48 protein-coding genes and 5 pseudogenes (1 of these 53 running past the window's edge) are annotated in these 57,671 nt (G+C 61.9%); 15 read left to right on the top strand and 38 right to left on the bottom strand.

What is annotated here, in order from left to right; all coding sequences use genetic code 11:
- The 4 genes in view from ACIGJC_RS29570 to ACIGJC_RS29585 are tightly spaced (at most 20 nt apart) and all read right to left on the bottom strand, a layout consistent with a single transcriptional unit that may run on beyond the window.
- Positions 1-306: the 5' portion of an MSMEG_0567/Sll0786 family nitrogen starvation N-acetyltransferase gene (locus ACIGJC_RS29570; RefSeq protein WP_483715098.1), read on the bottom strand. It extends 249 nt beyond the left edge of the window; only the first 306 of its 555 coding nucleotides appear in the window; its start codon is at positions 304-306; the stop codon falls past the left edge of the window.
- Positions 303-1,382, bottom strand: a complete 1,080-nt coding sequence (locus ACIGJC_RS29575; RefSeq protein WP_483715197.1) for an MSMEG_0568 family radical SAM protein — start codon at positions 1,380-1,382, stop codon at positions 303-305. The genes ACIGJC_RS29570 and ACIGJC_RS29575 overlap by 4 nt, the downstream gene beginning before the upstream one ends.
- Positions 1,375-2,391: a Nit6803 family nitrilase gene (locus tag ACIGJC_RS29580; protein WP_483715100.1), complete on the bottom strand. Its 1,017-nt coding sequence runs from the start codon at positions 2,389-2,391 to the stop codon at positions 1,375-1,377. The genes ACIGJC_RS29575 and ACIGJC_RS29580 overlap by 8 nt, the downstream gene beginning before the upstream one ends.
- A 20-nt stretch (positions 2,392-2,411) precedes the next feature.
- Positions 2,412-2,894, bottom strand: coding sequence for an MSMEG_0572/Sll0783 family nitrogen starvation response protein (locus ACIGJC_RS29585; RefSeq protein WP_483715102.1), 483 nt, complete (start codon positions 2,892-2,894; stop codon positions 2,412-2,414).
- Between the two features lie 384 nt (positions 2,895-3,278).
- Here ACIGJC_RS29585 and ACIGJC_RS29590 point away from each other — a divergent pair, with 384 nt between their 5' ends.
- On the top strand, positions 3,279-4,670 hold the full coding sequence (locus tag ACIGJC_RS29590) for an aminotransferase-like domain-containing protein (protein ID WP_483715103.1): 1,392 nt from the start codon (positions 3,279-3,281) through the stop codon (positions 4,668-4,670).
- A gap of 536 nt (positions 4,671-5,206) precedes the next feature.
- Here the strand turns inward: ACIGJC_RS29590 and ACIGJC_RS29595 are convergent.
- The 5 genes and pseudogenes from ACIGJC_RS29595 to ACIGJC_RS29615 all read right to left on the bottom strand — a co-directional run.
- Entirely contained in the window at positions 5,207-5,779 is a 573-nt protein-coding gene (locus ACIGJC_RS29595; protein WP_483715198.1) for an N-acetyltransferase family protein, read from the bottom strand.
- Positions 5,780-6,029: 250 nt separating this feature from the next.
- A pseudogene (locus tag ACIGJC_RS29600) lies at positions 6,030-7,018 on the bottom strand (SulP family inorganic anion transporter); the annotation flags it as partial.
- 14 nt (positions 7,019-7,032) lie between these two features.
- Positions 7,033-7,224 carry a hypothetical protein gene (locus tag ACIGJC_RS29605; protein ID WP_483715104.1) on the bottom strand — a complete coding sequence of 64 codons (192 nt, stop codon included), beginning with the start codon at positions 7,222-7,224 and terminating at the stop codon, positions 7,033-7,035.
- A 138-nt stretch (positions 7,225-7,362) separates the two neighbouring features.
- The gene (locus ACIGJC_RS29610) at positions 7,363-7,548 is read right to left on the bottom strand and encodes a hypothetical protein (RefSeq protein WP_483715106.1); all 186 of its coding nucleotides are present in this window, start codon (positions 7,546-7,548) and stop codon (positions 7,363-7,365) included.
- Between the two features lie 5 nt (positions 7,549-7,553).
- Positions 7,554-7,783, bottom strand: a pseudogene (locus tag ACIGJC_RS29615) (TolC family protein); the annotation flags it as partial.
- Positions 7,784-8,094: 311 nt separating this feature from the next.
- Here ACIGJC_RS29615 and ACIGJC_RS29620 point away from each other — a divergent pair.
- The 4 genes and pseudogenes from ACIGJC_RS29620 (at position 8,095) to ACIGJC_RS29635 (ending at position 9,884) form a co-directional block, all read left to right on the top strand.
- A complete protein-coding gene (locus ACIGJC_RS29620) occupies positions 8,095-8,556 on the top strand; it encodes a hypothetical protein (RefSeq protein ID WP_483715213.1) in 462 nt (153 codons plus the stop codon).
- Positions 8,523-8,669: pseudogene (locus ACIGJC_RS29625) on the top strand (8-amino-7-oxononanoate synthase); the annotation flags it as partial. The gene ACIGJC_RS29620 and the pseudogene ACIGJC_RS29625, both read left to right, overlap by 34 nt.
- A 127-nt stretch (positions 8,670-8,796) precedes the next feature.
- Complete coding sequence (locus tag ACIGJC_RS29630) at positions 8,797-9,624, top strand: cytochrome P450 (protein WP_483715107.1); 828 nt, start codon at positions 8,797-8,799, stop codon at positions 9,622-9,624.
- The gene (locus tag ACIGJC_RS29635; protein ID WP_483715199.1) at positions 9,624-9,884 is read left to right on the top strand and encodes a cytochrome P450; all 261 of its coding nucleotides are present in this window, start codon (positions 9,624-9,626) and stop codon (positions 9,882-9,884) included. The genes ACIGJC_RS29630 and ACIGJC_RS29635 overlap by 1 nt, the downstream gene beginning before the upstream one ends.
- A 138-nt stretch (positions 9,885-10,022) precedes the next feature.
- Here the strand turns inward: ACIGJC_RS29635 and ACIGJC_RS29640 are convergent, their stop codons facing one another.
- Positions 10,023-12,119, bottom strand: a complete 2,097-nt coding sequence (locus ACIGJC_RS29640; RefSeq protein ID WP_483715109.1) for a sigma-54-dependent Fis family transcriptional regulator — start codon at positions 12,117-12,119, stop codon at positions 10,023-10,025.
- A gap of 276 nt (positions 12,120-12,395) precedes the next feature.
- A complete protein-coding gene (locus ACIGJC_RS29645) occupies positions 12,396-12,941 on the bottom strand; it encodes a lecithin retinol acyltransferase family protein (RefSeq protein ID WP_483715110.1) in 546 nt (181 codons plus the stop codon).
- A gap of 428 nt (positions 12,942-13,369) precedes the next feature.
- On the opposite strand from ACIGJC_RS29645, the gene ACIGJC_RS29650 reads away from it, so the two are divergent.
- From ACIGJC_RS29650 to ACIGJC_RS29665, 4 genes are all read left to right on the top strand, one after another.
- Positions 13,370-15,514 (top strand): hydantoinase/oxoprolinase family protein, encoded by a 2,145-nt coding sequence (locus tag ACIGJC_RS29650; RefSeq protein ID WP_483715111.1) that lies wholly within the window; start codon positions 13,370-13,372, stop codon positions 15,512-15,514.
- 11 nt (positions 15,515-15,525) lie between these two features.
- Positions 15,526-17,850 (top strand): hydantoinase B/oxoprolinase family protein, encoded by a 2,325-nt coding sequence (locus ACIGJC_RS29655; RefSeq protein ID WP_483715112.1) that lies wholly within the window; start codon positions 15,526-15,528, stop codon positions 17,848-17,850.
- Positions 17,851-17,873: 23 nt separating this feature from the next.
- Positions 17,874-18,383 (top strand): acetone carboxylase subunit gamma, encoded by a 510-nt coding sequence (locus tag ACIGJC_RS29660; RefSeq protein ID WP_483715114.1) that lies wholly within the window; start codon positions 17,874-17,876, stop codon positions 18,381-18,383.
- A 178-nt stretch (positions 18,384-18,561) separates the two neighbouring features.
- Entirely contained in the window at positions 18,562-18,984 is a 423-nt protein-coding gene (locus tag ACIGJC_RS29665; RefSeq protein WP_483715115.1) for an AMP-binding protein, read from the top strand.
- 232 nt (positions 18,985-19,216) lie between these two features.
- Here the strand turns inward: ACIGJC_RS29665 and ACIGJC_RS29670 are convergent, their stop codons facing one another.
- The 12 genes from ACIGJC_RS29670 to ACIGJC_RS29725 all read right to left on the bottom strand — a co-directional run bounded on the left by ACIGJC_RS29670 (position 19,217) and on the right by ACIGJC_RS29725 (position 32,137).
- Complete coding sequence (locus tag ACIGJC_RS29670) at positions 19,217-19,786, bottom strand: catalase family protein (RefSeq protein ID WP_483715117.1); 570 nt, start codon at positions 19,784-19,786, stop codon at positions 19,217-19,219.
- Positions 19,783-20,298: a hypothetical protein gene (locus ACIGJC_RS29675; protein WP_483715118.1), complete on the bottom strand. Its 516-nt coding sequence runs from the start codon at positions 20,296-20,298 to the stop codon at positions 19,783-19,785. The genes ACIGJC_RS29670 and ACIGJC_RS29675 overlap by 4 nt, the downstream gene beginning before the upstream one ends.
- Positions 20,299-20,573: 275 nt before the next feature.
- On the bottom strand, positions 20,574-22,130 hold the full coding sequence (locus ACIGJC_RS29680) for a hypothetical protein (protein WP_483715120.1): 1,557 nt from the start codon (positions 22,128-22,130) through the stop codon (positions 20,574-20,576).
- Positions 22,131-22,237: 107 nt separating this feature from the next.
- Positions 22,238-22,942: a glycoside hydrolase family 25 protein gene (locus ACIGJC_RS29685; RefSeq protein WP_483715122.1), complete on the bottom strand. Its 705-nt coding sequence runs from the start codon at positions 22,940-22,942 to the stop codon at positions 22,238-22,240.
- A gap of 645 nt (positions 22,943-23,587) precedes the next feature.
- On the bottom strand, positions 23,588-23,866 hold the full coding sequence (locus tag ACIGJC_RS29690; protein WP_483715123.1) for a helix-turn-helix domain-containing protein: 279 nt from the start codon (positions 23,864-23,866) through the stop codon (positions 23,588-23,590).
- Between the two features lie 17 nt (positions 23,867-23,883).
- On the bottom strand, positions 23,884-24,825 hold the full coding sequence (locus ACIGJC_RS29695) for a VOC family protein (RefSeq protein WP_483715124.1): 942 nt from the start codon (positions 24,823-24,825) through the stop codon (positions 23,884-23,886).
- A gap of 61 nt (positions 24,826-24,886) precedes the next feature.
- A complete protein-coding gene (locus ACIGJC_RS29700) occupies positions 24,887-25,729 on the bottom strand; it encodes a fumarylacetoacetate hydrolase family protein (protein WP_483715125.1) in 843 nt (280 codons plus the stop codon).
- Between the two features lie 41 nt (positions 25,730-25,770).
- Positions 25,771-26,754 (bottom strand): alpha/beta hydrolase, encoded by a 984-nt coding sequence (locus tag ACIGJC_RS29705; RefSeq protein ID WP_483715126.1) that lies wholly within the window; start codon positions 26,752-26,754, stop codon positions 25,771-25,773.
- An 11-nt stretch (positions 26,755-26,765) separates the two neighbouring features.
- The gene (locus ACIGJC_RS29710; RefSeq protein ID WP_483715128.1) at positions 26,766-28,103 is read right to left on the bottom strand and encodes an amidohydrolase family protein; all 1,338 of its coding nucleotides are present in this window, start codon (positions 28,101-28,103) and stop codon (positions 26,766-26,768) included.
- A 4-nt stretch (positions 28,104-28,107) separates the two neighbouring features.
- A complete protein-coding gene (locus ACIGJC_RS29715; RefSeq protein ID WP_483715129.1) occupies positions 28,108-29,607 on the bottom strand; it encodes an FAD-dependent monooxygenase in 1,500 nt (499 codons plus the stop codon).
- 61 nt (positions 29,608-29,668) lie between these two features.
- Entirely contained in the window at positions 29,669-30,739 is a 1,071-nt protein-coding gene (locus ACIGJC_RS29720) for a porin (RefSeq protein ID WP_483715130.1), read from the bottom strand.
- Between the two features lie 96 nt (positions 30,740-30,835).
- Positions 30,836-32,137, bottom strand: coding sequence for an MFS transporter (locus tag ACIGJC_RS29725; protein ID WP_483715132.1), 1,302 nt, complete (start codon positions 32,135-32,137; stop codon positions 30,836-30,838).
- Between the two features lie 181 nt (positions 32,138-32,318).
- Here ACIGJC_RS29725 and ACIGJC_RS29730 point away from each other — a divergent pair, with 181 nt between their 5' ends.
- From ACIGJC_RS29730 to ACIGJC_RS29740, 3 genes are all read left to right on the top strand, one after another.
- Entirely contained in the window at positions 32,319-33,326 is a 1,008-nt protein-coding gene (locus ACIGJC_RS29730; protein ID WP_435384982.1) for a LysR family transcriptional regulator, read from the top strand.
- Positions 33,327-33,397: 71 nt separating this feature from the next.
- Positions 33,398-33,856 carry a hypothetical protein gene (locus ACIGJC_RS29735; RefSeq protein WP_483715133.1) on the top strand — a complete coding sequence of 153 codons (459 nt, stop codon included), beginning with the start codon at positions 33,398-33,400 and terminating at the stop codon, positions 33,854-33,856.
- A 32-nt stretch (positions 33,857-33,888) separates the two neighbouring features.
- The gene (locus ACIGJC_RS29740; protein WP_483715134.1) at positions 33,889-35,334 is read left to right on the top strand and encodes an IS1182 family transposase; all 1,446 of its coding nucleotides are present in this window, start codon (positions 33,889-33,891) and stop codon (positions 35,332-35,334) included.
- A 305-nt stretch (positions 35,335-35,639) separates the two neighbouring features.
- Here the strand turns inward: ACIGJC_RS29740 and ACIGJC_RS29745 are convergent, their stop codons facing one another.
- The 12 genes and pseudogenes from ACIGJC_RS29745 to hpsN all read right to left on the bottom strand — a co-directional run bounded on the left by ACIGJC_RS29745 (position 35,640) and on the right by hpsN (position 46,662).
- A complete protein-coding gene (locus ACIGJC_RS29745; RefSeq protein WP_483715201.1) occupies positions 35,640-35,897 on the bottom strand; it encodes an HpcH/HpaI aldolase/citrate lyase family protein in 258 nt (85 codons plus the stop codon).
- Positions 35,889-36,661: pseudogene (locus ACIGJC_RS29750) on the bottom strand (HpcH/HpaI aldolase/citrate lyase family protein); the annotation flags it as partial. The pseudogene ACIGJC_RS29750 and the gene ACIGJC_RS29745, both read right to left, overlap by 9 nt.
- A gap of 122 nt (positions 36,662-36,783) precedes the next feature.
- Entirely contained in the window at positions 36,784-38,253 is a 1,470-nt protein-coding gene (locus ACIGJC_RS29755; protein WP_483715135.1) for an NAD(P)(+) transhydrogenase (Re/Si-specific) subunit beta, read from the bottom strand.
- A complete protein-coding gene (locus ACIGJC_RS29760; protein WP_011295852.1) occupies positions 38,250-38,609 on the bottom strand; it encodes an NAD(P) transhydrogenase subunit alpha part 2 in 360 nt (119 codons plus the stop codon). Before ACIGJC_RS29760 ends, ACIGJC_RS29755 begins: the two co-directional genes overlap by 4 nt.
- Positions 38,610-38,619: 10 nt before the next feature.
- Positions 38,620-39,738, bottom strand: a complete 1,119-nt coding sequence (locus ACIGJC_RS29765; protein WP_483715137.1) for a Re/Si-specific NAD(P)(+) transhydrogenase subunit alpha — start codon at positions 39,736-39,738, stop codon at positions 38,620-38,622.
- Positions 39,739-39,816: 78 nt separating this feature from the next.
- Positions 39,817-40,176: a hypothetical protein gene (locus ACIGJC_RS29770; RefSeq protein WP_483715138.1), complete on the bottom strand. Its 360-nt coding sequence runs from the start codon at positions 40,174-40,176 to the stop codon at positions 39,817-39,819.
- A 207-nt stretch (positions 40,177-40,383) separates the two neighbouring features.
- Positions 40,384-41,559, bottom strand: a complete 1,176-nt coding sequence (locus tag ACIGJC_RS29775) for a UxaA family hydrolase (protein ID WP_483715140.1) — start codon at positions 41,557-41,559, stop codon at positions 40,384-40,386.
- A 59-nt stretch (positions 41,560-41,618) separates the two neighbouring features.
- A complete protein-coding gene (locus tag ACIGJC_RS29780) occupies positions 41,619-41,900 on the bottom strand; it encodes a UxaA family hydrolase (RefSeq protein WP_483715141.1) in 282 nt (93 codons plus the stop codon).
- 132 nt (positions 41,901-42,032) lie between these two features.
- Positions 42,033-43,046 carry a galactitol-1-phosphate 5-dehydrogenase gene (locus ACIGJC_RS29785; RefSeq protein WP_483715143.1) on the bottom strand — a complete coding sequence of 338 codons (1,014 nt, stop codon included), beginning with the start codon at positions 43,044-43,046 and terminating at the stop codon, positions 42,033-42,035.
- 55 nt (positions 43,047-43,101) lie between these two features.
- Positions 43,102-44,454, bottom strand: coding sequence for an MFS transporter (locus ACIGJC_RS29790; RefSeq protein WP_483715145.1), 1,353 nt, complete (start codon positions 44,452-44,454; stop codon positions 43,102-43,104).
- A gap of 112 nt (positions 44,455-44,566) precedes the next feature.
- Complete coding sequence (gene hpsO, locus ACIGJC_RS29795) at positions 44,567-45,349, bottom strand: (S)-sulfopropanediol 2-dehydrogenase HpsO (protein ID WP_483715146.1); 783 nt, start codon at positions 45,347-45,349, stop codon at positions 44,567-44,569.
- A gap of 2 nt (positions 45,350-45,351) precedes the next feature.
- Positions 45,352-46,662, bottom strand: a complete 1,311-nt coding sequence (gene hpsN / locus ACIGJC_RS29800) for a sulfopropanediol 3-dehydrogenase (RefSeq protein WP_483715147.1) — start codon at positions 46,660-46,662, stop codon at positions 45,352-45,354.
- 230 nt (positions 46,663-46,892) lie between these two features.
- Between hpsN and ACIGJC_RS29805 the strand changes: the two genes are divergently transcribed.
- Positions 46,893-47,903, top strand: a complete 1,011-nt coding sequence (locus ACIGJC_RS29805) for a LacI family DNA-binding transcriptional regulator (RefSeq protein WP_483715148.1) — start codon at positions 46,893-46,895, stop codon at positions 47,901-47,903.
- Positions 47,904-48,134: 231 nt separating this feature from the next.
- Here the strand turns inward: ACIGJC_RS29805 and ACIGJC_RS29810 are convergent.
- Positions 48,135-49,049, bottom strand: a pseudogene (locus tag ACIGJC_RS29810) (adenylate/guanylate cyclase domain-containing protein); the annotation flags it as partial.
- Positions 49,050-50,022: 973 nt separating this feature from the next.
- Here ACIGJC_RS29810 and ACIGJC_RS29815 point away from each other — a divergent pair.
- Positions 50,023-51,192, top strand: a complete 1,170-nt coding sequence (locus ACIGJC_RS29815) for a tyrosine-type recombinase/integrase (RefSeq protein ID WP_483715149.1) — start codon at positions 50,023-50,025, stop codon at positions 51,190-51,192.
- A gap of 1,450 nt (positions 51,193-52,642) precedes the next feature.
- Here the strand turns inward: ACIGJC_RS29815 and ACIGJC_RS29820 are convergent.
- The gene (locus ACIGJC_RS29820) at positions 52,643-53,614 is read right to left on the bottom strand and encodes a ParB/RepB/Spo0J family partition protein (RefSeq protein WP_483715151.1); all 972 of its coding nucleotides are present in this window, start codon (positions 53,612-53,614) and stop codon (positions 52,643-52,645) included.
- The gene (locus tag ACIGJC_RS29825; protein WP_483715153.1) at positions 53,611-54,822 is read right to left on the bottom strand and encodes a ParA family protein; all 1,212 of its coding nucleotides are present in this window, start codon (positions 54,820-54,822) and stop codon (positions 53,611-53,613) included. Before ACIGJC_RS29825 ends, ACIGJC_RS29820 begins: the two co-directional genes overlap by 4 nt.
- A gap of 1,335 nt (positions 54,823-56,157) precedes the next feature.
- On the opposite strand from ACIGJC_RS29825, the gene ACIGJC_RS29830 reads away from it, so the two are divergent.
- Positions 56,158-57,555, top strand: coding sequence for a replication initiation protein (locus ACIGJC_RS29830; RefSeq protein ID WP_483715155.1), 1,398 nt, complete (start codon positions 56,158-56,160; stop codon positions 57,553-57,555).
- Positions 57,556-57,671 lie beyond the last annotated feature (116 nt).

Consider the following 57,671-nt stretch of genomic DNA (forward strand, 5'->3'; position numbering starts at 1 on the left):
CCGGCGGTACGGTGCCGCCACCGCCAGGCGCGAGCCATACCAGACGCCGGGCTCGCTTTCGTGGATACGCACGGTGCCGACGACCTCGCCTGGCTTGGCCGGCAGGTCCGGATCATCCCTTAGCGCCACCAGCAACTGCGCCACGTCGTCGATGGCATCACGGTCGTCACCAGCAAAGAGCTGCTGCTCTTCACAGAACACGGCGCGGCGCAGTCCAAAAGCTGCATCCTTTTCGCGACGCGTATCCGCCCAGCGGATCCGGTACACCGGAATCGCAGGGACCTCGACGCAAAGATCGCGGCTCATGACGGCACCCCTTCGTATGCGGACAGCGACGAACACGCCCCGCACTTGCCGCAGCCGGCCTTGATATCGGCCGAGCGCATGCCGGCCGCCGCGGCCATTGCGCCCAGCGGCGCCAGGATCTCGCGCATGAACGCTGGCGTCGGTGCGGGGTGGTCTTCCAGCGGGGTCCCGGAGATCGGCACGAACGGCACCACGAACGGGTACACGCCCATGTCCACCAGCCGGCGCGAGATGGCGAGAATGGATTCGGCCGTGTCGCCAAGCCCGGCGAGGATATAGGTGCTCACCTGTCCGCGGCCGAACACGCCCACGGCAGCCTCGAACGCGTCCATATAGCGCGACAGCGGCACGGATGCCTTGCCGGGCATGATCCGTTCGCGCACGGCAGGCGTGACCACCTCCAGGTGCATGCCGAGGCTGTCGATCCCCGCGGCGCGCATGCGCGCAAACCAACGGTCGTCATCCGGCGGCTCGCACTGTCCCTGGATCGGCAGGTCGACCGCCGCCCGGATCGCAAACGCACTGTCGCAAAGGATGCTGGCGCCGCGATCGGGCGTCGGCGGCGTGCCGGTCGTGAGGACCATGTGCTTGACGTGATCGAGCAGCACCGCCGCGCGGGCGACCTCGGCAAGCTGCTCCGGGGTCTTCCTGGCGATGGTGCGGCCGGCCGCCAGCGACTGCCCGATTGCGCAGAACTTGCAGGTCTTGCGCCGGCTCTCGTAGCGGATGCAGGTCTGCAGGACGGTCGTCGCCAGCACATCGGCGCCATGCAGCGTCGCGATCTGCGCATAGGGAATGCCGTCCAGCGTCTGCAGGCCGTAGAAGCGCGGCGCTTTCGGGAAGCTGATATCGGCGATCGGAATGGCGCCGCGCTTGAGCGCACTGCGGCCGCTGCCATCCGGCGCCGAGGCGACGAAGGGCGAATTCCACGCGGTGCTGGTATGCACGGGTACCATGATGGTCACGCCATCGATGGTCACCGCCTTGTGGTCGGATGGCCCCGCGCCGCCGCGCCGGCTCTGGGCGCCCGCGTGCGGATCTTCCAGCCGCAGTCCAATGGACTGCAGCTCAGTCATCAATTGCCGGCTCGAGGCCGACATCGTCTCGCTGGCTTGCATGATCGGGGCTCCGATAAGTGGGAAGAGGAAATTCGTCCATGGCCGACACCGTGGCCGCGGGCCGGTCGTTGATGGCCAGGCTGAGCAGCTCGGGGCGCGCATAGTGGCCCACCGAGTCCATCATGCGTTTGCGCTTGGTGATGAGGCCCATGTCGAGGTCGGCGATCACCATCCCCTCGCCTTCGCGCAGCGGCGGCGCGAGATGCTGCCCCTCCGGCGAGACGATCGCCGTGTTGCAGCCGCCGCGCAGCGCCTTCTGCAGCGCGGGATCGGCCGTCACCGAGGCGATCTGCGTATCGGTGAGCCAGCCCGTCGCATTGACCACGAAGCAGCCGGCCTCCAGCGCGTGATGGCGAATCGTTGCCTCGATCTGGTCGGCAAAGATGGGACCGACCAGCGAGCCTGGAAACTGGCTGCAATGGATCTCTTCATGCTGCGTCATCAGCGCGTAGCGCGCGAGCGGGTTGTAGTGCTCCCAGCATGCGAGCGCGCCGACACGGCCGATGGCGGTCTGCGCCACCTTGAGGCCTGCCGCATCGCCCTGTCCCCAGATCATGCGTTCATGGAAGGTTGGCGTCAGCTTGCGCCGCTTGACGGCAAGCCGCCCCTCCGTGTCGAAGATCAGCTGCGTGTTGTACAGGCTGCCGTGGTCGCGCTCATTGACGCCGAGCACGACCACCATGCCATGTTGCCTCGCCTGTTCGGCGACGGCCAGCGTCACGGGGCCGGGTATCGTCACGGCCTGCTCGTACAGGCGCAGATGATCGCTTCCGGATTGCACCGGCGGGCGCACGAACGAGAAGTACGGGTAGTACGGCACGAACGTTTCCGGGAAGACGATCAGCTGCACGCCCTCGCGCGCGGCCTTGTCGATGGCTTCGAGCACCTTGGCCAGGGTTCCCTCGCCGCTTTCCAGGTCCGGCGAGATCTGGACCGCCGCGGCGCGGACAATGCGTTTCTGTGACATGGCGATACCCCTGCGCTGGATCAGACGGTCCAGGTGTCGATGATCAATGCGTTCTCCTTGCGGTGGATGAGCTTCAGGTCCAGCACATCGAGCGGATTGATCGGGCGGATGCCTTCGATGAGCGACGCTTCGCCATGGCCATAGAGGGCCTGCAGCGCGAAGCGGCAGGCATAGACCTTGCCGCCCTCGTCCATGAACTTGCGCAGTTGCTTGTTGAAGTTCAGGTGGCCGGCAAAGGCTTCGTCGCCCAGGCGCGGGAAGCCGCGCTGCAGGCCAAGGGTGACGCCCGGGCCGTACAGCAGGATGCTGGTGTCAAACCCCTTGCGCTGCAGCCGCGTGGCCTGCAACAGGTTGACGAAACCGATCGATCCCTCGAAGGCGACGGTATGAAAGGTCACCAGCGCCTTGTCTCCGGGTTCTGCCTTGACGTCCTCGAACACCTTCTCTTCGAAATCGACTAGGAAATCGCCATCCTGGTGGGCAGGTTTGTTGACTGCGGGCATGCTGTACTCCAGTGAGTGGGTTGCGGTTTGGACAAGCCGGTGCGGCGCTATCCGCCACCCCGGGCCGGCGCTGTCGCCGACGGTCCAGGTTGTGCAACCGATATGCCATCGACCGGATTCACCCCTCCGATCAATGCCCGATCAAGCAGCCGCCATGCGATCGATCGCATCATTGATCGCATGGCGCGCATGGCTTAATCGCAACCAAAGGGCGCCTGACGATTGCACCAGAATCGCGTCGCACGCCGCTACACACCGCATTTAGATGGTGCGGCCAGGCGGCCTGCGCACCATCATGCAGCCGTTCAGATGCAATCAAACTGGCACGCACCATGCATTCATTAGCGCGGCGCCGCGACGGCGCGACACCGTTTGGAGAGAATCTTGTCCGGCCTGACCAGTCATTGGGCAAAGCGCATTGCAGACAGCCCCAAGCCCGCCTACCTCACTATTCCCGACCTGATCGAGGAGGCACTTGCCGACGGGCGCCTGCAGGCGCGTGACCGGCTGCCCGGCTTGCGCGACCTGGCCGAGGCGCTGGACCTGAACTACACCACCGTCGCACGCGCCTACGGCGAGGCGCGCAAGCGCGGGCTGGTCGATGCCAAGGCCGGCAGCGGCACCTATGTGCGCGGCCGGGCGCCGGCTGTGCCGCTACGCGCCGGCACTAGCGCCGAAATGACAATGAACATGCCACCGGAGCCACCTGCGCTGGCAACGCGGCTGCGCGAATCGTCGGCGGCACTGCTCGCCGGGACGGATCCGTACACGCTGCTGCGCTATCAGGATTTCGGCGGCACGCCGGCCGACCGTGCGGCCGTGACGGGCTGGCTGCGCCGGCTCGTACCGACGGCAGCCAGCGAAAGGCTGCTCATCTGCCCGGGCATCCACAGCGCGCTCGTCGCCCTGCTGTCGCAATTGGCGCGCGGCGGACAGACGCTGTGCGTTGAGGCACTGGCTTATCCGGGTATCAAAGCCATTGCTGCGCAGCTGGGGGTTCAGCTGCAGGCACTCCCAGGCGACGAGGATGGCATGATCGGCAGCGCTTTCGAGAACTTCTGCAAGGCACACAAGCCCGCAGCGCTTTATTGCAACCCCACCATCCAGAACCCGAGCACGCGCACGATGCCCCAAGGACGCCGCGAGATCCTCGCCGACATCGCGCTACGCTATAACGTGCCGATCATCGAGGACGATGCCTATGGCTTGCTGCCCCGGCGCACCCCGGATACCTTTGCAGCGCTTGCCCCGGAACTGACCTACTACATGACCGGCCTGTCGAAATGCTTCGGCGCCGGCTTGCGCACGGCGTTCGTCCATTCGCCCTCAGCCAGGCAAAGCCAGCGCCTGGCAGGCACGTTGCGCGCCACCACCGTGATGGCCAGCCCGTTCACCAGTTTGTTGGCCACGGCCTGGATCAAGGACGGCACGGCCGATGAGATGCTTGCCTCAGTCCGGCAGGAAAATACCGCACGCCAGGCCATCGCCACGCGCGTGCTGGCCGGCCGCACTTACACCGCCGATCCGGAGGGTTTCCACCTCTGGCTGGATCTGGGCGCCGGCAATGCCTGGCGCCCGTCTGAACTGGCCTTGCACCTGCGTTCACGCGGCATTGGCGCCGTCTCGAGCGCGGCCTTCTCGACGGATGGCAACCCGCCCGATGCGATCCGTCTTTGCCTTGGCGGGCCCAGCGATGCGGACGAAATCGAGGAATCGCTGCAGATCGTCGCGGATACGCTTGATGATGCGCACCATCTGCATTCGGCCATGCTGTAGCCCAGGCTATGCCTGACGCATACCCACGCGGTCCCGTCAGCGCCCAGCAAAGCCGCAAGTGTTGAACTTCGTCATTCGTGGGACTGGAAGGAGGTGTTGGGGATGCGGCCGGCTGTTTGCTCAGTTGGATCGACGGCGACCGAACGTGTGGGTACTTACAGATCAATTGCTCCTCCAGCTTGCCATCGACCCGCGCCTGGAGAAGGTAGTGCACGTACCGTTGATAGACTACCGCATCTTCTGTCGTTTGGACAGGCGGCGTTGATCAAATGATTCATCACTGATTCTGCCGCAGCGGTAGAGATTCGCCTCCCCGCCCGCCTTTGTGCGCGACGAGCGCCCCCTGGAATGCGAATTTCCATATGTCTTCCCGCACGTTTTGTAGTGGGACCGACGCCAGGGCCGCCACTCGGCCGGCCGGCGATGCACCGCCTAGGAGACTGCTGAAATACACCGTAGTGCCCGCAGAAAACTCATCGCCCCGCGTAGACGACGGCCAGCCCCTGAAAAGCGACTGGGCCCGGTAATTGCAGCAGCTAGCCCTGCGTCTGGCGCGGGGCCAGTCGTGCTACTAGCGCCGAAACATCCGTCCACGTCACGCGTCGCGTCGGCAGGATGACGTTCGCGCCAGGGAAGGTGTCGTTGAATGGGGCCGATTCGTTGCCGCCGATGCGCCGGTAGAAGTCGCGCGCCAGCGTATTGCCGTCGAGCACATAAAGGAAAAGCGGCCGCCCTGGCCAGGCATCGGTGACGCGCGCGGCGCACTGTGCCAGCAGTCGCTTGCCAAGGCCATAGCCCTGGAAGGCGGGGAGGACGTGCAGGTTGTCGAGGTAGACGCCGTATTCCGGCTCCGACGCCGGCGTGAGGCAACTGAAGCCCGCGGGCGCGCCATCTACGCGGGCCAGCGAAATCTCCAGCGGTGCCGCACCTTCGAGCAGGCGGGCGCGCCAAGTGGCGCGGCGCTCGGCCAACGCCTGATGCATCAAGTAGTCCGCCGGCAATAGGCCGGCGTAGGTGTGCTGCCAGCTAAAAGTGTGGATGGTGGCGATTGTGTCGGCGAAGGCTTCGTCGTAGGGGGCGGCGATGGGCTGAAGGTCGATGTGGGCCATAGGGAGGCTCGGGAAGGCGATTTCTGGATTCTGCCGCATTGCGGCGACCATCGGCCAATAGGATTGCAAGATCATTCGCAAATGCGACAGCGGGCCGGGCATGGCCGTTCGTCTGGTGAGTTGCACCTCAACCACGAGTCAGCGCATCGACATATCGAAACGTTGATCTGAGATGATCGACACGAATCACTCTCCGACATCGCATGCGCGGCGCAGACACCTTCACCGAAAGCTTGTTCACTATGCGTCGGCTGGACGCCAAGTAGCCCGCGCCCACGGGCATGCCGTGCAGCAAACCCGAAACCAGATTGGCCAGGCCCAGCGCAACGAGATGCCGATCGGCCGAGGTCTTGTCACCATGCTTGAGCGCGAAACTGCGGATCGAACCATACGACTCCGCATACAAAATCAGGACCAGCGCAAACGCCAGCTCGCCAAGCCGCAGCCACTCGGTGCGAGGCAGGTCAGGGATATCGAACGAGACGCCGGCCAGATCGATCGTGCCGACCTGCCCGATGCCGTAGTGGTGTAGATCCACCCCGTGGGCGAGCACTATGCCGAGCACGATAACGACCAGCGGGCCGGGTACGTTCTTCCAGCGCGACATCGCGAACAGCAACAGCAGCACGACCAGCGCGGCGATCAGCCCGTTCACGTTCCAGACCGATACCGCCTGGATCAACTCGTACGTAAATCGCGGCAGGTCGCCATGGGTCGGGTGCACGCCCGCCACGCTCGCCACCTGCTTCAGGATGATGGTGAGGGCCAGCCCAAACGTGAAACCTCGCAGCACCGGCTTGGCAATGAATTCGGTAATGCCACCGAGCCGGGCGAGGCCAGCCAATACAAGAAAGAAGCCGCTCAGGATCACCAGTCCGGCGGCCAGCAGCAGGCGTTGTGCCAGATCGCCACCGGCAATCGATACTGTGATGGCGGCCAGCACGGCGGCCGAAGATGATGTCGCCGACACCACGGCGAAGCGGCTGGTCCCCAGCAGGCCGTACACCACCAGACCGATCAGCAAGCCGATCAGACCCGCCTGTGGCGGAAGATTGGCGATGCCGGCGTATGCCACGGCCTCAGGCAGTAAAAGACCGGCAATCGAACAGCCGGAGATCACGTCGCGCATCGGACTACTGCCGCGCGCGCTGTCTGTCGGGTGCGTCGAATCGGTTGTGGTCACGACTCCTCCTATTGTTCTTGTCCTGCAGATGCGTAACAGATGGATGGTAGCCTCATGTGCCCATTGGGCGTCAGGACCCTGCACCCGGCGATGCCTTGCGGTCCGCCATATGGTGCAGATACACCCGCAGGTCCTTCAACTCCCCATCGGACAGCTTCCTCTCATCGATCACAGACATGCGCGAACCGGGCCAACCCTCGCGGATCAACGCACTCGGCTTGCCATTGCCCAGATTTTCGATCCCGCTGTGCGGCACGTTCAAGCCTGGACCCACGTAGGCGTTGCCCGCCCGGGTTCATCGAATGACACGAGAAACAAACCCGCTAGAAGGTGGGCATTGTGGCATTACGGGAAATCGCCTTATTAGGCGTATTGCAGCGAAGTTTCCGCCAGTAATTGCTTAAAAATCGCGGCCACGATTCTCCGAATTTCCCAGATTCCAGACCGAGTCTCTGATTTGCCGCAGTTGGTACCCGCAGATCGGCACCGAGAGTGGGATGTAGGCTTCGTCGACAAAACCCAGCGATCCGGCTAATTGCTCCTTGTCCCGCAGTTTTGCCTTTACCAGCAAGTTGACGGCACCCACTTCCACTATCCTGTGCGACGCCAGCCCAACCCCAAAGACTTCTGCAGCGAAACAAAGTCCTCCACCAGGCCGGAATCGCCAGAGATCCGGTCCTGTTGGGCCAGAACGCGGGTGCGTTCGGCATCCAGCCATTCGAGCATGGTGGCCTTGCCCGCGCGATAGCGCTGGCGCGTCAATTCGGCGGCATGCTCGGCTGAGGTTCTCTTCGCCGCAGGACGATAACGTTCTCACGCTGGACGGCACGAATGTCAGGGCTGTTGGCGAGCGCCGTTTCGATCAAGGCATTGACGGCGCCACCCCGAGGAAGTTCGAACGTGGCTGCCCTGGAACAGATGTGGAGCTTTGCCAGGATCGACCAGATTTCATTGGCGCTAACTCCATGGGTGGTGGGGGTTTGACGCCAGGCGATTAATTGCGTTTTATTTGCGAGGATAAGACGGCCGAGGTTGGATAAAATTCCGCATTGACCATGTCTGGTATTTCACGCATCACTTCGCGGCCCAAACTGCGCCACAATCACGCCATTCCCCTCAAGCGAACTGCGCCATGGCCAACAGGTCCACTGCCTACGCCCTGCTGGAGAGCATTCGGAAAGCCTCCGTGGGATTGATGCTTGCCGAGTTGCTGGCACAGCATCCCGACGTGGCGCGTCGGACAGCACAACGCTGGATCAGCCAATGGATCGATGGCGGACAGGTTACGGCAATCGGCGAAGGGCGTGCCCGTCGTTATTTTGGGGCGAAAACGACAGAGGTTGCTGCGACCGCGCCGGAGCGAGACCGCTTCCCGGGTTACATCCCACTTTCCGCCGACAGCCGCGACATCGTGGCGTATATCGCAAAAGCTCAGCAGAGGACGTGCTTCACCGTCCTTGACGCTGACCGTCTGGTGAGGTGCGCAACCGGTGTGCGCAGTCCGGCGGTAGCGCGTCAAGGCACCAGCGCCGCGCTCGGCTGCGGCCTGGTTCAGTTGGCGACTACCTCGGGCTGGCAAGCCACCCGACGGTGATCGCAGCTTTCGCGGAGGGGGCCCAGCGCTACGGCACGGGTTGCGGCGCTTCCCCACTCGTCAACGCGCATTCGCTCGCCCACCACCAACTGGAAAGCGAGTTGGCCCGGTGGCCACCTGGTCGATGACACCTTCCTGCGTGACCCCTACCCTGCCTACCACGCGCTGCGCGCGCTCGGGCCCATCCATTGGAGTGAAGAGTTCTTCGGGGGTGCGTGGCTACTGACCCGGCACGACGATGTGGAAGCCGTGCTGCGCGACCCCCGGTATTCCGCGCGGCGCACGGGAGGCTGGGTGATGCGTGGCAGCGAAGGCCAGCGCCAAGAGCTTTGCCCCTTCCAGCGCTTGCTCAGCCGGGCCATGCTGTTCCTGGACGCGCCCGATCATACGAGGCTGCGACAGGTGCTCAATGCCGGCTTCCGTCCGGCTGCCCTGCGCGCTTTCGCCGGCACCATCGAGCAAATGACCGCCGGGCTGATAGAGCGGCTCGCGGGCGTGGAGGAATTCGATTTTATGGAGTCGATCGCCAGGCCGCTGCCGGCGATGGTCATCGCGAGGCTGCTGGGCATGGACGCCGAGAACCAGCCGGACTTCCTCTCCTGGTCCGAAGACCTGGCCGTCTTCATCGGTGCACCGGATCCCGACGCGGCGCTGAAACGACGCGCCCAGGTCAGCCTGCTCAAAATGGCGGCAGCCTTTGAATCGATGCTGGCACGGCGAAAAGCACAGGACACGGATCTCTCGCCGCCACAACAGCGGGACCTGATCGGGCATCTGCTGTACGCCGAGGCCGACGGCAAAATCGAGGCCGGTGCGGAACTACTGGCGCAATGCGCAATGCTGCTATTTGCCGGTCATGAAACGACGCGCAATCTGCTTGGCAACGGGCTGCACGCTCTGATGAGCCATCCCGAGCAATGGCAGCGCCTGCAGCAAACCCCGGAACTGCTGCCCAATGCCCTGCGCGAGTTGCTGCGCTATGAGAGCCCGGTCCAGTACACGGGACGTCGGGTCGCCACAGACCTGATGCTGCATGGGCGCGGCGCGGCGATCTGGTCGTTGCCCTGATCGGTGCCGCCAATCGCGACCCGGCGCGCTTCCGCAACCCGGACGAACTGGACATCACTCGACGCGAAGGCTCCCACCTTTCGTTCGGCCATGGCCCCCATGTCTGCATTGGCGCCGCGCTGACACTGATGGAGGTGGAGATCGTGTTCCGGGCAATTCTGCGCCATTGGCCCGCGCTTTCTCTCGTAGACGCCGAACCGCACTGGAACCGCAATCCGGTCTACCGAGGATTAGCCAAACTTAGGGTACAAGGGCGGTGACGGTCTGCCCGACAGAGGCATCCTCAACGTATTACCCGCCCCTCAGAAAGCAAAAGCACAGGTTTCCGGATTTTCTCCACGCCGGCAATCGCAGCGGCTCGCCTGGACATTATGGGTGACGCATGCCCTCTACGGGTTTCATGGTTTCCTGGAATTTCCGGCCTGTCGATGAATAGCGCTCTTTCGCAAAGGCGATTCTATTGGGGCGGAAATAGGCACCGAGGGTCCAATCGAGGAACGCTCAGCCCGAATGGTGGCCATTTTCACGTACAGCGTACTCCTCGAGATACCCAGAGTCCGGGCGGCCATCGACATATTTCCGTGGGCGTTCGCAATCGCATCGAGTATCGCTTGTCTCTCCAATTGGTCAAGACGACCAAATGAGCCAGATATCCGCGTCGAGGTCGATATGGGAAGTGTGTCCTTTGCCGTCTGTGCGATGCTCGGGGGTAGCAGGGAAGTATCGATGATGTTGCCTTCGCTAAGCGCGAACATCACCTCGAAGACATTCTGGAGTTCGCGTATGTTGCCCGGCCAGCGATAGCTTAGAAGCACCTGATGCACGGTGGGTTCAAGCTGCTTGGGCGCACAGCCATATTTGCGTGCGAGTTTGCCATTGAGATGCGCGATGATTGCCTCGATATCGCCAGGCCGATCGCGCAGCGGCGGTAGTGGCAGGCTGACCACGCAGAGGCGGTGGTACAGGTCTTCGCGGAAGTGCCCGGCAGCGATCTCCTTCTGCAGATCTCGGTTAGTGGCTGCGATCACACGCACCGAAATGCGCCGCTCGCGGGTGTCGCCCAGGCGAACCACAACACCATCCTGCAGCACGCGCAACAGGTTGGGCTGCATGTCAAGCGGCAATTCGCCGACTTCATCCAGGAAGAGCGTGCCCCCCTCGGCTTGCTCAAACTTTCCCGGAAGGCCACCACGACGAGCGCCCGTAAAGGCTCCATCGGTATAGCCAAAGAGCTCGCTGGCCAGGAGTTCTCGGGTAAATGCGCCGCAATTGACGGCAATGAACGGTCCCTCGGGGCGATTGCCTGCCCGATGCAGCGCTCTGGCAAAGAGCTCCTTGCCGGCGCCCGTTTCGCCAAGGAGCAGTACCGGCAGATCGAGAGGGGCGATGCGCCGCGCACGCGCCTTGGTCGCCTCCAGCACCTCGCTTCCCCCTATGATTTCACCAAACGCATCGTTTCCTGCCGTCGTTGCCTTGACCGTGGCCGTGACATTGGCCGCGGGCAGCGATACAGCGGTTCGATTCGGGCGCGCACCAAGCGGGATCACCAGCACCGTACCGAGCACGCCGTCATGGTCCTTCACAGGGTGCAGCCATTCGGGACGCAGCCATTCCGGGCGTTGGGAGGACCGATCGATTTCGGATAGTGCGAGGTTGAGTCCTGGCACCTGGCTGCCAACTTCCGATGGCAGCCGCACTTCATAGCGCTCCCGCGCCGCCTGCGCATTTCCGTTAGTACGGACAACGCGCCCACGGCTATCGACGAGCACAACGTAGTCACTGGCGTAGCGGATGAAATGATCGATGGCTCGGGTCAGCAGCCGCTCGTGGAGAGCAACGTCGCGTCGGGCCAGTTCGCTTTCGATCTGCCTCGCAGCAGTCACCACCAGGCCCAGGGTGTGGCCATGGAAGGTTTCCTTGACGCCAGAAACATCCACGACTCCCAGCAGGGTTCGACTAAATGGGTCAAGAATGGGAGCCGCGGCGCAAGTCCAGCGCTTGACGTCCAGGCAGAAATGCTCGTCGGCATGGATCTGAACCGGAGCGGCCGTGGCGATGGCAGTGCCGATGGCATTGGTGCCGATGACATCCTCGTTCCAGCAGCCACCGGTGGCCAAGTTGATCCCCTCGCCAACGCTGCGGGCCCTGGTCTCGCCATTGAGGTGGAGTACGGTTCCGCCTGGGTCGCAGAGCATGATGAGCGTGCCGCATTCCCGCAGGATATCGCGCAAGCTCTCGAGTGCCGGTCGCGCGGATTCGCAGAGCTCCCGGTTCTGTCGCTGCAACTGGCGGACACGTTCGGCGGCCGCCCCCGGTGCGGAGTGCCTGGCAGGGTCAACGGCCTCCGAACGACATCGCTGCCACGACGCCAGGACGACACTGCGCACACCTGCCACTTCCAGCGGCTGGTGCTGCACAAAGCACTCCCAGGCGGAAGCCACGACGGGCTCGTCGCCGATGCGAGGGATCAGGGTGCCGCAATGAGAAAACGGCATGGGCGGTCGCTCTTGGTTGACTGGAGTAACCGTATCCGCGTGCCATCACCAAGTCAACAATCTCTTTCTGGATCAACAATTTGTGCCTTGCAGCATGCCAATCGGGCAGTGTGCGGTTTCCGGTCATCGCAGCTTCAGGGTGTCCGGAAACCGGACAGCCCACAAGCCCGGTAGCAGTAACCGCCACTGCGACGAACGGGTGTGAAAAGTGGCGAATGTCAATAGCCCATCCGTGCCGACTCCCTAAGGTCTGGCCCGATGCACCAGCGCGCGGGCTCAGGAAGCGGATTGCGTCGAGTTCGCGAATGCACGGCCCTCGCCTCCGAATCGGTATCGGGAAACTGCACGAAGCAAGGACAGACCTATTGAGGTTGCGACCGTGAGCAGCCTGACAACTTTGAATCCGGCCGCGACCAAATCGCTTGCCCGGAACTTCCATACATCGATCTGCTCGCTGCGGCTCTCGCCATATAAGCACCACATACAGAAGTGCTCACAGTTATTCGAAATCAGGCGATAGCGATCCTCGCCGATGCGGGAGTAGGCTCGCTGGACAGCTTCCACACCAGCGAAGCGAGCGTCGGGGGTTTGCCGGACGCAGACCAGATGCCCCTGCGCGAATTCTGCGAGCGTGACTTCATTCACCGGGCCGCGACGCAGTGACCGCGACAGGCCCGCGTAATGCACGACCGTGCCACCCCCGGCGTAGACGCCATGATGCGCGTACCAGAGCCGTTCGGTGACGAGATGGGCTCCGATCGCCAAGTCCGTGTCGGCAACCGCTTCGACATTCCGTCGCCTTGACCTCGTTGAATTCTTCATGGGCTTCACCACTTCACGCTGCCATTCGCGTGAGACCCGTGCATAGCGCATGCCAGCGCTACAGGCGATCTGCGTCGCAGAGCACTGGAAAGTCGACGTCCATTGCGGCTGCGAAGGCAGGCCTGCATGCCAATGCATGGCGTGACCCGCGTTGGACGACCGTCAGGGCTTGAGCTTCCAAGGGACGGTGCATCGATCGCTCGCCAGAAAACGTCCGGTTTCCAGACACCGCTGCGCCGGACGTCGTGAATCCGGACAGCGACAACAAGTCCCCAGCGACCAGCGAAATGGTCAGGGCATGCGGGCAACTTGTTGATTTCAATCGTCTTGCGGGGCTGCTCGCTTGTGCCCGGCCGGCCTGGCACAAGCTTTGCCAAGGATGAGTCGTGGGAAATCCCACCATGACGACACCAATGACAGGAGGCAGTATGCAACCGCAGTCCACCGTACAGGTGATGGGCATCGATGCCGGTGGCACGATGACCGACACATTCTTCGTGCGCTCCGATGGCCGCTTCGTGGTCGGCAAGGCGCAGAGCAATCCCGGCGACGAATCGCTTGCCATCTACAACTCTTCCGAAGATGCCCTCGCTCACTGGGACCGGACAGTCGACGACGTCTATCCCGAACTAGTGACTTGTGTCTATTCCGGTACGGCCATGCTCAACCGCATTCTCATGCGCAAGGGCCTCGACGTTGGCCTCATCTGTAACCGCGGCTTTGAGCAGATTCATTCGATGGGCCGCGCCCTGCAGAGCTATCTTGGCTATGCACTCGAGGACCGCATTCACCTGAACACCCACCGTTACGACGAGCCGCTGGTGCCCGTCTCACGCACACGTGGTGTCACTGAGCGTACCGATGTGCAGGGGAAGGTCGTCATCCCGCTGCGTGAAGATGAGGTCCGCCAGGCTACCCGGGAACTGGTAGAGGCCAATGCACAAGCCATCGTCATTTGCCTGCTGCAATCCCACAAGAACGAATCGAGCGAGCAGCGCGCCCGTGACATCGTGCGCGATGAGCTGAAAAAGCTGAAGACGGATATCCCGGTCTTCGCCTCGGTGGACTATTACCCATCGCGCAAGGAGAGCCACCGGATGAATACCACCATCCTTGAGGCTTATGGCGCAGAGCCTTCGCGCCAGACCTTGAAGAAGGTGAGCGACCGGTTCAAGAAGCACGGCGCCAGGTTCGACCTGCGGGTGATGGCCACGCACGGCGGCACCATCAGCTGGAAGGCGAAGGAGCTCGCGCGCACGATCGTCTCCGGCCCCATCGGCGGCGTCATCGGCTCCAAGCTGCTGGGCGAGTACCTCGGCGACGAGAACATCGCCTGCTCCGACATCGGTGGCACCAGCTTCGACGTGGCCCTGATCACCAAGGGCAATTTCGCCATCAAGTCCGACCCCGACATGGCCCGCCTGGTGCTGTCCCTGCCCCTGGTGGCGATGGACTCGGTCGGCGCCGGCGCCGGCAGCTTTGTGCGCCTCGACCCCTACAGCAAATCGATCAAGCTCGGCCCCGACAGCGCTGGCTACCGCGTCGGTACCTGCTGGCCCGAAAGCGGACTCGACACGGTGTCCGTTTCCGACTGCCACGTCGTGCTGGGCTACCTTAACCCGGAGAACTTCCTGGGCGGTGCCATCAAGCTTGACGTGCAGCGCGCCCGCGACCACATCAAGGCGCAAATCGCCGACCCGCTTGGCCTGTCGGTCGAGGATGCCGCCGCCGGCGTCATCGAACTGCTTGACCTCACTCTCTCCGAGTACCTGCGCGCCAACATCAGTGCCAAGGGCTACAACCCGGCGGACTTCACCTGCTTCTCCTACGGCGGCGCCGGCCCGGTGCACACCTACGGCTACACCGGGGGCGTCGGCTTCAAGGACGTCGTCGTGCCAGCCTGGGCAGCCGGTTTCTCGGCCTTCGGCTGCGCCTGCGCCGACTTCGAGTACCGCTATGACAAGTCGGTGGACCTTGGTGTTGCCCAGCACGCGTCCGACGCCGACAAGGAAGCCGCCTGCAAGAGCCTGCAGGAAGCCTGGTCTGAATTGGCAGTCAAGGTCATCGACGAGTTCGTCCTCAACGGCTACAAGCCCGAGGACGTGCTGCTGATCCCCGGCTACAAGATGCAGTACATGGGTCAGTTGAATGACCTCGAGATCGTCTCGCCGGTGACCAGCGCCGCCACCGCCGCCGACTGGGACCACATCGTCGACGCCTTCGAGAACACCTACGGCCGCGTCTATGCAAGCTCCGCGCGCTCGCCGGAACTGGGCTTCTCGATCACCGGCGCCATCCTGCGCGGCACCGTCGTGACGCAGAAGCCGGTGCTGCCGGAGGACCCGGATGCCGGGCCGACGCCGCCCAAGGAAGCCTATCTTGGCACCCGTCCGTTCTACCGCCACAAGAAGTGGGTGGATGCCGCGCTCTGGAAGATGGAAGGCCTCAAGGCCGGCAATCACATCGTGGGTCCCGCCATCATCGAATCCGACGCCACGACCTTCGTCGTCCCCGACGGCTTCGAAACCACGATCGACAAGCACCGCCTGTTCCATCTCAAGGAAGTGAAGTAAGGAGACCCGCCATGAACATGATGAGCAATAAGGAAGTCGGCTTCGCCGACCTGCTGCAGAACGGCCAGACACTCAAGCAGCACCGCGACGGCATCATCGAGCGCACCAAGGCCACCGGCCACTACAACGGCCTCAAGAAGCTGGAATTCCGGGACAGCGACCCGATCGGCTACGAGAAGCTGTTCTCCAAGCTGCGCGGCGGCCTGGTACACGCTCGCGAAACCGCCAAGAAGATTGCCGCAAGCCCCATCGTCGAGCAGGAAGGCGAACTCTGTTTCACGCTTTACAACGCCGCCGGCGACTGCGTCCTGACCTCGACCGGGATCATCATCCACGTCGGCACTATGGGCGCGGCAATCAAGTACATGATCGAGAACAACTGGGAAGCCAACCCCGGCATCAATCCCGGCGACATGTTCACGACCAATGACTGCGCCATCGGCAACGTCCACCCCTGCGATATCGCCACCATCGTCCCGATCTTCTGGCAAGGCCGGCTGATCGGCTGGGTCGGCGGCGTCACGCACGTCATCGACACCGGCTCGGTGACGCCGGGCTCGATGTCCACCGGCCAGACCCAGCGCTTCGGCGACGGCTACATGATCACCTGCCGCAAGACCGGGGTGAACGACGAGCCGCTGCGCGACTGGCTGCACGAGTCCCAGCGCTCGGTGCGCACGCCCAAGTACTGGATCCTCGACGAAAAGACCCGCATCGCGGGCTGCCACATGATCCGCGAGCTGGTGGAGGAAGTGATCCGCGCCGACGGCATCGAAGCCTATGAGAAGTTTGCCTTCGAGGTCATCGAAGAAGGCCGCCGCGGACTGCAGAGCCGCATCAAGGCCATGACCCTGCCAGGCAAGTACCGCAAGGTCTCCTTTGTCGACGTGCCTTACAAGCATGACGACGTGCAGGTCTCCAACGCCTTTGCCAAACTGGACTCCATCATGCACTCGCCGGTGGAGATGACCATCAGGCCGGACGGCAAGTGGCGCCTGGACTTCGAGGGCGCGAGCCGCTGGGGCTGGCACACCTTCAACGCCCATCAGGTCGCATTCACTTCCGGTATCTGGGTGATGATGTGCCAGACCCTGGTGCCCACACAGCGCATCAACGACGGCGCCTACTTCGCCACCGAGTTTCGCCTGCCAAAGGGTACCTGGTGCAATCCGGATGACCGCCGCACCGGCCACGCCTACGCCTGGCACTTCCTGGTCTCCGGCTGGGCGGCGCTGTGGCGCGGCCTGTCCCAATCGTATTTCAGCCGTGGTTATCTGGAAGAGGTGAACGCCGGCAACGCCAACACCTCCAACTGGCTGCAGGGTGGCGGTATCAACCAGGACGGCGAGATCCACGCGGTCAACAGCTTCGAGGCCAGTTCGTGCGGCACCGGCGCCTGCGCGGTCAAGGATGGTCTCAACCATGCCGCCGCCATCTGGAACCCGGAAGGCGATATGGGCGATATCGAGATCTGGGAGATGGCAGAGCCTCTGCTCTACCTCGGCCGGAACGTCAAGGCCAACTCCGGCGGCTACGGCAAGTACCGTGGCGGTTGCGGCTTCGAGACGCTGCGCATGGTGTGGAACGCCCAGGACTGGACCATGTTCTTCATGGGCAACGGGTTCATGAACAGCGACTGGGGCATGATGGGCGGCTACCCTTCCGCCACCGGCTATCGCTTTGAGGCACACAAGACAGGGCTGGACAAGCGCATCGCCATTGGCGATTCCTTGCCTCTGGGCGGCGACATCGATCCGGGCAAGCCGGATTACGAGCGCCACATCGATGCCACTGCCGTGATCAAGCGTGACAAGCAGTGCATCACCACCGAGGACTGCTACGCCAACCACGACCTGTACCTCAACTACCTGCGCGGGGGCCCGGGCTTCGGCGACCCGATCGATCGGGATCCGAAAGCCATCGAGGCGGACCTCAACCAGAAGTTCCTGCTGCCGGAGTACGCCCAGAAGGTCTATGGTGCCGTCTTCACCCAGGACGCCAAGGGCGTCTTCACGGTCGACGCGGGCAAGACCCAGGCCCGCCGTTCCGAGATCCGCAAGGAGCGCCTGGACCGCTCCCTGCCAACCCGCGAGTGGATGAAGGAAGAGCGCGAACGCATCCTCAACAAGCATGCGGCCGTACAGGTGCAACACATGTTTGCCACCAGCTTCGCCCTGTCGGAGAAGTTCACACGGGAATTCAAGGAATTCTGGAATCTTCCCGCGGACTGGCAATTGCCGGAGGAAGAACTGGGCGTGCCGTCCTACGGCGCCAAGCACCGCATGGACCTCTCCCTGCTGCCCGACGTCACCACCGTCGTCCAGGTCGAAGAGTAATCACCGAATCTAGGAGCTGAACAATGTCTGCCTACACCAATGAACAGGTTGCCCACCTCGTCGAAGGTTCCCTGGACTGGGAAACCACCTTCCGCATGCTCTCGATGCCCAAGGATGACAGCCGGTTCGCGCAGTACCTGGCCGCCCTGCAGGCCAAGGTGAGCTTCCCGGACCGCATCGTGCTCCCACTCGGCCCGCACATGTATATCGTGCAGTCGGCCAAGTCCAAGGCGTGGGTGACCAAGTGCGACTGCGGCCACGAGTTCTGCGACTACCGCGAGAACTGGAAACTGCATGCCTCGATCTACGTGCGCGACACCGAGGAGGCGATGACCGAGGTCTATCCCAAGCTGATGGCGCCCGATACCCAGTGGCAGGTATATCGCGAGTACTACTGCCCGTCTTGCGGCACCATGCATGATGTCGAGGCACCCACGCCATGGTATCCGGTGATCCATGACTTCGAGCCAGACATCGAGGCATTCTATAAGGAATGGGTGCAGTTACCGGTCCCGGAGCGTGCCCCGGACTGATCGTCGCGTGAGGAACGGCGGGGCAGGCACTCCCTGCTCCGCGCCGGGAATTGCCAGCAACCAAGCACCACGTAAGCGCTTGCCTGGCAATATGATTATCGCTTGCGGCTTCGTGACCGCGACCTGACTGACTGGCTGCGCGGGAGGAATCCCGCACGAGCTCTAAACGAGAGGATGCATGAACCCCAACCGGGCTCAAACGCTCGTCCGTGCAGCCCGCGCCTGTCCAGATCGGACAGCGCATTTTCTCGGCACTGAACCACTATGCACCTTCGAGCAGCTTGCCGATCGCGTCGCGCGCTGTGCCCTCGGCTTGCGTCACTGGCCCGGGCTGCATGCCGGTGATCGGGTAGCACTGATCATGAAGAACTGCCCGCAGTACGTCGAGCTTTTGTATGGCATCTGGCACGCCGGTCTGTGTGCCGTACCGATCAATGCCAAGCTGCATCCGAGCGAAATTAACGGGATTCTGCAGGACAGTGGTGCCTGCCTTTGCTTCGTCACCGACGTCAAAGCAGAGCCTGGGGCGCAGTCACCCAGGTGTTTGCTGCCCGACGTATCCAGTGAGCCTCACTATCAGGCGCTTGGCGCCGTCCGCTGATGAAAACCTGCCAAGCAACGAATTCACTATGCGGCCGTAGTACTGTGAAAGCGGCCGCTGAGGCAAGGCCAAAGCGAACGGCAGCGATGGGTCGGGAAGCGTCCTTCCCCCAGCCGCCTGACATCGGTCAGCTTCGGCCGTTCGTCACACTCTCACGCGAACTTTCGAATGTTTGCTCCGCTCAGGTAACGGGACTTCGCGGGACATCAAGCTCGTCGCCTCCTCGGCCATACTAGGTACGCTCGATCCGGGCGCGCGCCTCTGCACTTGAAAGCAGGCCCCGGTCCGCGCGGTTGGCCGCGCTTGCCGCATAGACCAACCTGCGTGCATGCGTGATGCCGAGCGGCTCGAACCCGTTGGCCGGATTGAACGCCATCTGATTGACGATGGCCTCGCCTTCGGCTGAAGGCACCGACGAAATCTCGAGCTCCCCGATCACGACTGTCGGAGCCTCCCATACGACCGAAGCGTCGTTCACCGGCGTATGCTTCTCGTCGGTGAAGAGCTGCACCACCAGTTGCCATTTCAGCGCGCCCTTGCTTAGGCGACTGAGCAGATCGTTGCGCAGATACTGCTCGTCATGACGATCGCCTTCGGTGCCGGGCACAGTGTCGGGACACGGCTGCAGCGCGTACTTGAAGGCTGCATCGTTACACTTCACCACCGAGCCCCAGAACGTCTCCGTCGTGAGGCTCGCCACCGTGTGCAACTTCGTCGCTTGGAACAGGATGCCAAAGGAGCGCGCCGCCTCGACAGGTCCGAGCTTGCGCGCGAACACGTCGGCCGTCGCTTTTTCAATCAATCCCGCAAGCCCCCCTCGATCTGGGAGACGAGCACATCTGCGATCTCCATGAAGCTGTTCGCATCCCGCGCATGCGACCGACCGCCTTCGTTCGTTACGAGCAAATCGGTTTCAGTGCCGTCGGCCGTGAAGCACTTGACGGCAACGCCACGCACGTCCGCCTCCGTGTCAGCAAAAGGACAGGGCTGCCCGTTCGAAAAGCGGCACGCCACACGGTAGAGCAGCGGCGCACCCGAAGCGCCGCCGTTCGCGAAGAGACCCGACGCAAGCGCGGGCGGCACCGCGGCGAAAATGCGCAGCGTGCCGAACGCGCCCATCACCTGCTTTTGATGCTGGCCCCTGTCGATACGCCCGCCCAAGCCCGTCCGGCTGCTCGACGCGATCGATTCCTGCTGTGCCCTGATCTTTTCGATCATTGTGGCCATGATGTCCGGCGTGTCCGGGTGGTCTTCCCATCCGGTGCCGGAACCCACTTGTTGCGCTGCTGCACCGATTGTCGTTTGGTTCGCCACGGCCGCCTCCGATCCGGTTCATTACACCACGCATCCGGAGATCGGTCCCTGTCGCAACCGACCTCCCCAGTCATGCATCGCCTCGCCGGCCATCGGTCTTGACGGCGAATCGGAAGGCCGCTTCGGATCGAATGCAGACCCCAGGTCTAGGGCAAGTATCAACTCTACCGGCCGCAAGACGCTGAACATCGCCGGCGTCTGGTTCAAGACAACGATGGCCGTCTTGCAGACGATTGCCACATATAGCGTCAGGTGACCGGCGACTCCAGCGCAGATCAGGGATGTGCGGAGACATCCCCATAAAGCTGGCGCATGAATGCTCGAAACACAGGATTCATCACATCGTCGTGGTTCTTAATGACATCGCCGTCCACCTCGACGTTCCAGATCAGTGCATTCGCCACCGCACCTTCGTCGGCTCCAACCACCGTCGTCAGAAAGCTGCCGCCGCAAAAGGTGCGTGTCCATTTTGGCTTAAGCAGATGCCCCAGCGTGAGGTTCTGGCGAAAGAACTCAGCAGCGTCTTCTGCCTCGAGTTTCTTGTTCTGACGCACTGCCTCGCCCAGTTCCTCGCCGTGCAGATCTTTGAGATCCGCCTCTGACCTCCATCCTGCACAACGGGCGCCGTCGCCAGGCATGGCGTTGTCCGCGCCCGGCACCTCGTCGGGCGCGTGAGCGTAGAGTCGGTGCGTCAGGTAGTGTTCGATGTGGCCCGGGGTCTTCTTCATGGCCGTACCCTGCTCACTGGTGGTCTCACGCTCGAAGAGCGTATTGACCGAGCGGCCAATCGGAAACGCGATCCCTGTTGCCCAGTCCTTGATCGACGTGACTGACACTAGCAGCGGCGGCTGGAACCGAGTCGGCTTATACTTGAGCGCCACGCGATAGAGCGCTTCATACCGCGATGCCTCGAAGGCCGGATTAATCAGTAAGATCATGTCCGCCGGCCTTTCCGGCAGTTCCGTTCCCTTGCCCGTTCCGTCCAGATCACGCTGCGCTGCCAGCGACTCGATCAGCGATCCGGACATGGCGGCATAAAGGATAAGCCCGCCAAAGCTGTGACCTATCATCAGCGTGCGGATGCGGGGACGCGCGCCTGCTTTCTCGGAAGCTGCGCCCGTCTGAAGCGCGCCGCCCGACTGCGCGTCGTTGTAGTAAGTTCGGAGGGATCGCAGTCGTGCGAACAGCTCGCGCGACGATCCGATCGAGATGCGTCGCGCGGCCTCTTTGCGCGCCCAGAAAGTCAGACTCAGCAGCGGATCGGACACCGTCCACGACTTCCCTCGCCAGGCCACATAAACCCCCACGACCTTTCTCGGTTTGCCAGCCGGACCGGCCCGGTCACGTTCCTCGGCGCCTGCGGCTTCGAGCAACGCACGGAATTCCTGCACATTTGCGTCGTTGGTCTGTGCGTTGTGCTTCCAACCGTGAACGAAAACAACGATGCTCAGGTCCTCACCTTTTTTGGCAAGGAGGAACGTCAGCCGATCCATCAGGTTATCGATCTGGTTCGAGGGGTTGTTCGCCAGCGCGTCCGCGGATGCGGGCGTATTCGGATACAGCCAGCCCTGGTCGTCGAACTCGACGAAATGCAATTCATAGAGACCTCGCACACTTTCCGGTGTCACTTTGCCGCACGCTTGCCGTAAGTCATCGTGCATATTGGAGCTTGCACGCTGACAGCTTGCGTCCTTGTCGAGGTCAACAAGATGGGTGCGATACGCGCTGTTCGGCGCGCACGCACAGAGCCCCACTAGCAGCAAGGCTGCAAACTGCCTTTGCAGGAAGCGTATCGCGCAGGCTTGTGCTGCGCTGGCGGCGTCGGGTCTCATCTGTCCAAGGCCAGGTGCGGCGGCTTCTGGCGCTAGTCCGCTGCGTCATTCGAAAAGCACCCCGTTCGACTGGGCCTCAAGGGGTGCGTTTTCTCTGACGCAATGGACTAGGCGTTCTGATCGGTCGACCTCGGTGCTGTCTTGAAATAGTCAGCAAACGGCCACGCCGCCTTCAATTGCGCTTCGGTTCCGGCATAGCAATCGCGATCGCCGGGATCCATTCCCGCAAAGGCACGGGGTTCCGGCCCCGACTTGCCGTCGGTGTACTGCCAGAGGATAAAGTGCGGCCAGGTGTCCGTCGGGATGCCAACGGGCTGACTTCGATATCGGGCATACCAGAGCGGGCAATTCTTGAGGATTGGATCCGCGCCATGTGCCTGCACGGCATCGCGCAGCATGTTGCCACCATAGATCATGGGCCAACGACCAGTCTTGTCCTTGACGCTGACGACAAAAGCCTGGGCCTGCTCTAGCGTCATGTCTGGGCCGCTCGAACTGGGTTCGAAATCGAGACAAAACAGCGTCGCTGTATTGTCTACCGCTGGATCATCGCACTGCGTGGCGGCCAGGAAATTGTCTGCCTGCTCGTTCGCCGGACGGGAACTGGAAAAGTGGTAGGCACCCCACAACAGTCCCGCGGCGAGTGCGTCTTGCCGTCGCCTCCTGTATGCAGGATCCTGAAAAGTCGCGCCCTCGCTGGCCTTGTGGATAACGGCTCTGACCCCGGCATTCCTAGCTTTGATGGCATCGAAATGGTTGTCATGGTTGATGTCGATGACGACATCGATGGAGCCTGGCATGGTTTCCGGCATGGCGCCCTCCTGATTCAGTGCCATTTGGACCACGGCGCATCCATCGGCGAGCGGCCCAAGCTGCGCGGCGTCTGTGCCATGGAGTCCCGCAGTACGTGCGCCTGTTGCCTAACACCGTCGCTGATACCAATCACGGCGCCATCCGCGAACCCGTCTGAAGCATAGGCAAGCGATCGGGTGAACCATCTCAGCCAGGTGGATGACTTTGTGTTGCGGATTATTGAACTCTGAATTAGACGAAGTTTCTCTCGCAATTCGGGCCTGCATCCTGCTGGCGGGCTGAGAACTTGGGCGCCAGGTGTCCGCAATAGGCTGAAGAACGCGAATGGCTGCCGTGGGTGAATCACTGCAAGGCTCGGCACGCGCGATCGGCAGAAGTGAGGCGCTCAGAGGCATCCACCTCTCCGCGCTGGGTGTCCGACTGAGACCGGCCAAGATGCGACGCCCGCTCGCGCTGCTGTTGGGACATTCACACGTCCGCTTTCCTCCAGGTCGCAGCCGTTCCGATGGCTTGGATCCCGTTACGTCGGTTTTGCCTGACTCTCCCAGCAAGGATTGATTCCCCGTTGACACCGCTCCGCTTTGCGAACGCATGCTCACGACTGAACTAGCCGCCGGCTTTCCATTGCTCGCCGTACGACGCCACTAACCCTTAGCCTCTCCGTCGCAAGCACTGAAATCGCGTTGCTCGAAGCCGCGGACATCCGATGGCGTGAGTGCAAACCACTGGCGGCAGGCGCGCGACAATGCTGATTGAGCAGGAAAACCAAGCATCAGAGAAATCTGGCCGACCGCCAGCTTGGTGCCTCGAAGATAATGCAGCGCGAGGGCTGTGCGAACCTCGCCCCTCAGTGTTTCGAAATTAGTGCCCTCTTCCGCGAGCCGGCTGCAGCGTTCTCGGATGCATGGCAAGCCTCGAAGCACCTCTCACAACGGCCGCCCTATTCCTCCGTATTTCGCGTGAAACTCGCCGGAACGTCTGGTCCCCACAGGAAAAGAGAGTCTTCGGGAGCAAAATCCCCACTTGGCCACGCCTGCCCGACAGCGATGTAGTCTATCCCGGCTGAGTACTCGCAAAACGAACCCCACGGGTCCTCGACGTAATGAAAATAGTTGGACCCAAGCACGTGCCTGCCCGTCCCCCACCCGCCGGCATAACCGGCGGCCGCCATTTGCGCGGCGCCTTCGCCAACCGCGTCCACATCGTCGACATCCCACGAAGCATGATGCCAGCCACGAGCACTGCTTTTGGCAAATGCCAGCAAATGGTGATCGCAACCATGCGGGGCGTGCGTGAACGCAATCAGGTCGCGCGATCGATCTGACAAGCGCAAGCCGAGCGCTCGCTCGTAGAAGTCGACCGCGCGCAACACATCCGGTGTGAACAGCAGGACATGGGACAAGCGATTGGGCACCACGCGGCGCACATGGGCGCGCGTGCATGCGCCGCGCGCATTGGCGTCCGCTCCCGCGCGCTCCTTCCGCGCTTTCTGGTCCGGCGAGGTCTTGGGCCCCGCCCTAACCAGGATCAGGTTGCCATCCGGGTCGTGGAACCACAGTCCATCGTCCCCGCTGTTGCCCGGCGCGCAGGCATCCTTCGCCCCGGCGCGGGCGACCTGATCTCGCAGCAAAGGCATGTCGGCGTCATAAGCGTTGAAGCACAGATACGCCAGCGATTTGCGCGCCGCCGGCAAAATTCGCGCCCAGCGATGCCCGTCGGCGGCACGCAATGCAAGCTCGCCGCGATCTGGGCCGGCAGCGTCCACCCCCAACCCAAACGCATGAAAGAAGGCCTGCGCTTCAGCCAGCGATGGAACGTTGAGGGCGAAGTGATCAATCGAGTGGACGGCCGCGCGCGCCGGCCGCAGTGCGGAATGGGTCATGAGGATCTCCTGGCGGCGAGCCACCGCATGCATTCGCCGAGGGCTCGCTCCTTGCCTGTGTTCAGCCGCCGCTTTCGTCGACCACCGGATTGCGCAGCGTGCCAAGGCCTTCCACGGCCACCTCGCACACATCCCCCGGCTGCATCATCAGCCTTGGCGTACGCGCCCAGCCAATGCCGGAAGGCGTGCCGGTAACGATCACATCGCCGGGTTCCAGCGTCATGGCTTCACTGATCACGCTGATCAGGGTGGCGACGTCGAACACCATGTCATCGGTACTTGCGGATTGCACGACCTCGCCGTTCAGCCGAGTCTGCAGCAGCAAGCCCCGAGCGCCTGGCGGCAGTTCGTCGGCAGTCACCAGGTCGGGCCCGAAGGCACCGGTGCCGTCGAAGTTCTTGCCCACGGTCCATTGCGGCGACTTGAACTGGTACTCACGCACCGAACCATCGTTGAACAGCGCATAGCCCGCCACGTGCGAGAGGGCATCCTCCTTGTCGATATGGCGCCCGCCCTTTGCCATGACTACGGCGATCTCGCCCTCAAAGTCGAGCGAGTCCGACACCCGCGGGCGAACCAGTGGCGCCTGATGGGCGATCAGGCTGGTCTGCACGCGCAGGAAGATGGTCGGATAGTCCGGCTGCTCGTACTGGCTCTCTTTTGTGTGGTCCGCGTAGTTCAGCCCGATGCAGAGGATCTTCGGCGGGCGGGCCAGGGGCGGCAGGTAAGCGATGCCCGCCGCGTCGAGCGTTTCGCTGGTGGCATGCTCCCGGCCGTATGTGTTCAGGTCAACGCCGCGCGCCAGGAGTTGTTCCAGCGAAACCGGGCCGATAACGCGGATGTCCTTGCCATCGCGCACGCCGAGGCAGGGCTTGCCATCCTTCAGGAAGGATACATAACGCATTTTCTAGTCTCCAAATTGATCAATGTGTAAAACTCGCGCCGTCACGTTGGAACGGAACCGGCGTGCTGGCTGAGCCACGCCTGGAAGGCGTGGCAGATGTCGTCATGAGCGCGGCGCGCCGATGCGGAGGCTTCAAAGAAGCCGAAGAAGGGATGGAACATGTCATCGAAGCGAAGCACACGCACCGGCACGCCAGCCGCGGCAAGCCGACCTGCATAGGTCACGCCTTCCGCCTGCAGTGGGTCATGTCCCGCAACCGCCACCACGGCCGGCGCCACACCATGAAGGTCGGCCGCATGCATCGGTGACGGCGGGAAACAGTCGGCCAGCGCAGCGTTCTCGCCGAGGTACAGCCGCGAGATATCGCGGAGGTCGGAAGGCGACAGCATCGGAAAGTCGCTGCGCAACGCTTCGATCTGCCCGATATCGCGTGCGAAATCGACGCCAGGCACGACCAGCAACTGCGCCGCCAGGCGCTCGGCCTGATCGCCCCGGTCGCGCAGCCTGAGCGCGGTGGAGGCGGCTAGGTTGCCGCCTGCGCTTTCCCCGGCCACCGCGACCCGCGCCCTGTCGCCGCCCAGTTCGCCGGCATTGCGCAGCGCCCACAGCGTCGCCGTGAGCGCGTCGTCATGCGCGGCGGGAAACGGATGTTCAGGCGCGAGCCGGTAGTCGACCGAGACGATGACGGCATTGACGTCGCGGCAAAGCTTTCGCGCGATGTCGTCCATCAGCGCCACGCTGCCCAGCACAAAGCCGCCGCCGTGGAAGAACACGACCGTCGGCAGCGACATCGATGCATGGCAGGGACGGTAGACCCGCACCGGCACTCGCGCACCCTCATGGACGGCAATGCAGTCCTCGATGGCGGCGACCTCGGGCAGCGGAGCCCGCTCGCGCGCGGTCTGGATGGCAACACGCATGCGTTCGCGGGCCTCGTCAGGCGTGCCGGAGAACGGAGCCGGCGCATCCGCCGCACGCATCGAAGCCACGATGGCCGCCAGTTCCGGGTCGAGTGGGATATGCATTGGGTTTTTCTTCATCGGAGACCGAGAACATAGTGCTGCGACGCCAACGCACGCCGGCGCAACGCATCCAGGTCGATATTCGTCATGCGGCCATGGCGCTTGACGGTGCGGCCGGCGACAAGCACCGTATCTACATTGCCCGGATGCGCGGCCAGCACGACCGCGCCCACCGCATCGGATACCGGCGTCAGGTTGAGGTCATCGGCGCGGATCATGATGAGGTCGGCCTGCTTGCCGGGCGTCAGCGTGCCGACTTTGTGCGCCAGCCCGTTTGCCTTGGCCCCCGCCACGGTGGCAAATTCCAGTACGTCCCGCAGCGACAGTGTTGCCGGCGCATTCGCCACGCGCGAGTGGCCGCCGCCCATCCATGAGCGGTAGTACGCAAAGGCGTGGCGCATCTGGGTGAACATGTCGCCCGAGCATTTGGTTTCGGTATCCCCACTCAGGCTGGGCCGGATACCGGCCGCCAGCAGGCGATCGAAGGGAATGTCGCCAATCCCCTGCGCGTTCATTTCGCAATGCACGCCTAGCGACGCGCTGACGCCGGCACCGGCCATCATCGCGATCTCTTCCGCGCTGGAAAAGCAGCAGTGCACAAAGGTCAGGTCGTCGCCCAGCACGCCCGCCGCATGCATCTGCGCAATGCCCTGCACCGGCGCATTGCGGGCGTAGGCACCCATGTGGATAGAGGAACGGATGCTCAGTTCGCGCGCCAGCCGCAAATCGGCCAACCAGACGTCCCGGCACGCCATCTCCGGGCCGCGCGCGGCCATCGCCAGCGTCAGCAACTGGTCATCCGACGAGAAGTAGCGCTCGCGCAGACGCCGGATATCGACGGGATGGGCACGCTGGCTGTCAAACATCCAGGATGACCCGTCGACTAGCGGCCACCCGTGCGCGAACACGCCGCGGATGCCGGCGTCGCGCAAGCCGAGGATGGCGGCATCCGCGTGTTCGGGTGAGTTCTGCACGTGCGACCAGTCCAGCATGGTGGTGATGCCGCTGTCCAGGGCGGACACCGCGCCAAGCATCGTGCCGATCTGGACATCTTCCGGCCGGAACGCCGCGCCTTTGGCGCCCAGCATCTCGGCAAAATAAATCTGCGGATCAATATCGGCATATCGATGCCTGACGCAGCTTTGCCAGGTGTGCCGATGGGTATCGACAAAGCCGGGCAGCACGATCATGCCGCTCGCGTCGATCTGATCCGCTGCCGCAGCCTCGATTTGCGGAGCCACGGCGGCGATCCGGTCGCCTTCGATCAGGACATCGCCCTGGCGCAGGTCGCCCACCGCCGGGTCCATACTGAGCACCCAGCCGCCGCGCAACAATACACGTCGATCGTTCATCGCCTCACCGCCTCAGCCATTTCGACAGTTGTGCAGCCACCTCGCCGGCGCGTGCCACGTCGGTGCCTACCCAGGCCACGTAGCCATCCGGACGCAGCAGCAGCGCCTTCACTCCGTCCATGGAGGCCGGCGTGCGGGCGGCACGCGCCGCCAGCACGGTGACCGGCAGCTCCGACAGGTCCATGGTGGCGAACTGGCGGCTGAAGCCTTCCAGGTCGATCAGGACAAAGCGGCGCTCCCGGAGGGTCTGTGCCACGGATACCGCGCTGCCGTCCGGCAGCAGCAGGTCGAGGTCCGGGCAAGGCAGGCCGGTCAGCGGGTGGCTGTCCGCCTCTCGCGGATATGGCGCTTCCAGGCCGCACAGTTCGCGTACGAGCTTTCTTTGCACATCAGGCAGCGGGATGATCTGCGCCTGCATGCGGCGCTTCAGCGCGATGGCTTCCGGCCCGAAGCTGAACTGCAGCGCGCACTGGGCCTTCACGCTTTCCAGCAGCGCGAGCATGACCGGCAGCCGCTCGGCATTATAGGTATCGAGCGTGGCCGGGTCCGCCAGGCCATGGACGACATTGGCCAGCTTCCAGCCGAGGTTGAAGGCATCCTGCAGGCAGAAGTTCATGCCCACGCCGCTTGCCGGGTAATGGATGCGTGCCGATTCCCCGACCAGGAAGACCCGCCCCTTGCGCAGCGCGGGTACCGCGCGCATCTGGTCGTCGAAGCGCGACGCCCAGCGATACGACCGGATGCCGTAGTCGGTGCCGTGCACATCGCGGATGCATTGCAGCGCTTCTTCCAGTGTCACCGGCTCGTCCTTGGGGGCATGCCGCCGGTCGCGATGGACGATATTGAAGCGGGTAATGCCGTCGCCGAACACGTAGCCGCGCACCCAGCCCATCTCGTTATCGACATTGATGCGCCCGCCCGGCCATGGCGCCTGCAGCTCGGCGTCAAGGACGATGCCGCGAAAGGTCCCCGCATGCCCCTCGAACGGCAGGCCCAGCCGGGTGCGCACGGCACTGCGACCGCCATCGGCGCCGACCACATAGCGGGCCTGTAGGGTGACGGCGACGCCCGCGGCATCGACCACGTCGACCTCGACACCCGCATCCGACTGACGCACGTCGCGCACTTCCATGCCCGCGCGGATTTCTGCCCCGCTCTCCAGCGCCCAGTCCCACAAGATCTGTTCGGTGAGGTTTTGCGGCAGGCCCAGCGTAAAGCCGAAGCGCGACTCCAGGTGCTTCCATTCGATTGGGTGGAAGCCCGCCCAGATATGCGAAGGCCGGAACGGATAATCCGCGATCGAGCGGGTCTTCTCGATAAATCGATGCGCAATCCCTCGCGCATCGAACAGCTCAAGCACCCGGGGCAGCAAGGTCCCCGCGCGCGACTGGACCCCGTCGGTGCGGCGTTCCAGCACCAGCGTCCTCACGCCGGACCCGGCAAGCTCCGCAGCCATGGTCAGCCCCGAAGGCCCGCCACCAACGACAATCACATCCCACTGCATGTTTCAATTCTCCTTCTAGGGCCAAAGCCGGAAGCGCCGTGGCGCGCTAAACGATTTCCAGTCAGAACAGGTGCGTCATGCCCGCTTCCAGCACGAGCTGGCGCGACGACGTTGCGGGCGGCTGGTTGCGCATCACCGCAAGCTGCCCCGACCCCGCCACCTGGAGCACTCCGAGCACATAGAGGCTGGTCCGCTTCGACAATGCATAGTCGAGATGGGCGTGGAACTGGTTCCACTTGTAGGGATCGAGGCTGGTGTACGAATAGCCGCCGCCAAGGCGAAGCTGCTGCGTGACGTACTTGTAGGCGCCGACATCGATCGACTGCGCAGTCTCGCGCGCACCTGCCGCAGACAGGCGCGTGTAGCTGTAATTGGCCATCACCCGCCAGCCGTGGTCGGCATACGCAATCCCGGCGCTGGCAGTGTCCTGATTCTGGAAGATCGATGCCGTGGGATTGCCGCTGAAGTCGATCCCATACAGCCGGGTAATGCCCAGTTTCTGGCCGGGTGCATAGGGCACGCCGTTGACCGATTCCAGCACGATGACGCCTTGCACCGGCCCGCCGCTGTAGCTAACCTCGGCGCCCACGGCGCGCCCGGTATTGGTCGTCGAACTGGCATTGCCGAAGGCGTACATCGCGCCGAACTGCAGCCCGCCAATTGCTGGCGATTTGTACTTGACCGTGCTATTCAGCGAATTGCCCACGGTCCGGTCCAGGTTGCCGGGGTGCGTGGCCAGCAGCGAGGTGTAGCGCTCGGAGGTAAAGGGCACCAGATCGGCCAGCAGGTCGTACATGGAGCCCAGCGAAACCGTACCGAAGGTGTTGGAGCTCACGCCGACATAGCTCTCGAACGGCGTCGACAATCCCGTATCCAGGAAGGCATATTTGCTCAACCGGAAGAACGCCGCCGTATCGCCGTTGATCGCTTCCTTGCCCGACATGGCGATAAAGGGCACGGCGTGCGTGCCGCTGAGCTGAAACTGTCCGCCGCCACCGGGACCGGCATTGGTGGTGTAGGACACGCCGCTCCCCAACAGGCCGGACAACGTGACCGACGATTGCGCCCTGGCGGGCAGGTGGCAGACCGCCAACATGGTGGCGCAGGCCAGCGCCACAGCTAACTTCCTCATTCCTGTGTCTCCGTGTTTCTGGTTTTTTCGGGCCGCACGGGTCCCTGCGCGGCCGCCTTGCAACAGCCCACGTGGATCAACGCGTCTTTGGGGGATTCAGCGCAAAGGGGCTTGCGCGGAGGCGCCGGAGAAACCGGCCGCCGCTTCGGCATGCAACAGCGAGCGGTACATCCAGGCGGCCGCCGCCACCGCCAGCGTGCCGGCAATAGCAAACACCAGGGCCATACCATGCGCCAGCGCTTCCGGGCCGGCGTCGAACAAATGCCCTCCTGCCAGCGCGATTAGTGTCGGCGACAGGCCCTGGCCGATCAGCCCGTTCAGGACCAACACGATCGCCATCACCAGCCCCACCGCATTCGTCGGCACCTTCCTGGCGACAATCGTCGAGGTGACCGCCATGAAGGTCCAGGAGAACAGCACGACCATCGCATCGACCAGCCAGAAGCCGGCCAGGGTATGGGTCATGCACAGCAGGATGGTCAGGGCCGGCACCGCAATGCTCACCACCAGGCCGACCAGCGCCACGCCGGAGAGCCGGTCGGCCCGCGAGCGCGCATCCATGGCCAGCCCAGCGAGCCACAGGCCGAGCGGTCCCATGGTCAGCAGCAGGCTGCCCTGAATCAGCCCGATCTCGGCCATGCCAAGCTGGAAGCGCCGCACCACCATGGTGGGAATCCACGCGCCCAACCCATAGGTGATCATCGCATTGCAGACAGCGAAGGCCAGCAGGGGCACGAACAGCGCCTTGTTGTCGGCGAGATGCCGGATCACCGCCTTCGTGTCCGGTTTGCCGCTGTGCGCGGCATCCGCGTGGCGACCCGGGTCGCGGTTCAGGAAGATCAGCAAGCCAACGGGCAGCCCGCAGATGCCGATCAGGAACAGCGTCATCTGCCACGGCGCCACTTGCCCGACCAGCGGGATCGAGCGAATGCCCGCCGACTGGATCCAGTGCAGCATCGGCCCGCCCAGCACCAGCGACAGGCCTGTGCCCATCATCAGCGCCATGGTGTAGACCGACAGCGCGCGTGCGCGCCGCTGGTCGTCGACGCCGTCCCGGATCAGCGAATAAGCGGAAGGCGGAATCAGCGCTTCCGCCCCCCCGACAATGATGCGCGCCACCACCAGCGTGACGAACCCCGCCGCCACCGCGTTGGCGGCGACCGCAACCGACCACACCAGCACGCCCACCGCGATGATCAGGCGGCGGTTATAGCGGTCGGCCATCCAGCCCGCCGGCAAACCCACGGCGATATTCGACACGGCAAAGGCTGCGCCGATCAGGTAGCTGATCTGCAGGTCGCTGGCGCCGAATTCGCGCTGGATCGGCCCGACCATCAGCACCAGGATGTTCTTGTCAATCTGCGCCAGCATCATCACCGCCGTCAGGGTGGCGACCAATGCCCATTGTGACGTAGCAGACTGATCTGTGTGAGGCTTTGGAATCACTGTCTTGTCTCCGTTTTCTCGTTTTCACGCGGCTCTGACTCGCCGTTGCGTCGGATTATTCGCTCCGTAGTGACATTTACAAAATTTATTGTTTAAATTAGAAGCATCCATTCTGTAAATACATACCGCCGCCATGCGCTTCAACAAACTCGACCTCAACCAGCTCGTCGTGCTCGACGCCTTGCTCTCGACCCGCAGCGTCGGCAAGGCGGCGGAGCGTCTGTTCCTAAGCCAGCCCGCGACGAGTTGCTCCCTGAGCCGACTGCGGGAATATTTCGAAGACGATTTGCTGGTCGCCGTCGGCAAGACGCAGGTATTGACGCCGCTGGCCATGGAGCTGATCAAGCCGGTGCGGGACGTGCTGCTGCAGATCCAGACCATCACGCGAGCGCGCCCCTCGTTCGATCCCGCGACGTCGTCGCGCCGGTTCATCATCGAATCATCCGACTACGTGATCAGTGTGTTCCTGTCGCAGGTCATCAGGCGAGCCGCCGAGCTGGCGCCGCTGATGCAGTTCGATCTGCGCGCGATCAGCCCGCAGACACCAGAGCACCTGGAAAGCGGTGAAGCTGAACTGTTGATCGCGCCGGAGTTCGCCAGGGTGCCCGGCCACCCGTCAGAGCCGTTGTTCCAGGACACATTCTCCTGTCTCGTCTGCGGCGACAGCGCGCTGGCGCGAACCGGCCTGACGGCCGAGTCCTACTTTGACGGCGCCCACATCGGCGTCGAATGGGGTGGCGGTCGGCGGCTCACCTTCGATGCGCGCCTGCTTGCCACGGGCAAGCGCACGCGCCGCCAGGACGTCATCGCCCCGAGCTTCACGCTGGTTCCCGCGCTACTGTCCGGCACGGACCGCATCGCAACACTGCCGACGCGCCTCGCACAGCAAATGGCCAAGCGCTTCGGCCTGCGACGCCTCGACTGCCCAATCGACCTGCCGGCGTTCTCCGAGCATCTGCAATGGCAGAAGTACCAGGAAACCGATCCAGCCATCGCCTGGCTCAGAGAATTGCTGCGGGATACCGCGCGGCAGTTGGACTCGGTGGAAAGCGCGAAAGCGGCGGGGGCGGGGGACGGCGCATCTGCGCCGGCGGACCCGCTGATGGCTGCACCGGCAAGGAAACGCGCTGCGAAAGCGTAGAACGATGGAAAGTCGTCGCTGTTTGGAGAGCGCGTTAATGCTGGCGTGGACGATTTGGCGATGCTGGCCAGATGGATTCGCTGTGGCGCAAGGCGGCGATCTCGAGCGTGAAATCTACCTTTACGAGACTGCCCTGCGACCGGCACGAATGCGGCAAGGCATCAGTGCGCGACAGCATCGCCGATACCCGCCGCATCTGCACGCCATGGGAATCCTGCCGACCCAAGAAGGCATCCGGGACTGACGTGAGCCGGAGGGCGAACATCCCCGAACGACCGCAGGAGGTGGCCATCTTCGCCGACCTGCTCGCCGAGACGCAGGCGTGGGAAGGCATGGGCATCGTGCCGGCACTCACCGCATTCAGGACCGCCTCCTCGATGGCGAAATGCAGCCCGGCACGCCCATCAGCGCGGCTTTTTTGGCTCGATCTTGCGAATGGCGGTTTTACCGTTGGAAGCTGTCGTTGCTGGTGCAAGAACTTGAAAGGCAGCTCAGGGTCGAGGCTGTGTGAAAACGTCTTGGTCACCTAGACTGGATCAACGCATTCAGATTAGGGGATCGGATGAAGCAATTCATAGAGGGAGAAGATCGGAAGCAAGCTTCATTGCTTCCTGAGTGCCTCGATGACTTCGTCGCCGAGGATAACCCCACCAGGATCATCGAGGCGTTTGTTGAAGAGCTGGACCTCGAGTCGCTCGGGTTCGAAGGTGCCAATCCCTCATCTACAGGTCGCCCTTCCTATCATCCTGCTGTCCTGTTGAAGATATACATCTATGGCTATCTCAACCGGGTTCAGTCCAGCCGCCGTCTGGAACGCGAATGCCAGCGCAATATAGAGCTGATGTGGCTGACCGGTCGACTGGCGCCGGACTTCAAGACGATTGCAGACTTCCGCCGGGATAACAGCACGGGCATTCGCAATGTCTGCCGTCGTTTCGTGGTTTTGTGCCGCGATCTGAAGTTGTTCTCGCAGGCCATGGTCGCCATCGACGGCAGCAAGTTCAAGGCAGTCAATACTCGGGACCGCAATTTCACGGCTGGCAAGGTCGACAAGCGCCAGCAGCAAATCGAGGAAAGCATTCAGCGGTATCTGAGCGCGTTGGAGACAGCGGATCGTACGCAGCCAGCGGAGATAGAACGCAAGACGACTCGGCTGCGCGAGAAGATTGCGCAACTGCGTCAGCAGATGCATAGCCTTGAGCAGGTAAAGGAAGAGCTCAAGACGCTGCCAGATGGTCAGATCTCAATGACCGATCCTGATGCTCGCTCGATGGCGACAAGTGGCAAGGGATCGGGAATGGTGGGATACAACGTACAGATGGCGGTTGATGCCAAGCACCATCTGATCGTCGCTCACGAGGTCACAAATGCGGGCAGCGACAGAGCACAGCTCAGCTCCATGGCTCAAGCAGCGCGCAAGGCTATGGGGAAAGCCAGACTTCGTGCGGTGGCTGATCGTGGCTACTACAGCGCGCCACAGATCAAGGCGTGCACAGATAGGGGTATTGCAGTGCTCCTTCCTAAGCCCACTACATCGGGGGCGAAGGCACACGGCAGATTTGACAAAGCAGACGTCATCTACATTGCCAGGGATGACGAATACCAATGTCCTGCTGGCGAGCGCGCAATATACCGCTACACGAGTGAGGAGAACGGCCTGCAGTTGCGCCGATACTGGAGCAGTGCCTGTTCGCAATGCGCGATAAAGGCTCAGTGCACGCCGAGCTCACAACGACGGATCTCCCGATGGGAGCACGAGGAAGTACTAGAAGCCGTCCAGCGCCGGCTCGACAAGACTCCCGATGCAATGACGGTTCGCAGGCGAACCGTCGAGCATGTCTTTGGCACCTTCAAACATTGGATGGGCTACACGCACTTCCTGACCCGCAAGTTACCGAATGTAGGTACTGAAATGAGCCTGCATGTTCTGGCGTACAACCTGAAGCGCGTCCTTCGAATTCTCGGGTTCCCGAAAACGATGAAGGCCATGCGCCTGGTGGGTGCGTAAGCACCCATTTACGCCTAAAAATGGGCTGAGAATCGCCCTCAGCAGCCCGCTAGCGTTGTTCGTATCTGTTTCGACATCGCCCCGCGACCGGATTGGCCGAAAATTCGATAAAAGCAGGCTCCGCTCAGTGGTGACGTGCATTGATGCGATTCGAAAGGCGTTTCCACACGGCCTCGGTCGGTAGTTGCCCTTGGCGTTGCCCGGATAGGCGAAGGACCGAGAGCGGCCATTTACGGACGCTCACCCACGGCTTCAAGCGGATATTCGAACGGCGCATCTACATCGGAAACCGGCCATTCGGAAACTCAGTCTTCTCCCTCAACGTGGGAGAGGATTCGATGCGCTAGTCGTAAATGCGGTCGGTCGACCATAGCGTTTCCAAGCCTCGCCACACCTGAGGCACCGACGCTTGAGAACGCACTAACAATTTCCCTCGCCCATCGGACCTCTTCCTCCTGAGGCATAAAGGACTCATTTATTGCGCGGATGTGGGAGGGGTGAGCTGCAGCCTTCGCAGTGAATCCGTCGCGCTTTGCTCGCGCTGCTTCTTGACTAATATGCAACGGGTCGGCAAGGGTCGTGCTGACGACATCGATTGCATCAATGCCGGCTTGCGCGGCTGCAAGCAGACACATCGTGCGCGCCACTGAGAACGGGGCAGTCAACTCACTGCCAGCATGAGATGAGAACGCGCCGAGGTCTGCAGCCAGATCGGCTACGCCCCACATAAGTGTTTGGAGGCGCATCGGAGCGTTTCGATAGGATGAAAGCCCAAAGACGCCTTCCGATGATTCTGTCGCCATGGCAATGACGGCCGTCTCCCACTTGCCATCCAGAAGAGCAACCTCGAACGCCGCAAGGAAATCGCAGATTCTATGCACATCCTGAACGCTGGGGCATTTGGGCAGCACGATCGCATTAGGACGATGCGGCATGATGGCCGCCAAATCCTTCAGCAGGTGGCCGGATGAAAGGCCATTGACACGCACAAGTAAGGCTGCGGTCGTAGACGCTCGCGCCCGCTGCAAAAGGCAGATAACTTTATTCGAGCCTCGTCTTTGCCATGCTCTGGCACGGCGTCTTCCAAGTCGAATACAAGGCCGTCAGCATCGGACCTCAGGGCTGCGGCCAACTTTCTGTCGCTATCAGCCGGAACGAAGAGTAGGGACCGCAGTCGATGGGGCAAGGCCGGATGCATTCTCGTTGATCTCCTGAGGTGCGCCGAGTTGTCTAGCAGCCGGCAGCGGCTCCCTTTGACTCTGATGGCGCAGGTTGGAAGGATCGACATGCGGAAGCGCACGATCGAACTGCACCTTACCCGCCGCATATGAATCTTCGACGACACGGCTTATCTCACTTCCATAAGATCGGCAAGTGGTGCCGCTCGTCCAACTGGGCCCGGGGAGATGCTCAGATAAGCGCAACGCCGGTCCCGGAAACGCCAGCTATTCAATCCACCGCCTTGAACATATCCTCGACCACCTTCTTCGCGTCGCCGAACACCATCATGGTCTTGTCCATGTAGAACAGCTCGTTGTCCAGTCCGGCGTAGCCCGCGGCCATCGAACGCTTGTTGACGATGATGGTCTTGGCCTTGTAGGCCTCCAGGATCGGCATGCCCGCGATCGGCGACTTCGGGTCGGTCTTGGCCGATGGGTTCACCACGTCGTTGGCGCCGAGCACCAGCACCACGTCGGCCTGGCCGAACTCGCTATTGATGTCTTCCATTTCGAAGACCTGATCGTAGGGCACCTCGGCCTCGGCCAGCAGCACGTTCATGTGCCCCGGCATGCGGCCCGCCACCGGGTGGATCGCGTACTTCACGGTCACGCCCTTCTCGGTCAGCTTCTCGGTCAGTTCCTTCAGCGCGTGCTGGGCTCGCGCCACCGCCAGGCCGTAGCCGGGCACGATGATCACGGTCTCGGCATTGCCCATCAGGAAGGAGGCGTCATCGGCCGAACCCGACTTCACGTTGCGCTGGGCCTGCGAGCCGGCCGCGCCAGCCGCCGTCGCATCGCTGCCGAAGCCGCCCAGGATCACGTTGAAGAACGAGCGGTTCATCGCCTTGCACATGATGTACGAGAGGATCGCACCGCTGGAACCCACCAGCGAGCCGGCGATGATCAGCATGGGATTGTTCAGCGAGAAGCCGATACCGGCCGCCGCCCAGCCCGAGTACGAGTTCAGCATCGACACGACCACCGGCATGTCGGCGCCGCCGATCGGGATGATGATCAGCACGCCGAGCACGAAGGCGATGGCCAGCATCACCAGGAACGGCATCCAGTTCTGCGTCATGAAGAACGCGATGCCGAAGCCGACCATCGCGACCGCCAGCGCCAGGTTCAGCATGTGCTGGCCCGGGAACACCACCGGGGCGCCCTGGAACAGGCGGAACTTGTAGCGCCCGGCCAGCTTGCCGAACGCGATCACCGAACCGGAGAACGTGATGGCGCCGACAAAGCAGCCGATGAACAGCTCGATACGATTACCCATCGGGATCTCGTGCGAGCCCGCCGCCGCGATGCCAAATGCGGCAGGCTCCGCGACCGCTGCCACGGCAATGCACACCGCCGCCATGCCGATTAGCGAGTGCATGGCCGCCACCAGTTCGGGCATCTTGGTCATCTCGACCTTCTTCGCCACATAGGCGCCAATGCCGCCACCGACCACCAGCCCCGCGAGAATCAGCGCCAGGCCCGCACCCGCACCCGTGCCAGCGCCAGCCGCGAGGAACTCGCTCTTGAGCTTGGCGATCAGCGCCACCGTGGTGAGCGCCGCCACCGCCATGCCGATCATGCCGAAGGCGTTGCCCTTGCGGGCCGAAGCCGGATGCGACAGGCCCTTCAAGGCCTGGATGAAGCAGACCGACGCCCCCAGGTAGAACAGCGTCACCATATTCATGGACAGGGCATTCATCGCGGCATCTCCACCAGTTCGCCGCCCGCATGCGGGGCCTTCGCGTTGCCTTCGGCCTTCACCTTGGGCGCCTTCTTGCGGAACATCTCCAGCATGCGCTGCGTGACCAGGAAGCCGCCGAACACATTGACCGCGGCCAGTGCCACCGCCAGCGTGCCCATGGTGCGGCCCACGCCGCCTTCGGTCAGGCCGGCCGCCAGCATGGCGCCGACAATAATGATGGCCGAGATCGCATTGGTTACGGCCATCAGCGGCGTATGCAGCGCGGGCGTGACGGTCCAGACCACGTGGTAGCCCACGTAGATCGCCAGCACGAAGATGATCAGGTTGATCACCGTGTGGTTCACCATTTCCATCGAACTCTCCTTAACAGGCCAATGCCTCTTCTTCCCGCCGTGTCATCAGGCAGGCGGCGACGATGTCGTCGTCCGGGTTGAGCGTGAACTGGCCTTCCTTGTCGATGACCAGCTTGAGGAAGTCCAGCACGTTGCGCGCATAGAGCGCCGAGGCATCGGCAGCAACCATGCTGGCGAGGTTGGTGTGACCGACGAAGGTCACACCATGGCGCTCGACCACTTCGTCTGCCACGGTCAGCGGGCAATTGCCGCCTTGCGCGGCGGCCAGGTCGACCACGACCGAGCCCGGCTTCATCTGCTGCACAGTCGTTTCGTGCAGCAGCACAGGTGCCTGGCGGCCGGGAATCAGCGCGGTGGTGATGATGATGTCGGCCTGCTTGGCGCGCTCATGCACCAGTTCGGCCTGGCGGCGCATCCAGTCCGGCGGCATCGGCCGGGCATAGCCGCCCACGCCTTGCGCGATCTCGCGCTCTTCGTCGGTGATGAACGGCACGTCCAGGAACTTGCCGCCGAGCGATTCGATCTGCTCCTTCACGGCCGGGCGCACGTCGGACGCCTCGATCACCGCGCCCAGGCGCTTGGCCGTGGCGATGGCCTGCAGGCCCGCCACGCCGGCGCCGAGGATCAGCACGCGCGCCGCCTTGACGGTGCCGGCGGCGGTCATCAGCATCGGCATGAAGCGCTGGTAGTGGTGCGCGGCCACCAGCACGGCCTTGTAGCCGGCGATATTCGCCTGCGACGACAGCACGTCCATGCTCTGCGCGCGCGTGGTGCGCGGCGCGGCTTCGAGCGCGAATGCCGTGATGCCGGCGGCGGCCATGCGCGCCTTGTTTTCGGCATCGAACGGATTGAGCATGCCCACCAGCACCGCACCCGGTTTCATGTGCGCCAGCTCGGTGATCTCCGGCGCGCGCACCTTCAGCACCAGTTGCGCGCCAAGCGCATCGGCAGCGCTGCCGATGCGGGCGCCCGCGGCCTCATAGGCGGCATCCGGCTGGCTGGCCCGTACCCCGGCACCCGCCTGCACCACGACCTGATGGCCCTGAGCGACGTATTTCTTGACCGTCTCCGGAGTGGCGGCGACTCGAGTCTCGCCGACTCGTGTTTCTTGAGGGATGCCGATGTGCACGTTACTTTCCTGTTTTGATTACGTTAAACCTCTGCAACAGACCGGCTTTCTTGCTCCTTAATTACCGGCGACTTACTGTCACTCAACTGTGATGTGCTTCTCTTCCATGAGCTTTGCCCACCGCATCACTTCCGCGCTAAAGTATTCGGTGAACGGCAGGCCGTTCTGGCGTATCAGCGTAAAGTCCGCCGCGATAATGTGATTGCGTACGGTTTCAGATGCCAACATGCGAGAAGCGGAGGTGGCAACCGTGTCGACAATTGGGCGCGACGAGCCAACGGACATCAGCAAACCAGTCCCGTTTTCGACAATCACCGGATAGCCGACCTCGGTCACGGTTGGCAAGTCAGGCAGCAGCGGATACGCGTGGTCAACGCCAGAGCGCGCAGCTTGCCTGACTTCACATATGCCAGCGACTCTGGAATTGGAGAAGACCACCTCGATCTGATCGTGAGTGCTGCGGCGCAGTCAGCGGCCCCGCAGCTACCTGGGTGCCCTACGAAGATCAGCACCGAGGCACTACTAAGAGCCTCGACCAGGTGTTGCGCATGCCGACTTAGCCCGGCTCGTCCCGTAAGTCGAAGCCGGGTGTCAGCGCCTGCACCGCGAAGGGGTTCATGTCTCCACTGATGCAGCGCGGTATCGTTATGCGGACTCGTGGATGCGGGTCAGCACGAACTCACGATGGCCGAGCGCCTCAGCCGCGGTCCAGCGACCATTGACAGTCTCCAGCATGCATTCGAGCAGCTTGTCGCCAGTCTGGTCCAGCGTCTGTTCGCGTTGCAGCAGCCCCGAGCAATCCACGTCCATGTGCTCGCTCATGAGACGCACTGTACGCGGGTTGGCGCACAGCTTGATGACGGGGACGATCGGGTTGCCGATCACATTGCCTTGGCCGGTCGGGAAGAAGTGGACGACATAGCCGGCGGCGGCGCAGAGCGTGACCATCTCGGCAGCAGCCGAGGATGAGTCCATGAACCACAGGCCCGGATGGGTCGGCTCTTCTGCCTTATCCAATACACCATCGACGGTGCACTTCTTACCAATCTTCTGGATGTTGCCGAGCGCCTTCTCCTCAATCGTGGTGAGACCTCCAGCGATATTTCCCTTGGTCGGCTGCGACTCGGAAAGGTCTGAGGTCTTCCAGCGGTCGATCATGCCCTGGTAGCGCTCGAACATTTCCATGAACTTATGGCGAACGTCATCGTTAGCGCAACGGGCAGCGACGATATGCTCGCCACCAGTCAGCTCCGAGGTCTCGCCGAACACCAGCGTGGTGCCAAGCGGATGGAGCTTATCGAAGGCATTGCCGACCGTCGGGTTGGCACCGCAGCCGGAAGTGGTGTCCGACTCACCGCACTTGGTCGACACCCACAGTTCGCTGATCGGGCACTCGACGCGTTGCAGTGCAGTGGCGTACTGCACGAATTCCTTTGCTGCCTTCGACGCCCGCATAATGGTTTCATGGTCGCCGTGGCCCTCGATGCCAAAGCCGACCACCGGCTTGCCGGTCTTGGCGATGCCATCAATGACCTTCTTCGTCCAGCCGTCTTCGATACCGATTACTACTACCGCCGCGACGTTCGGGTTGCTGCCCGCGCCAATCAGGGTACGGAAGTGCAGGTCGAGGTCCGGACCGAACTGCAGGCGCCCATACGGATGAGGGATGGCCATCGTGCCCTTGATGGCGACAGCGACGGCTTCGGCGGCGGCGTTGGACAGGTCATCCAGCGGGAGGATGATGACGTGGTTGCGAACGCCCACGCGACCGTTGTCGCGGCGGTAGCCCCAGAAAGTGGTGTTTTGGTCAATAACGGACATGACGTGGTCCTCGGATGCTTTGATGAAAAGGTGTATTCGGAGGGATGCGGTGGTGCGGCTTACCAGCGTTTGGTCTTGATGTTGTGAACGTGAGCGTGTTCACCCGCCTTGATCGGCGCGACAACCTTGCCAATGTCGATGCCGTACTTGTAGACCGTCTCGTTCACGTCCATGTCGCGCAGCGCGACCTTGTGGCCGATGGGAATCGGCTGGAGCGCGGTAACCGTGATGACCTTGTCCTCGTCCATGATCCAGGCGTTCAGCGTGGTGCCCGGCTCAATCCCCTCGACCACGGCCACCGCGACGGTGTCCTTGGCGTCATGCAGTACTACGTGAATCATCTTTGTCTCCTTCGTGCAGGTTATCGGTGAAATCATCTTAGTAACCAATTCATCCATGTCAACGAGATCATATAGATGACTTGGCAAGGCAGAAAATTTCTTCTACGTAAGTCGTTACGGGTTGGGACTTTCCTAGGCAAGCTCGGGAATCAATACAACTTTCCCCGCTGCCACCCGCCCTGCGGCGAGATCAGCAAAGGCGGCCGGGCCATCTGCCAAGGAGCGGGTTTCTACCCATTCAAGCGAGCCAAAGTTGCCTTGCTCTAGCGCCTGAACAGTAGCGTGCATGTCGGACATCGTGTAGGTGTAAGTCCCCAGCAGCGTCAACTCGGCAAGGGTCAATTTGCGCATATCGATCTCGCTCGACCATGCTTGCAAACCGATATGCATGACAACTCCCCCGGGTCGCGTCGCGGCGATGGCAAGGTTCCGGGTTGGAGCGGCGCCAACCGCATCGATGACAACGTCGAACGCGGATTCGGGAGGCAGACTGACAGTTGGATCGATCACCTCGCATCCAAGATACCGGCTTACCGACGCCTGTCGGAGGGCATTGGTCTCAGCCACGCAGACACGTTTGCAGCCGTAAGAGGTCACCAAGGCAGCGGTCAGCATACCTATCGCGCCGCCGCCGATGATCAGCACACTCGCCTCCGGCAAGGGCCGACTCATCGCCCGCATCGTGAGGTTGACGGCATGGAGCGCTGTGGCTGCTGGTTCGGTCAGCGCTGCGCTGACGCTCGGTAGCGTGTCGGGGATCGGGATTGCGCAGCGAATCGGGATCGCGAGATATTCGGACAGTGCGCCGGGCCGGTTCATGCCAACCATGCCGCGATTGGCGCAGAGGTTGTCACGTCCCTGGAGGCAGTAGTCGCAGTGACCGCATGTAACAAGTGGGTTCGCTGTGACGCGCTGACCGACGGGCATGCGGGCTTCGTCGGAAGAGGCGATGACAGTACCCGCAAACTCATGGCCGAGAACCAGCCCGGGCTTGCGGCGGGGATCGTGACCATGGTAGGCGTGGAGATCCGAACCGCAGATGCCACTAGCATCGATGCGCAACAGAATCTCACCGGTCTCTAGGCCCGGCATGTCTCGGTCCAGTACCGCGACGGCGTCCGGTTGGGTATAGACGATTGCTTTCATGGTTTACCTAATCCTGAATCGGGTGTTAATGCAGGTGATGAAGCGGAGTCGCGCGTTAGCCATGGACCTTGGAAGGCTCTAGGCTTACGCGGTTGGCGTGCGCCGACCGAAAGGCAATCCACATCGTGCAGGCGGCGCTCATGATGCCGACTGCCAGCACGTATGAGCACAGATACCAGGGTTCCCCGCCTGCCTTGGCGTTAAGCCAGGTGGCGATGATCGGCGTCAATCCTCCCGCAAACACACCGGCGAACTGGTAGACAAAGGAGATGCCGGTATATCGAACGCGAGGGTCGAAAACTTCCGAGAACATCGACGACATCGTGCCAAATACCGCCGCGTGGAAGATGCCGAACGGAATGATGATCGCTGCCCACACCAGCAGCACATTGCCACCGGAATGCTGCATCAGCCAGAATGCCGGGAAGGCCGAAAGACCTGCGAGCAGCGCGCCGGTACCGTAGACGATGGGCCGTCCGACACGGTCGGATACGGCGCCCCATAGCGGAATGAAGAACGTCATCACGCCAGCACCGATCAGGACGCCCAGCAACGCCTGGTCACGGGACAGCTTCAACGTCTGCGTAAGGTATGCCAGCGAGAAAACGCCGAACACATTGAAGAAGACCCCATCGATAAAGCGCGCCCCCATGCAGGCAAGCACCACGGCCGGATACTGTCGAAGCATGGCGAAGAATGGAAGTCCGGTCGCCTCCTTGCGATCATGCTGCGCGGCCGCGAACTCCGGGGATTCCTCCACATGCGAACGCATGTACGAACCGATCAAGACCATCACCGCACTCAGCATGAAGGCAATGCGCCAGCCCCATGCCAGGAAGTCCCTGTCGGACAACAACAGAGACAGGATGGCGATGACGCCGCTCGCTAGTACCAGCCCAAGAGACATACCTGTCTGCGGCAGACTCGCAAAAAATCCACGACGATGGCTTGGAGCGCTCTCGAAGGTCATCAACACCGCCCCGCCCCACTCGCCACCGAGGCCAATCCCCTGCGCTACCCGACATACCAACAGTAGAATCGGCGCCCAGACACCAATTTGCTCATAGGTGGGAATCAGGCCGATGGCAGTAGTCGCCACGCCCATGATCATCAGCGTCAGTACCAGCATGCGCTTGCGACCCAAGGTATCGCCGAAGTGTCCGAAAATCACCCCCCCAAGCGGCCGGGCCACAAAGCCTGCGGCGAAGGTTGCATAGGCCAGCAGTGTGCCGACCACGGGATCCGTTGAAGGAAAATACAGCTTGTTGAACACGAGCCCAGCTACCACCCCGTAAAGGAAAAAGTCGTACCACTCAACCATCGCGCCAATCGTGCTCGACGCAACAACCTGGCGTAATTTTCGCGCCGCGTCCTGGGCGGACTGCACCACCGTTGCCTGCTTCGTCATGCTTGTCTCCTAATTCGGTCTTGTCCCGTGGTTGCGCATCAGAGGCGCTATTTTCGGTACGGACAGCGGCGGCGTTCTTGCCGCGCGCTGCCCTTGTGGGTTGCCGCGTTGCTTACCGAGCTGTATAGCCTCCGTCAACCATGAAGGTCTGGCCAGTGATGTACGCTGCCATATCGCTGGCTAGGAAAGCGACCAACCCGTGCAGATCCTCGAGTTCGCCATTGCGCCCAATACAAGTACGGCTGGCGTGATACTCCGTGAGACCGGCATCCGCAAACACGGGACCGGTCAGCGCTGTCGGGAAGAATCCCGGACCAATTGCGTTGCAAGTGATCCCGTGACGAGACCACTCTTCGGCGATAGCTCGTGTGAGCTGGACGATGCCGCCTTTTGCCGCACCATACGGCGCACTGTTAGCGAAGGCGCGGTGCGACTGCAGGGAAGCGATGTTCAGGACCCGTCCCCACCCCTGAGCCTGCATTGCGGGTGCAAGCGCCTGCGTGAGGAAAAATGGCGCACCGAGATGGGTGTCGAGCTGGAGCCGCCACGAAGACGGCGTGACGCTTGAGTACGCTTCACGCAGATTCATTCCCGCCGCATTGACGAGGATATCGATGGTGCCATGTTGCTGTTGCAGTGCATTCGCCGCAGCCGGAATGGCATCGAGATCGGACACATCACACACGTGGGTATCGACTGCGATTCCCATAGCGTCGAGGCGGGATGCAGCGGCATCGAGCTGGGACTGGCGCCTCGCCGCGAGAATCACTCGCGCGCCGACCAAGCCCATCGCAGTGGCAATGGCCTCTCCGATGCCGGAACTGCCGCCCGTTACGAGGGCCTGCCTTCCTGAAAGATCAGGCACAAGCCTCCCGGCATTTTGGAGTCCGGTCATCGTTATACCTCCACCGGTGTGCCCATTTCGAAGGACGCGTTCGGAAAGTACTTCACCATGCGGTCATCCGCGGTACGGGCATGTGCTTCCATGCCTTCGAGCCGCGAGATGCGAGCTGTCACCTGGCCAATCTGGCGGGTCGCTTCACGCGTCATTTGTTGCCACGTCAGCGTCTTCATGAACTTGTGCACGGACAGGCCGCCGGAGTAACGCGCCGCGCCCTTGGTCGGAAGCACGTGGTTGGGCCCGCTGGTTTTGTCGCCGAACGCCACGGTTGTCTCCTCACCGAGGAAGAGCGAGCCGTAGCAGGTCAGATTGGCCAGCCACCAGTCGAGATCCGCCGTGTGGACTTCCAAATGCTCGGAGGCATAACGGTCAGAGACCTCCGCCACCTCTTCCCGGGTGTCACACAGGATTACCTCGCCGTAATCACGCCAAGCGGCGGTGGCGGCATCGCGGGCGGTCGGGGGAAGCTTGGCGATCAGTTCCGGCACCAGCGCCATGACACGGTCGGCCAGATCACGCGAAGTGGTGAACAGCCAGGCGGGCGACTCATGGCCGTGCTCAGCTTGCCCAACGAGGTCGCTGGCGACGATAGTCGGGTCGGCGGTCTCATCGGCGATGACGGCGACTTCCGACGGTCCGGCGAACACGTCAATGCCGACTTGGCCGTAGAGGGTCCGCTTGGCCTCTGCCACGAATTTGTTGCCTGGGCCGACCACCACGTCGGCCGGCTTACCAGTGAAGAGACCATAAGCCATGGATGCGATCGCTTGCACCCCGCCCAATGCCATGATGACGTCGGCGCCTGCAGCCTGGAAGGCGTAAAGGACGTGCGGATGGATGCCTTGGCCGCGGAACGGGCTCGAGCACGCCACTACAGTCTTGACACCCGCAGCCTTGGCAGTAGCCACGCCCATATACGCTGACGCGATGTGCGCGTAACGCCCTGCCGGCGCGTAGCAACCGACCACATTGACTGGCAGCACCCGTTGTCCCGCAGTGACGCCCGGATGCAGTTCCACAGAGAACTCTTTCAGGGATTCGCGCTGCGCCAGTGCGAAATCGGTGACCTGCCGAATGGCGAAGTCAATGTCGGCGCGCACGGCCGCCGACACGTCCTTGGTCTGCTCCCGGATCTGATCAGGCGTAAGGACAACATCGCCACTCCAGCCGTCGAGTTGTTTGGCGTACTGACGCACGGCGTCTTCACCGCGCGCTTGGATCTCGGCAAGCATCTCCGTCACAACCTTCTGTGCTGTCGCCGTTTCGGTCTGGGGCGTCTTTTCCGCTTTTTTCAGATACGAGATCATTTCTGCAAGTCCTCAGGTGGGGGTAGGATAGAAATGTAAGCGCTTTCATTTTTTAACACATGGCCACTAATTTCGGTTTTGTTTAGAATGAAAGCGCTTTCATTGAAAGAATAACTCGTACGCGGCGGACCGCAAGAGAGGGTTTTCCCCGAGGGTTGTACGCCCCCACGTTGTAGTTGCTACAGCACCTCCTTACAGATCGGCGACAATAAGGCACTGGACGGGGAACAATGAAAGTGCCTAAAACGAAACTTGAAGATGTAGCGAGGTTAGCCGGCGTCTCCATGGCGACTGTGTCGCGAACACTCTCCTCACCTTCGTTGGTGCGTGAAGATACTTTGGCGCGGGTGCGGCATGCCATTCAGGCCCTCGGATATGTCCCCGACGCTTCTGCACGGACGCTGGCTTCTGGTCGGTCCCGCACGATCGCAGCGGTTGTGCCTACTCTGGACAACGCCATCTTCTCGCATGCCATCCAGGGGATGCAGGGTGTGTTGGCCGCGAACGGCTACCAACTTCTCCTGGGCTCCCACAACTACGACTCTCAAACCGAGATAGATGTCGTCCGTGCATTGTCAGAGCGCGCCGTGGATGCAATGGTTCTGGTCGGCGCCGACCACGCTCCTGAAACGCTCTCAGTTCTACGACAATCGGGCACGCGGACTATCATCACGTGGGCGTTGTCGAACGAGTGCCCCTGCATCGGGTTCGATAACTTTGAAATCGGAGCGCTCGCGGCCAGATACCTGTTCGATCTTGGGCATCGGCACTTCGGCATGATTTCCGGTATCTCGCGGAACAACGATCGCGCACGATTACGCACCGAAGGCTTCGTCAATACTTTGCGAGCTCTGCGTGCCGAAATCGTTCCCGGCGCGGCCTGCGAGCAGCCCTACTCGTTTGCCGGTGGCCGTATCGGACTGCGAAACATACTTCGCGACGCATCGACCAGGCCAACGGCGATCTTTTGTGGCAATGACGTGCTAGCGCTCGGTTGTCTGTTCGAGGCAACAGCGCTAAACGTCAAAGTGCCTGATCAGCTTTCGATCGTTGGCTGCGATGACTTGCCGATTTCGGCCGAAGTCGCGCCGGGCCTCACAACCGTAGCGTTGGAAAGTAGCTTATTGGGCAAGAAAACTGCGGAGGCTTTATTGCGATGGCTGCAGGACGGCACGGAACCGGGTCGTACGGAGATGCCCATTTCACTGATTCAGCGCGGCACTGCGGCTCCGCCTTCGTGACTGGATCGCGTAGTCTCGGAATCCGTTATGCTCGTTAAGCATCAGCCTTTGCAGAAGCTCCCGCGTGCCATCCTTGCTCAGCTACCGCACCTCTTGCAAATTCAGGCCGGTGTCCCCTTTGCCCAATTAATCGTCCGGCAATTAAGCCGGGCGAACGGCGCCTGTATTTCCGGAAGCGGTCGTTACGGCCTCTGAAATCCGAAAGGCGGTTGAGAGTCGATCAGAGACGGCCAGTGCCGCGCCGAGGCGCTCGAGTTCGGCTTCGCGGCCGACAAAGCGGGCAAGACCACGGTGGGCGCCCACCTGCAGCCGGGTGCGTAAAGCCCCGAGGCCGAGCACCTCATACACCGCCAGCGGTCCGCGCAGGCCCTTGATTTGGGTACGTCCGAGCGCCTTAAACTCGAAATACCCTTCCGTCAGCCTGTGGGTCGATTCGCTAACCAGAATGGAAGACGGCGTCGCGACTCCTTCCATCCGCGCCGCGATATGCATCGTATGGCCCACCGGGTCGTAGTCAGTGCGCAAATCGTCCTTGCGGATCGAGCGGACCACCACTTCCCTGGTATGGACGCCGACCCGGATCTGTAGCGGGATACCCTGCTCCAGGCGGACTTTGTCGCTGTGAACGCGCATGGCCTGCTGCATGCGCAGCGATGCAAACAACGCCCGTAGCGCAAGATCCTCGTGCGCGATCGGCGCTCCGAACAGAGCCAGGATGCCGTCGCCCAGGGATTTGGCCACATACCCCTCGTAGTGATGCACGGCTTCCATCATCAGCGCCACAACGGGGTCAATCAGGCTGCGGGCTTCCTCCGGATCCAGGTCCTGAATCAACGCAGTAGAACCGGCCATGCCCGCAAAGAGTGCCGTAATGGTCTTGCGCTCCCCGCCTGCATCTCTGCCCTTGACCTCCATCGCGGCGCGCTCTGCACGGATCCGCTTGGCCAAGTGTGGTGGCGTGGAGCAGGCACCGGGGGCTCTGATGCTGAAGCTGCGTTCGTCAAGAGCGCCCCGCATGCGCCACAGTACTTTGCAGTGGGGCTGGATTCGTGACCGCAGCGCTGCAGACCTGCACAAGCCTTTGACCACACTGCTCGCAGAACCGGACTCCCGGGGGTTCTCAGATTGGCAATGTGTGCAGTGCATATCGCTCCTTACTGCTTTTTTCCGCTACCAATCCATTAAAGATGCAATCACACCCTTAGCAAGACGTCTATGGTGCAGTTGGGACGGCTGTCGTCATCCCAACGCAAACGGCTGCACCCGCTGCAAACCGGCCGCCCTGCTATCGGCGGCGCACGGCACGGGAGAGAACAGGTCGAGCTGATTCCACAAAATAATTTACATTGCGTTTTTATCGGCATTTTAGGCCCGATCTACGTGACGTCGGATTAATTTTGTTATAGATCAAGCACTTAGCGCCTTCGCCGGACACCGTGGTCAGAGCCTGAGTGTCCGGCATTTGGCTAGTGAAAACTGCTCGCTCCCTGACGGACCCGGATAACGCGGAGCATCTGAGCGAGTCCGGCAACGTTTTCGACATTTGCGCAAGGGGCTAGTGCAATCTCTTCAGCATGGCGCGAGATCTGGCTCAAGCTGAAGGGGTCGCGCGGCCAATGTTGGCATGAGCCGGCGGTTGAACGCCGTGTCGGCGTTTGAACACCTGGGAAAGGCTATCCTTGGCCTCCACAGAGTTACATCCACAGTTGGGAAGTGTCGCTCTTGTTCGAGCGGAGTGTGGCACGCCTGTTCGCGGCGGCGAGTATTCGGCACGTTGGGGCAAACGTCCTTGTGCGCACAATACCAGGCCTAGGCGCGCAGCCGCGCCAAAATCACCACGCAGTAGCTGTGCATAGCAGCGCAACGTTGACATCCTTCCTTCCCCCCGGCCTTCGGTCGCCACGATGATCGCTCCTCAGATTCAGCCGCGGTGCGGTGTGCATGCTCTTTGATTTACCATTATCCGAATAATGGTAAATGAATGTGCCAGGTGGATATAATGGGTCGCGTCTGGGTCGAGAAGCCGCCGCGGGTCTTGCCCGGTGATGCGCCAGCCGGCTACCTACTCCACCGTGGCCAGCCATGAGATTTGCCCAGACTGCCCCCGCCCGAGCCGCCAATGGATACCTCGCCCCTCTCGCCGAATGCGCTGTCTAGCCCGGTGCTACCGGGCGAGCTTTCCGACGATGGGCTGGTACGCGCATGGCTCGACGCCAAATCCGCGGCTGGTCTTGGACTGCGCGCCAGCACGCGCAGTCAGTATGAGGTCGAGGCGCAGCGCCTGCTGTGGTATGCGCACGCGATGGGCCGGCCTATTGGCACCTGGCAGGTTACCCATGCCAGCGGCTACCTGGCGTTCCTGAGTGACCCGCCTTCGCACGCCATCAGCGATCGCCGGGCGCGCCGCGGCAGCGCGGCGTGGCGGCCGCTGCGAGGCCCGCTTTCTGAAGCGTCGCGACGCCAGAGCGCAGTCATCGTTGGCGGACTGTTCGACTGGCTAGTGCGGGTTGGGGCGCTGCGGATCAATCCGTTCGCTTCGGTGCCGCGAGTGCGCGCTAACGCGGGGCCCGGCTCGCAGCGGCGGTTCCTCGAACTGGAGCAGGTCACGGCAGTGTTCGAAGCGATAGAGGCGCGTCCGACGCCGACGCAATGGGTGCAACTACACAAGGCGCGCGACCGCCTGCTTCTTGCCCTGCTGTTCCAGACAGGGCTGCGTGCCTCCGAGGTGGCGGCGCTGACTTGGGCGGACTTCGAACGCCATCCTGGCCGGTCCCGCCCGTTCTGGGCCGTGCGTATCAGGCAAGGCAAGGGGGGCAACGATCAGTGGGTGCCGTGCGACAACGCGATGGTCGAGCTGGCGCGTTTTCGCCGCTTGGTAGGCCTGCCGCCCACGCCCAGCGCCACTGACACTGCAGCGGTCATTCCCGCGATCGGCAGTGGGCGCCAACGCGCTGCGCCGCCGGCTGATACGTCGGAGCTACAGCGAAAGCTGAGCCGGCCGCTGCGTACGCGCCAGGGAATCTATGCCATCGTGCGCGCAGCATTTATGGAAGCGGCCGCCCGTCTGGAGGGGGAACACCGTAGTGAAGAAGCGGCGAAGCTGCGAGCCGCGTCGACGCACTGGCTGCGGCATACGCATGCCACGCATCTATTACGCGCCGGCGTGCCAGTAACCGACGTGCAGCGCGCCTTGCGACACCGGGACATCAACACGACGCGACGATACACTCACGAAGCGCTGGAAGACGTAGCGCATGCGTTGGCCGGCAAATTCCCAGGCTCCATCTAGCTCGCAGGACAACCACTGCTCCAGCGCCGTCTCACCGCGTGCCTTGCTCACCTTCGCCTGTCCTTGAAAGACTGAAGGGCGCAAGGAGCGAGAACGCCTCGTTGGTTCAGCCCCGGTGAATAAACAATCCCTTCGGTTGGTTCCAGGTCAGGCTGGCCTGGCTTCTACACATGCGGCCGTGCGGCCGGGGGCCTCCGCACGACCGCACTGTTGAGAGGCCGGCGGTAGCAGCGAAGGTTCGAACTGATATTTTTCGGCGACCCCGTAACGCGAGCATCGAGCGAACTCAATACCGGCCTCGCCCGGCGCGAAAAGGTTGGCAAGCCAGACGACTATGAGCGTGCCAACTTGGATGGCCGGCGCGCCCACATCTGACACCGTCCCAAGTTGGGAAGGTCATCGAACCGTACCCCAGGATCGACCCAAGTTGAGACTGTCGGCAAACCGCGGCTGGCAGCGTCCCAACGCGGGAAGCTCAGCGAGCCGCACTTGACACCGTCCCAACTTGGAAAGGCCTGCGATCCGCGCCAAGCAACGTCCCAACGTGGGAAGGTCGATGAGTCGCGCCGGCAGCGTCCCAACTTGGGAGGGTCGGCGAACCGCGCCGGGCAACGTCCCAAACTGAGAAGGTCAGCGAATCGCACCGGGAAGCGTCCCAACTTGGGAGGGTCAGCAAGCCGCGCCGGGACGCACCGGGGAGCATCCCAACTTGGGAAGGTCAGCGAACCGCGCCGGGTACCGTCCCAGCTTGGGAACGTCAACGAGCCTCACCGGGTACCGTTCCAACTTGGGAAAGTGGCGAGCCGAGTCTGGCACCGTCCCAACTTGGGAAGAGTGGCGAGCCGAGCCTATACCGTCCCAACTTGGGAAGGTCGGCGAACCGCACCGGGTGCCGTCCCAACTTGGGAGGGTCAGCAAGCCGCACCGGGTGCCGTCCCAACTTGGGAAGGTCGATGGGCCACGCCTGGCACCGTCCCAAACTGGGAAGGTCAGCGAATCGCACCGGGAAGCGTCCCAACTTGGGAAAGTCGGCGAGCCGCACCGGAGAGCGTCCCAACTTGGGAAGGTCGGCGAACCGCACCGGGTACCATCCCAACTTGGGAAGGTCGATGGGCCGCGCCTGGCACCGTCCCAAACTGGGAAGGTCAGCGAATCGCACCGGAAGCGTCCCAACTTGGGAAAGTCAGCGAGCCGCACCGGAGAGCGTCCCAACTTGAGAAGGTTGGCGAACCGCACCGGGTACCGTCCCAACTTGGGAAGGTCGGCGAACCGCACCGGGTACCGTCCCAACTTGGGAAGGTCGATGGGACGCGCCTGGCACCGTCCCAAACTGGGAAGGTCAGCGAATCGCACCGGGCAGCGTCCCAACTTGGGAGGTCGAGCCGCGTCGCCCATGCTCAGCGTTCGGCAAAAAAAAGCCCGCTCGAAGCGGGCGTACTTGTAGGTGTACCTACTTGGGCTGGTGGTGGAACGTTTCGCTAATGAGCTGCCGGAGTTGCGTCTCCAGGGCCTCGGACAGGACTCCAGCTCTGATCTTCACCGTGAAGCCGTTGACATCCTTTGTAATGGAACCAGCCTGTTCCCTGCCGGAAAAGAACTTGTCAATACTTCGCTCACTCGCGGAACTTGGCACCGATGCGCGCCGGGTTGCGAGTGCTTTGATAGCGCCAGCGACTTTCCCTTGCTCCATCTTTCCCGATGCTACGAGCGGCCAAATCTCTTTCGCAGCATCGTTGCCAGCTTCACCATACTTCCGAATCGTCGTGACAATGGCTTCGGCCGCGCTTCCGCCGAGCAGCCGCGGTTGAAGGTCGAGATCCTGCAACACGAAATCCGGCAACTGCGCGAAGCTAAGGAATCGATAAAGACCGCTCTTGGACAGGCCAAGCGCCTCTGCAAGTCGTACGCGGGACGGAAATTCCTTCTCCGTGCGCCGGACCGACAGCGCGATTTCATAGTCAGAAAGATCGTCGCGACTGATATTCTCGACCATGGCGAGCACCGCCATATCCGCATCAGAACACTCCACGACCACGGCCTTGACGGTGTCGAGCCCAAGCATTTTGTGCGCGCGCCACCGGCGCTCCCCTGCCACAATCTGGTAGCCGGATTCACCGCGGCGTACCACGATCGGCTGCATGAGCCCCACCTCACGAATCGACTCTGCAAGCTCCGACAGCTTGGCTTCACTAAACACGCGCCGGGGCTGCCATGGATTCGGCACGATGTCGGCGACAGCGAGTTGCGACGCGACGCCGGCTGCCTCCAACTCCTGGACACGGAGTTGCGCTACGGCGAGCGCCCCGGTAAGGCCAGGCGCCGTCTGGGTCCGCTCGCTACGCTTGACTTCGTCCTGCTGAATCGCCGAGGTCTTGCGGATGCCCGCCGTCTTAGCCAGCAGCTGTTCTCGCATATTGCTCATTGCGCGCTCCTCCATTTCTCTGCATAGATTTCATCCAACCACCGACAATAGTCCATAATCGGCTGACGCACGCGCTGCAGCGACTTGGCCGCGCTATGCGTGCTACTCACGTCGAACACTGTCGAGAATGCCAGTGCCCCGGTGCTCATCACCGAACTCGCTGGCACTTCGATCGAATGCAGCCACTTCTCATAAGCGCTCTGCGCCCAGGCACGCACAATGGGTGCCGACGAGGTGCGCCCATAATCGACCTTCGAGAGCAACAACGAGACGAAGTCGTATTTCTTGTCGGCTTCATACTTGATGAAGCTCTTGGAGACGTCTGAAAACAAGCGCCAGAACGACAGCGAGCTGATGAAGTCGAGGTTCTCAGGAACCATCGGCATCACCATCGCGTCTGCCGCCAGCAAGGCGTTCAGGTTCATGTAGGAAAGCGAGGGAGACGTATCCATGAGGATATAGTCATAGTGCTTGCGCAATGGCTCCAACCCTTCTCTCAGTACCGTCCAAAAGCGAAAGCCAGGTTTGATTTTCTGCATCGCGGGCAGATGGAACTCTGCCCCAATGAGCTCGGTGTGCGCCGGGATCAGATCAAGGCCATCCCAATAGGTTGACTGGATGCTTGCCTGCAGTCCCCCCTCTATTTGCTGGTCGTAGATATATGGCAAGACCGTGTCTTCTGGCGTGACATCCTTCTCGGCATACAAGCCACACAGTTCCGAGAGTGAGGCCTGAGGATCCAGGTCGACAACCAAGACTTTTCTGCCACGCAATGTCAGCCCCTGAGCCAGGCACATAGTCGTGGTCGTCTTTGCCGAGCCGCCCTTGAGCTGGGCGGTAATAATGATTTTTCCTTCGGGCTCTCGCGTGCCTGTGACCAACGGCGTCTGGTAAATGTCGGAGACCTTCTGCACCCAGATGCGTGCCTCCTCGAGCGTGAAGGTTCGGGTACGCCCAGTACCGGCAGCCTTTCCGGGTGGCAATTCGCCGTCTCCCTTGGTCGCGAGGTACTGAACTTGCGAGTGGGAGATGTTGCAGAGGTCTGCAATCTCCCCCGTCTTGAAAATCGGTGCGGTTTTTCTCGGCCGCGGTGCGAGAATCGTCTCGCGAAGTTCGTCTGTAAAAATGGTGACCTTTTCCGCGAACTGGGATATCTGCTCTAGCGGTACCGTTCGGTCGACTGCTGGAAGTTGGCTCGTTTTCACCATTCTGAGGTTTATCCGGATAACTCGATAAAGCTCAGAATACAGCAAACGCTTGAGCAACGGCTCATAAATCGCTGTTTTCTAAGCAAAATTTCTTTGAAAACAACGATTTTGCCTAACTTTTAGGCAACCTCCGGACGTCTTGGGATTCACATGATGGCTTTGGACAGCCTTGGACATCCCTCGACTTATAAGCAGACCCAAAAGATGGCACAAATGACCTCACCTTCAAACGGTTCATCGACGTCGGCCACCGGCAAGGTGAGGTCGTTTGTGCAGTTCGGAAGAACTGGAGAAGTGAACTTGGCGACCCCCGGCACAATGAGCCTCACCTTCGCTCCCATCCAGTACAAGGTGGTCGGAGGTTTGATGTGGGGAGAGCACCTAGTAAGCGCGACCGCACAATCCACCTCACCTTTGCACGACCCATACAAAGAAAGACGTGAGGCAAAAGCAGAGATGGTGAGGTTCTTTGTGCTGCTTTCCAGCATGGGATTAGCGCTGGAGACTCATCACGTCGCAGTGACGACGATTTCTAACCGACTAGAGTGCAGCAGGGGGCACCTGTTCGCCAAAACACAATGGACCTCAGCTCCTTTGAGAGGCGAGTCCCTTTGGCGGAGTCACGGTGAGGTTTATTGTGCTGGGATCAACCTCGGTAATAGTCAGCACAAGAAACCTCACCTTCACCTCATGCACAAGGAACCTCACCATGCGATTGAGCGCGGACTTGGCCTATCCAAGTGGCCCGACATGGACTCCCCAGCGAACCTCTTGCCAACTTCGGCGCAGTCCCGGTCAGAAACCACGACAACAGGGACACAGAAATGGGTACGCACGTGTGTAAATATCAATAGCTCGATCGCTTCGTGACTGCAGGCGCCGTGTTGGTTGGATGTTTTTTGAAGTAAACAACCAAGCCAACAAACAGAGAATCACGAAATCGTTTTTAATCAAAGACTTAACCCTCGAAAGGTGAGGTTAGCTGTGTCACTGGTGAGGTTCTCTGTGCTGCCAAGGTGCGGTTTACTGTGTGGCGCTGGTGAGGTCTATTCCGCGACAGGGTGAGGCTCATTGTGCAAACACCCCGAAGGTGAGATGTATTGTGCAGCACATGTGGACAAGTCCGTTTTGCCCAGGCGAGGCCATGGTTCGAACCACACGCGTAACGGATATTGGTGAGGTTCGTTGTGCGGCTGGTGAGGTTCGTTGTGCGCGTCACTCCGAACTGAGCCCACAGCGCGACGGACCAACGTGAAGGTGAGGTTTGTTGTGTTGACAGGACCTCACCATCACATGCTAGAGTCGCCCGAGAACAAGACGAGTGAGAAGACGAGTATGGAGACGGACAATCCAGTGGAGGTCAAAGCGAGAACGACGCCTCGCCAAATGGCGCTGGCATTGTTCGAAGACATGTTTGACCTCGGGTTGCCCATCAATGAGGCAAACCGGGAAATCGGCTATCAGCGCAATAATTTCTTCACAGAAATTGTCAACATGGGGTTGGCGGCGCGACGGTTCCTGGATGCCGCGTATTTCATCGTGGCACAAGAACCGGAGGTCCCAGACCAATACGATGTCGAGCTGAACTACTTCAAGTGGTTGATGCGCTATGACAGCCGTAACCTGAAGCACCTGCGCACCATCGCGGACGAAGCGCAGAATGCCAAGGTCCGAGTCACCAATACACCGTCAGACCGTGAGCCGGATGAGAACGATATCTGGGTCCAGGTCCAGTTGATCGGCATGGTGGCGATGCACCGCGGCCGCGTCCGCTTCGATGTGCATCACAGCTTGATCCCGCATATTCGAGACCCACGCAAATCTCACTGGCTCAGCCTTCGAATCTCAACGTCTTTTACCCGCAGCCTGGCGCGCGCGATCTATGACAAGGTCCTGCCAAGTGTGCCCAACGGGCGTACAGACTGGATCAAGCTCGAAGAGATGCGGACCTGGCCCGGAAAGATGGGCGCGAACGCGACCATCTTTAAATACTTCAAGCGCGACTGGCTGGAGCCGGCAGTTCGTGAGATCAACGAGATCTCGGATATCGAGCTCACCTATGAGACCAAAACCGAGTCGACTTCTTCGAAGAAGGTCGACCGGATTCGCTTTCTCCTCAAGCGTAAGGACACGGCAGACGCCGTCATGGCAAGCCTGTCCGATGCCAGCCAGATCTATAAGATCCTCAAGGAAGAGTTCAACCTCTCAACCCGTCAGTTCGGCGAGCTCTCCGAGAACCGCGAGACATGGAACGATGATCGCATCCTCCAAGCGATCGAGTACACGCGATTCAAACTCAATCGCGGTCAGATAAAGAAGAGCCCCGCTGGCTATTTGATGAAGGCCTTGCGCGACAACTGGCGCATGTCAGAGGCCGAAAGGACGATGGTGCAGGTCCAGACCAAGCTGCTCGTCGAGGAAGAACAGAAGGAAGCCGCGAAGATCGCGATCAAGACTAGTGTGGAGCGCAGTGTTGCCTCGCGTGATGACGAGACTCGTGCTCGCATGAACGACGAATCGCGGCAGGGCCGTGAGCACTTCGGTGCGACCGATACCAAAACGCGACAGGAGTTCGTCCGGGCATGGCTTGCCTCGCGCGAGGGCAAGCTTGTGTTGAAGCGGATGAGGTTGGAGGCATCGTCCGTATCCGAAGACATCATCCTGGCGAACTCAGAGTTGGCCTGGTACTTGGGCCAATTCGTGTTTGGGCGATTGACGTCGTCGCGCGCATAAAGACCGCAATTCTCTTACCCGGCCGATCTCGCCAGCGGGTTGAGCGTTTGTTTGCCGATCACCGCCCAGCCGCTCTTGCAGCCCTATTTACGCGGACTGCCAGGGCACGGGCGCGG

Source organism: Cupriavidus sp. C3SS-1 (genome assembly GCF_057073755.1).

Excerpts from the sequence above, each read along its gene's own strand:
- ACIGJC_RS29575 (WP_483715197.1), bottom strand. The coding sequence starts at position 1,382 with ATGACTGAGCTGCAGTCCATTGGACTGCGGCTGGAAGATCCGCACGCG.
- ACIGJC_RS29580 (WP_483715100.1), bottom strand. The coding sequence starts at position 2,391 with ATGTCACAGAAACGCATTGTCCGCGCCGCGGCGGTCCAGATCTCGCCG.
- ACIGJC_RS29585 (WP_483715102.1), bottom strand. The coding sequence starts at position 2,894 with ATGCCCGCAGTCAACAAACCTGCCCACCAGGATGGCGATTTCCTAGTC.
- ACIGJC_RS29595 (WP_483715198.1), bottom strand. The coding sequence starts at position 5,779 with ATGGCCCACATCGACCTTCAGCCCATCGCCGCCCCCTACGACGAAGCC.
- ACIGJC_RS29620 (WP_483715213.1), top strand. The coding sequence starts at position 8,095 with ATGGCCAACAGGTCCACTGCCTACGCCCTGCTGGAGAGCATTCGGAAA.
- ACIGJC_RS29640 (WP_483715109.1), bottom strand. The coding sequence starts at position 12,119 with ATGCCGTTTTCTCATTGCGGCACCCTGATCCCTCGCATCGGCGACGAG.
- ACIGJC_RS29645 (WP_483715110.1), bottom strand. The coding sequence starts at position 12,941 with ATGAAGAATTCAACGAGGTCAAGGCGACGGAATGTCGAAGCGGTTGCC.
- ACIGJC_RS29650 (WP_483715111.1), top strand. The coding sequence starts at position 13,370 with ATGCAACCGCAGTCCACCGTACAGGTGATGGGCATCGATGCCGGTGGC.
- ACIGJC_RS29655 (WP_483715112.1), top strand. The coding sequence starts at position 15,526 with ATGAACATGATGAGCAATAAGGAAGTCGGCTTCGCCGACCTGCTGCAG.
- ACIGJC_RS29660 (WP_483715114.1), top strand. The coding sequence starts at position 17,874 with ATGTCTGCCTACACCAATGAACAGGTTGCCCACCTCGTCGAAGGTTCC.
- ACIGJC_RS29665 (WP_483715115.1), top strand. The coding sequence starts at position 18,562 with ATGAACCCCAACCGGGCTCAAACGCTCGTCCGTGCAGCCCGCGCCTGT.
- ACIGJC_RS29680 (WP_483715120.1), bottom strand. The coding sequence starts at position 22,130 with ATGAGACCCGACGCCGCCAGCGCAGCACAAGCCTGCGCGATACGCTTC.
- ACIGJC_RS29685 (WP_483715122.1), bottom strand. The coding sequence starts at position 22,942 with ATGCCGGAAACCATGCCAGGCTCCATCGATGTCGTCATCGACATCAAC.
- ACIGJC_RS29695 (WP_483715124.1), bottom strand. The coding sequence starts at position 24,825 with ATGACCCATTCCGCACTGCGGCCGGCGCGCGCGGCCGTCCACTCGATT.
- ACIGJC_RS29700 (WP_483715125.1), bottom strand. The coding sequence starts at position 25,729 with ATGCGTTATGTATCCTTCCTGAAGGATGGCAAGCCCTGCCTCGGCGTG.
- ACIGJC_RS29705 (WP_483715126.1), bottom strand. The coding sequence starts at position 26,754 with ATGCATATCCCACTCGACCCGGAACTGGCGGCCATCGTGGCTTCGATG.
- ACIGJC_RS29710 (WP_483715128.1), bottom strand. The coding sequence starts at position 28,103 with ATGAACGATCGACGTGTATTGTTGCGCGGCGGCTGGGTGCTCAGTATG.
- ACIGJC_RS29715 (WP_483715129.1), bottom strand. The coding sequence starts at position 29,607 with ATGCAGTGGGATGTGATTGTCGTTGGTGGCGGGCCTTCGGGGCTGACC.
- ACIGJC_RS29720 (WP_483715130.1), bottom strand. The coding sequence starts at position 30,739 with ATGAGGAAGTTAGCTGTGGCGCTGGCCTGCGCCACCATGTTGGCGGTC.
- ACIGJC_RS29730 (WP_435384982.1), top strand. The coding sequence starts at position 32,319 with ATGCGCTTCAACAAACTCGACCTCAACCAGCTCGTCGTGCTCGACGCC.
- ACIGJC_RS29735 (WP_483715133.1), top strand. The coding sequence starts at position 33,398 with ATGGATTCGCTGTGGCGCAAGGCGGCGATCTCGAGCGTGAAATCTACC.
- ACIGJC_RS29740 (WP_483715134.1), top strand. The coding sequence starts at position 33,889 with ATGAAGCAATTCATAGAGGGAGAAGATCGGAAGCAAGCTTCATTGCTT.
- ACIGJC_RS29755 (WP_483715135.1), bottom strand. The coding sequence starts at position 38,253 with ATGAATGCCCTGTCCATGAATATGGTGACGCTGTTCTACCTGGGGGCG.
- ACIGJC_RS29760 (WP_011295852.1), bottom strand. The coding sequence starts at position 38,609 with ATGGAAATGGTGAACCACACGGTGATCAACCTGATCATCTTCGTGCTG.
- ACIGJC_RS29775 (WP_483715140.1), bottom strand. The coding sequence starts at position 41,559 with ATGTCCGTTATTGACCAAAACACCACTTTCTGGGGCTACCGCCGCGAC.
- ACIGJC_RS29780 (WP_483715141.1), bottom strand. The coding sequence starts at position 41,900 with ATGATTCACGTAGTACTGCATGACGCCAAGGACACCGTCGCGGTGGCC.
- ACIGJC_RS29785 (WP_483715143.1), bottom strand. The coding sequence starts at position 43,046 with ATGAAAGCAATCGTCTATACCCAACCGGACGCCGTCGCGGTACTGGAC.
- ACIGJC_RS29790 (WP_483715145.1), bottom strand. The coding sequence starts at position 44,454 with ATGACGAAGCAGGCAACGGTGGTGCAGTCCGCCCAGGACGCGGCGCGA.
- hpsO (WP_483715146.1), bottom strand. The coding sequence starts at position 45,349 with ATGACCGGACTCCAAAATGCCGGGAGGCTTGTGCCTGATCTTTCAGGA.
- hpsN (WP_483715147.1), bottom strand. The coding sequence starts at position 46,662 with ATGATCTCGTATCTGAAAAAAGCGGAAAAGACGCCCCAGACCGAAACG.
- ACIGJC_RS29805 (WP_483715148.1), top strand. The coding sequence starts at position 46,893 with ATGAAAGTGCCTAAAACGAAACTTGAAGATGTAGCGAGGTTAGCCGGC.
- ACIGJC_RS29815 (WP_483715149.1), top strand. The coding sequence starts at position 50,023 with ATGGATACCTCGCCCCTCTCGCCGAATGCGCTGTCTAGCCCGGTGCTA.
- ACIGJC_RS29820 (WP_483715151.1), bottom strand. The coding sequence starts at position 53,614 with ATGAGCAATATGCGAGAACAGCTGCTGGCTAAGACGGCGGGCATCCGC.
- ACIGJC_RS29825 (WP_483715153.1), bottom strand. The coding sequence starts at position 54,822 with ATGGTGAAAACGAGCCAACTTCCAGCAGTCGACCGAACGGTACCGCTA.
- ACIGJC_RS29830 (WP_483715155.1), top strand. The coding sequence starts at position 56,158 with ATGGAGACGGACAATCCAGTGGAGGTCAAAGCGAGAACGACGCCTCGC.